This is a genomic window from Rothia sp. HSID18069 (genome assembly GCF_003989155.1).
GTDB classification, from domain to species: Bacteria; Actinomycetota; Actinomycetes; order Actinomycetales; family Micrococcaceae; genus Rothia; species Rothia aeria.
In genome coordinates this window covers 1268776-1326446 of record NZ_RBMG01000001.1, presented here as the reverse complement: position 1 = coordinate 1326446, position 57671 = coordinate 1268776, and the positions used below count along the sequence as shown (strand labels likewise).

Below are 57671 nucleotides of genomic sequence, written 5' to 3'. Positions count from 1 at the left end.
AATCGAAGATTACCTCCATGTCTATTAAATACAGTGCTATTCTGCTGGTTTTGGTATGCGTGTGGGTGTACCTACTCTCACTGGTGATGGCCCGCTAAAGAGCTCCTTGCTCTTCGTGCAATACCCGTTGTCCGGCTCATCGGTACAGCGAGAAACCGAGCAGGCACGTGGTGAGGCGAAGTATGTGCGTTATAAGTTACGGGCATGTATCTTCACTGGTCTGAGGGAGTAAAATTGTTCCTGTTTACCGATTGACACTACAGCAAGGAGAAGAACTTTATGCCAGCTATGCTGACCGTAGTCACTGTGTTCGCGTTTGTGGCAATTGCCATTCACGTGTATATCTGGATTCTTGAATCGTTTCTGTGGACCAAGCCGAAAGGCCGTGAAGTGTTCAACATGAGTGAGGAATTTGCGGAGTCTACAAAAGATATGGCGGCAAACCAGGGGCTGTATAACCTGATGCTGGCTTGGGTTGCTGCCACCGGCTTGCTCGCTTTCTGGTTTGGTGGGCTCCCGCAGGTGGGTATCGCCCTCATGTTTGCTGGTTTGGGGTCGATGGCTGTAGCTGGTATTTACCTGTTTCTCACCTCAAAAGATAAGCGTAAGCCCGCGCTCATCCAATTTACCCCGCCGCTGCTGGCGCTGATTTTCCTGCTGGTGGTGATCTAGCCTCAGAGGTTTTTAATAGGATGCGCCCGCACCCGCGTATTGTAATGCGCCGGTGCGGGTGCATCTTACTGTTTACGTCATTCTATTGTGTGGTGTTTTCTGAGAAAAGTGTGAGGCGCCCAGCAGGGAGAGGCAACATAACCCTAAAATGAGAGGGGTTAAAGTGCCTCGGGGGAGGGCAGGAGCCTGCCGTTTTCGTCGAAAAGCCCCATGACGCCCCTGCGATGAGAATCCAGCAGGTGCGCATCCACCATACCGATAGCGCACATGAGCGCGTAACAGCTGGTGGGCCCTAAAAATTTTCCGCCCAGTTTCTTAAAAGCCTTCGCCATAGCAGCGGACACGTCGTCCTGGGCGGGGACCTCGCTGAGTTCACGCGGGGTAATGGTGCGTTCGGGGAGGAAAGACCAAATGAAGGCTGGCAGCCCGGGCTCAACCCACTGACCATTTGGCAGATAAAAGCCAGCCAGCGAGGTGTCCCCAGCAGCCGCACGGTCACGCAGTTCGATGGTTAATAGCGCGTTAGAAATAGTAGCCTGTATTTTCAGGTGGTTGCGGATAATGCGCTCATCCTGCAACAGCCGTTCCACATCGTCGTTAGTGAACTTTACCAGAGCGTCCGGGACAAAATTTGCGAACAGTTCACGGAATGCCGGGCGCTTCACAAGAACCGTGTACCACGAGAGACCCGACTGGAAGCCTTCAAGGCAGACCCGTTCAAGCATTCCGCGTTCATCGGTAACGGGCACACCCCACTCGGTATCGTAGTAGTCACGTTCCAGATCGTTACGAACCCACGCGGGGTAATTCTCACGGGGCGCTTGATCCCCGGTGCCTATAGCCATGACTCTCCCCATCATCGAAAGTATCTATTGGAACAGCGCGTAGTTCTCAAATATACCAATCTTTATCGGAAAAATATGGTGGAAAATTGGTGGGCATAACACTAAAACAACCGCCCGCTACGTATATCTTTAGGCTCTTCACGATCCAATAACCAACGTTTACGGTCAAGGCCGCCAGCGTATCCGGTGAGCTTCCCACCCGCACCGAGCACCCGGTGGCAAGGAATAATGATCGCGATTTTATTATGACCAACTGCCTGCCCAACAGCCTGGGCGGGCGCACCAGGGCCAACCATCCGCGAGATTTCACCGTAGGTAACCGTGTACCCGTACGGAACTGTTTTGAGATAGTCCCACACAGCCAGCTGAAAATCGGTGCCGTCGGGATCCAGCGGTACCTCAAAATCTGTGCGCCGACCCCTAAAATATTCGTCAAGTTCCCGCTCCGTTTGAGCGAGGATACGCGCCGGGGCCACATAGATGTGTTCGCCACGGCGTTCGGCATCGGCCCCTATTACCTGGGCCACCTCGTCGGCCTCAACGACTAGACCAGCGGGGTCGGTGATACGTTCGCCCAGCTCATGGGGGAGCGGAAAATGGGCTTGCTCTTCATACCAAATGCCGGTCAGGGCGTTATCACTGGCCGCCACATACAGACGTCCCACTGGGCTGTTGATAATACTATGCCAACGCGGCGGGTACTGCCCCTGAAAGGCCCTCGGTTTGACGCTCATGGTCGCTCCCTGATCGTGAGGTTACTGCGAACCCGCCTATAACAGGGGTGGGCGCTATGGCGTGCCCGCATCATAATTAACCATCATATCGGTTAGCAGAAGATCTGGTTGAGGCGAGATTGTATAACCGATAGCGGGGATTCATAAAGGGCAAACAGGTGATAAAACTTGTGGACTGTGTAGCGTTTCTTACCGTTATGTTTCCTGCGGTTAACGTGTCGGTATTCTCAATCAAGCGATACCTTGAACGTATCGACCCTGCCCCGCGACAGGCAAAACCTGGGAGTATGATTTGAAAGTCTTCAGGGGCCAACTGGCAGAGTTCAGAGGGTGAGGTATGCGGCTAGAATATTGTCTAATCACAGACGAACGCCGGACGGCATCACCACGCCCGCGCGCGGTAAATTTCAGCAAGGACGCCCTATGACTACAAATATGAATACTCAACAACCCGACGACGAATTACGACACTGGCGTTCCTCAGTGCAGGACTACATCAGCCGCAATGATGACATTAACCTTTATATCGCTGCGCAGAACCTGAACCGACTAGCCCCCGCCGATCCGCTCGGGCTGTTCGGTCTTGCCAAGGCCCAGCGGCACAGAGGGGAGCTTGAGCCCGCCTACTTTAACATCACCCAGGCGCGCCAGCGCTCCGCAGAACCCGTTGAAGGGATGCTGTTGCTGGAGGCACAGCTCGCCCAGCAGCTCAACCAACATGCTGTCGCCGCAGACCGGTACGCTGAGCTCATTGCTCTTAATCCTCTTGAACCTGGTTACGTCACAGCCCGCGCCGACGCACTCAGGCTCAGCGGCCACACCGAAGAAGCCGATAAAGAACTCCGCAAAGGTCGCGATTTCTTTCAATACGACCAGGCCCTACACGACTCAGGAGTTGCAGCCGCCGTAGCAACCGCAGAAAAAGACGCTATTAATATTAACCAGAAACCCGCATACCTTACCGCCGAGACCGCGAAAAACGCCCTAGAAATACTGCGTAAACCCGAGCCGCTTGAAAGCGTCAGAACTGCCTCAGCCCACCTGCGGGAACGCTACGAGAACCTTCAAACCGCCGCAGAATATGCGCTCAAGAGGCACTTCGTTTGGCGCGAATGGTGGCAGATGATCATTATCGGCCTGTTCCTGCTCTTCCTCATTCCTTTCGAATATGGTGTGCTGCATGGGGCAGTGGCAGGTATCCTGGAAACCCCGACCTTTACAGAGATCTTCGGAACGGTATTTGCAGTACTCGTGCTGCTGGGTATCCCGCTACTGCTGGGGTTTATTTTCTTCTTCCCTAAAGGCTATAAGATTAGCCGCTCAAAAGCCCGTAAAACAGGGATTCTTTTGTCACGTTAAAGCCCTCACAATATGTACTCATAGCATGGGATAACGGGTAGGATGTCATCAGAAGAAGCCGCTTGTTCCTAGGGGCGCTGTAATGCCTAATTTTCTGGTACTGCATAATGTTCCCGCATGTCTATCTTAGTAAAGCAAGAGCCAGCCATATATACTGAAGCTAGTAGTGACCTGCAATAAGCATCTTATGTATATTTGAATATAGGATGATGCCTGAAAAGACCAGCCACCACTGAGAGGGAATACATGGGGATCGCTATAGGAATAGATCTGGGGACGACGAACTCTGCGATAGCTGTTGTACGGCCTGATGGAAGACCAGAGATCCTTAAGAACCGTGAGGGGGCTGCTACTACCCCCTCTGTTGTCCTCTTTCAAGACTTTGGAGGTGGCGATGAGCCGTTGGTGGGAGAACAAGCTAAAAGGCAGGCGGGCATAAATCCTACTGACGTTGTGCAGCATGTGAAACGTTATATGGGGGATGCTTCGTGGAGGTTCGATTCAGAATCTGGCGCTCAGTATAGCCCTGAAGAAGTGTCTGCAATCGTTCTCAAACGGCTCAAAGAAGACGCTGAACTAGCCCTTGGGGCAAGCGTTACTGACGCCGTCATTACAGTTCCAGCATATTTTGACGACTCACGCCGCATTGCCACAAAACACGCCGGTCAGATCGCTGGGTTGAATGTTTTACGGGTGCTGAACGAGCCAACAGCTGCGGCACTATCGTACGGAGTTGAAAATAACTCTGGGGGGCATGTGCTTGTCTACGATTTAGGTGGCGGAACTTTCGACGTCACTATTTTGCGTATTGCCGGGGCAGAGTTTGAAGTGGTTGCTACAGATGGCGATCGTAACTTGGGCGGGTTTGATTTTGACAATGCCCTGATGAACTACCTAAATGATGAGTTGAAAAAACAGGGTGCTCCTGACAGCTTTGAAGATGTTTCATTAATGGTGCAGCTGCGTGAACAGGCAGAAGATGTGAAAAAATCTCTCTCCACAGTTCCGGCCACGAATGCATATGTAACCATTCACGGCAGGAGCTACCGAGTGCCTGTGAACCGTGGAATATTTGATGCGCAGATTGCTGGGTTATTGCGTCGTACGGAAGAAATTTTGGAGGACGTCCTGCAAGAGGCACAGCTTACTTGGGCGCATATTGACAAGGTTCTTCTGGTGGGCGGTTCCACCCGTATGCCTGCTGTGCGGCAGATGCTTGAAAAGGTAACGGGTAAAACCCCAGAGTTAGGGGTTAACCCTGATGAAGCTGTGGCTCTTGGTGCTGCTATACGGGCGGCTCTGGAGTCTGAGCCTGAGGAAGAAACCATTGGGTTTATCGGTGGGCGTACAGCAGTTGAAGGGTTGTTGGGTGGTCCGGTACGGGTGAAAGACGTAACCTCACAGGCATTGGGGGCAATATTATTTAAGTATAATACGGATGAGAAGATTAATAGAATTATTATTCCCCGTAATTCTGAAGTTCCAGCAAAGCATAATCGAGAAGTTTACACACGTTATGATTACCAAGAAAGTATTTTGGTTACAGTCACCCAGGGAGATGATGAAGATCCTGAATTTGTGACAATTGTGGGTAAAGGTGTTCTTGACATGCCAATAAAATATCCCAAGGGTGCACCGTTAGAATATATTTATAAGTACGATGTGGATCAGATTATCAATGTTGAAGTTATTGATGTAACTGCCAATATATCCCTGGGAACTTTTCAGATTGATCGTGTTGCTAACCTTACCCAGGAGCAGATAGAAAAAGCGAATTATAAGATTGGAAGTATGATGATTATGTAGGTTGATGTATATAAAAATATACTTTCTATTGTGTCATAGATATTTTTAGTTCGATCTAAAATAGTTATTACGCTTAGATATAAGCTGTTTATTATGAACTATGGTTCTGCCGCTGTGTGGATCCTATGTTCAGCTTATAGAGACGCTGCAACTAGCGGAAAAGGAGCATGTATGGGAATCGCAGTTGGAATTGACCTTGGCACCACGAACTCTGCGGTGTCAGTGGTACGTCCCACTGGTAAACCGGAAGTCTTGAAGAATAAAGAGGGTGATTCCATCACCCCATCGGTTGTTCTATTCCAATCATTTGGAGGGCCAGATGAGCCACTGGTGGGGGAGCAGGCTAAACGGCAAGCGGCGGCTTTCCCTGACGATATTGTGCAACACGTAAAACGGTATATGGGGGATCCGTCGTGGCGGTTTGACTCCTCATCTGGGGCACAGTATTCCGCTGAAGAAGTGTCGGCTATTATCCTCAAGAGGCTGAAAGAGGATGCCGAAATTGCGCTTGGTGAAGAAGTCACTGATGCTGTTATTACAGTTCCTGCGTATTTTGATGATGCCCGCCGAACCGCTACGAAACAGGCTGGTCAGATTGCCGGGTTAAATGTTTTGAGGGTTCTGAATGAGCCCACTGCGGCTGCGCTTTCCTACGGTATAGATGCGGATGCCAATGGTACGGTGTTGGTGTACGATCTAGGCGGCGGTACGTTTGACGTAACGATTCTAAAAATTGCTGGTACCGAATTTGAAGTGATCGCGACTGATGGTGATCGTAACCTAGGCGGATTCGACTTCGATAATGCCCTGATGAGCTACCTGAATGAGGAGCTGAAAAAACAGGGCGCACCGGATGCTCTGGAAGATGTTGCGCTCATGGCGTCTCTGCGCGAGAAGGCAGAATTTGCCAAGAAAGCACTATCCACTGTTCCTAAGACAAATGTACAGTTTTCAGCGAATGACCAGCACTACCGGGTGCCTTTGACTCGTGAAGAGTTTAATGAGGTTACTCAGTCGCTTATGGTACGCACCCAGGAATTGGTAACTGATGTCTTAGAGGCTTCTAAGCTCACGTGGGATGACATTGACAAGGTTCTTCTCGTTGGCGGTTCGACCCGTATGCCAGCGGTGCGTGAACTTGTTGAGCAGATGTCAGGGAAGAGTCCTGAACTGGATGTTAACCCGGATGAAGCAGTAGCTCTTGGTGCGGCCATTCAGGCCACTCTGGAAGGGGATATTGAAGTCAGCACTGAACAGGTGGGCTCTAAAGCCACTGTTGAAAGTTTCCTAGGCGGTCCTGTGCATATTAGCGATGTTACGTCGCAGGCACTGGGAGTGATTCTCATAGAGGCTGACGGGGTGACCGAGTTCAACCAGGTCATGATTGAACGTAACACGAAAGTACCCGCAAAGACCGAACTGAAGACAAAGACTGCTTATGATCGGCAGACCGCAGTGCACGTAAAAGTGACCCAAGGGGATGGGCGGGATCCGCAAAATGTCACTATTGTTGGTGAGGGCCAACTGGAAATCCCTGTTTACCCTAAAGGTTCTCCTTTGCGCGTGAGCTATGAGTATGATGTCGATCAGACTGTTGTTGTTGAAGTGTACGACCTGACTGCTAATAAATCACTGGGGACTATTAAGATCGAGCGTGTCGCAAACCTTGGAGAAGGTGAGCTCGGAGAAATGGAGCAGAAGATCGGCGGTATGCAGATTAACTAGATAGAATCTGCAAAACATTAGGTGCCCGAGGTTTATCTTGCAGGAGCAGATTTTAGCTAGCGGGAGCACCTCGGGCACACATTCTATAATACCTTGGTTGTATTTTAGGTAGCTGTAATAAAAATATGTTTTTATTTCGGATTGCCGCACTAAAGTAGCGGAGGAGAGATATGGATTTTAACGACTACTATGACATCCTTGAAATTGATGATTCGGCAGCGGAATCTGAGATTAAGGTAGCAATCCGTAAAACTCGTTCTCGTTACCGTAACCTAACGGGATCTCCTAATAAGGATCAAGCACGCAAAGCAGAACATATGATTGACGTGCTTGCTGAGGCAGAGAAGGTTCTCTACGATCCTGCTGCCCGAGCCGACTACGACCAGAAACTTGCTATTTATCGCACAAAGAAAATCCTAAACGATGATGAGAGGAAAGGGCCTTCCCCATCTGAAGAAGAAATTCGCCGTGAATATGAATTGCGGCTTGAGAAAGAGTGGCAGCGTCGGGAACGGAAACTCCGTGATGAATACAAGAAACATAAAGAAGAACGGCACGATGACTCCATAATAGAGGATGACATTAGTGACGACGAATTCCTAGACCGTTATGAAGAGCGTTTAGAACGGGCACGCCAAGAACGAGCTGCACGTGAGGAGCGTGAACGTCAGGAACGTTTGGAGCGCGAGAGACAAGCTCGTGCTGAGCGGGAACGCCTCCACAAACTTGCACAAGAGAAACGTGCCAAGGAAGAAGCTGCGCGCTGGGAGAAACAAGTTACCAGCTATTTAGAGGATCAAAATCGTGATTATAAAGCTCTTCACTACGCCGCTCAGCAACTTACCTCATATAACCCTCGCAGTGCTATAGGGTGGCAGGCTCTGGCAATGGCCCAGTATGACCGTGGGGAATTTCCAGCAGCTGCTACATCAATCCGGCAAGCAAAACAGCTTTCGTCAACGCCCAGTGATGACCTGCTTTCCCTAGAAGCACTAATAGCCGTTAAAAACGGAAACTATACCCAGGCGCTCGCGAATTATCGTCATCTTATTCAAGAGTATCCTGATAATCAAAAATATATTGCCCAGTATATTCAAGCCCTTACCGTCAGTGGAGATCCGCAGCATGCTGTTTCTGAAAGTGAGCAGGCTTTAGCTGTCCATCCTGATAGTTCAGAGATAAAGAAACAATATGCTGTATCTCTTATGAGGGAAGCGCAGAGCTATTCTATACCATATAATGGACTATTGTATGTTGCTTCACGGCAGCAGTTAAAAAACGCCCGTAAAGCTTTTGCAAAGGTACCCAAGCCTCATACGCTGCCTGAAGATATAAGGCCCATATATCATCAAGTGGCGGATCATATGAAGATTGCTACCAAGCGGCGGTGGACTGGAAATTTTCGGCTGATGTTCCTGTATTTTTTCTTTTTGGGTGGGGCAATGGTGTTTATGCCGCTGATGACACTTATGGCTTTAGTAGATTCGATATCAAAATTTTATAGTGATATTTATGGATTTCTGGCTGATATAATCATCGCATTTATTGGAATGGGCATCTCGGTACCTGTGTGGTGGTTATTCTTTTACTGCTTCTATCAGCCAATGTGGCGTCACAATCGACGATGGCTATCAAGTATAGGAGTTGCTGTGCCGAGGTAATTTGCGTATAGAGAGCTAGCAGCTCTCTATACCCGCCATTGACCTTTAGTATGTATCCGTAGAAATGTATTTATAGTTATAATTAAGGGAAATAATGTCAGAAAATATACCTGAAACCTTGTATACCTCCCAGCCTGCCCACCATGCTCGAGAGGAAGAACAAAATACTGAGGATAAAGCGGCAAACACCGATTATCCTCGCACTGCGGATGGCTCTACCGCAACCGCTCAGGCTATCCCCCAAGAGAACATCCACAGCCAGAGTGTGACTGTTTCAGCGTTCGTTACTCCAGGATTTGAAGAACGTGTGCTTGGAGAACTAGAAGAGTTACGTAACCGTTTTACTCATAAGATTGCTGAGGACCGTGCGAAGAATCAGCTGATTGTTTCGGTCCAACAGAGTTTACGTGAGCGTGATGAGACAGCTAAGGGAGAAGCATACCGCTCTATATTCAAGGAGATCCTCGTCGCCTTGGACCGGTTGATCTCTCAAGAACCCTCAGCAGCTCTTACAGAATCAGTGCGGGAAGAAATCCTTGACATTCTCGCGCTGCGTGGACTGGAACACATTGAGGCAAAAGGCCTCTACAACCCCGCAATTCATGAAGTTGCTGGTGTGGTACCTGCTGATGAGACGCATCCAGCGGGGAGTATCGTATCTGAGGTGAAGGAAGGTTTTATGCTTGCTGACCGAGTGCTCCGCCCTGCCTTGGTAACTGTGGCGCGTGCTGCTCAAGTTTCTAACGGCGTTCAACCTGAGACTACTTATACCGAACCTTCAGAGAACACCGTCGAAGCATCCGGAACATTGCAGCCACATAACCCAACAGTTGCTCCCCAGGCAGAGCCTAACGAAACGCATCTGTCATAACTTTCCCTGATATTGTCTCAGGGGTGCCTAGGCACTAGCCTAGACACCCCTGATATCGGTAGGTCGCAAATTTAAAGTTTATGCGGTGGGCACGTCCTCATCCACCCAGTCGAGGGTGCGCGCCACAGCCTTCTTCCAGAGGCGGTACTGGCGGTCTACCTCGGACTGCTCCATGGCAGGCAGCCACCGCTTATCCTCAGCCCAGTTCTCGACGACGTCTTTCTCGCCGTCCCAGAAACCGACTGCAATACCGGCTGCGTAGGCGGCACCCAACGCGGTAGTCTCAATAACCTTCGGGCGGATCACCGGGACCCCCAGAATATCCGCCTGGAACTGCATCAGGAACTCGTTTGCGGTCATGCCGCCATCCACGCGCAGCTCGGAAAGCTTCACGCCGGAATCGGCGTTCATCGCGTCCAGAACCTCGCGGGTCTGGAAAGCGGTTGCCTCCAGTGCCGCGCGCACAATGTGCGCCTTGTTTACGTAGCGGGTCAAGCCTACAATCACGCCGCGCGCATCGGAACGCCAATGCGGGGCAAACAGGCCCGAGAATGCAGGAACCACATAGCAGCCACCCGAATCCTCAACCGAAGTTGCTAGTGCTTCGGAATCGGAGGCGTTGGTGAGCATGCCCAGGTTATCGCGGAGCCACTGAATCAGCGAACCGCTCATTGCGACCGAGCCCTCTAGCGCGTAGACGGGGTCGGCGTCCCCAATCTTGTATGCCACGGTCGTCAGAAGACCGTTATCTGAGAACACGGGCTCATTTCCGGTGTTCATCAGCATGAAGTTACCGGTACCGTAGGTGTTCTTCGCCATGCCCTTCTCGAAACAAGCCTGCCCGAAGGTTGCCGCCTGCTGATCGCCCAGGATACCGGCAATGGGTGTGCCGCGCATCAGGCCGGTCGGGCGCCCATAACCGTAGATCTCAGAAGAGGACTTAATCTCGGGGAGCATGCTCATGGGAATACCCATATCGGCAGCGATCTGCGGATCCCACTCAAGAGTACGAATGTTCATGAGCAGAGTGCGGGATGCGTTCGTCACGTCAGTCACGTGCACGCCGCCATCAACACCGCCGGTCAGGTTCCACACCACCCAGCTGTCGGTGTTGCCAAAAAGCAGATCACCGCGTTCGGCACGCTCACGAGCGCCGGGAACATTATCGAGAATCCACTTAATCTTGGGTCCTGAGAAGTAGGTTGAAAGATTCAGGCCCACAACATCGTGGTACTTGCCCACACCGTCATCGCCAGCGAGCTCATCAACAACTTCTTGGGTGCGGGTGTCCTGCCAGACAATTGCGTTATAGACCGGCTCACCAGTGTTCTTATCCCACACCACCGTGGTCTCACGCTGATTGGTGATGCCTACTGCGGCAATCTCGTGATGGTTTACCTCACCGTTTGCCATCGCCATTGCAACGGCTTTACGCACGTTATCCCAAATCTCAGCGGGGTTGTGTTCAACCCAACCTGCCTTGGGGAAAATCTGCTCGTGCTCAAGCTGACCCACAGAAACGATCTTGCCCGCCTTATCGAAAAGGATAGCCCGGGAGCTGGTGGTGCCCTGGTCGATAGACATAATGTACTTGCGCTCAACATTCAGGGTGGCGCTGTGTAGGGGGTTAGTCATAGTGATTTCCTCACTGTTGTGGGAGACAGGCGGCCTGAAATACGCCAAACCTGTTATCTGACACGGAATAAAACTTTTAGGAGTAGAAACGGCAGAGGATACGCCGCCCGTCTCTTACATAACGGTGCCGGGCGGCGTATCACGCCTTAACAATTAGAGCGCCAACAGCGCCGGAACAATCAGGCCAGCGAGCACACCACCGATGGTGGGGCCAAGCACCGGCACCCAGGAGTACGACCAGTTAGAGCCGCCCTTGCCGCGGATCGGGAGCACAAAGTGGGCGAAACGCGGGGCCAAGTCACGTGCCGGGTTAATGGCATACCCGGTTGCACCACCAAGGCTCATACCAATCACAACCACCACTAGGGCCACACCCAGCGGGCCAATCTGCGCGGGGGTCTTGCCCGAGGCAATAATCCACCCTACCAGCACGAACGTACCGAGGATCTCCGTCACCAGGTTCCAGCCGTATGACTTAATAGCGGGGCCGGTTGCGAAGATACCTAGGCGGTCGCCTTTCTCCTCATCAAAGTGTTTTTTGTACGCGAGGAAAGCCGCCACAGCACCGCAGAACCCGCCGAGCATCTGCCCGGCAATATAGATCGCAATATTAGTAGCTGAAGCGGGTACATTCTCGGCAAGGTCACGCCCGGCTGAGGCCAGGCCGAGAGTCACAGCAGGGTTGAGATGGGCGCCCGAAGGGAAAGACAGGTACACGGCGGTGAACACTGCAAGACCCCAGCCAAAGGTAATAACAACCCAGCCAGCGTTCTTAGCGTATGACTTGGGCAGGTTGACTGCGGCGCACACACCAGCACCAAGCAGAATCAGGATGAATGTCCCGAAAAATTCAGAGACAAACAAGCCTAACGTGTTGGCCTTACCGGCGGTATCCGCAAGGGCGCTACCGCCATCTGCGAGAAGCGTGCCGACGGCGGCAGCTAGAGGAATTGACATAATTATCCTTTCAGCACTGCATTGTGAACTTCACATAACTATACGGGCAGCTAAAAACCTGCGGCAGTTAGCTGTGGTGCACATTGAGCGTGCGGCGGGGGGCCACCGGCTCAACGGCCTCAATCTTAGCGGATGCTTCGGCGTCGGTCGAGGCTGTCTCTGCCTGACGAATAGCCGCTACACGGGCCGCGTAGAGATCGAATTCTTTTTGGGCTTGTTCCGGTGACCAACCGAGTTCGGAACGCATAATCTCAAGAATCTCGGGGGCCGCAGCCAACCCGCGATCACGCTGTTCAAGGTCAAGACGCACGCGGCGAACCAGTACATCTTCCAGGTGCAGGGCACCTTCGTAGCGAACAGCGAATACAACGTCGGCCCGCAGGAACTGTGGTGCGTGTTTAAGAGGCGCACCAAGGTCCGGATCAGCATCAATAAGTGCACCAAGATCCTCAATCTGTGCGCCGTAGCGTTCCAGCAGATGGGTAATACGGTCTTCATCCCAACCATAGCGTTGTGCGTAACGGCCACGGCCGGCCTCAATAGCGCGATACCCATCAGCACCCACCAGTGCGATCGTCTCCGTTACCGATGGACGTTCCTGTGCACGATCACCGAGTGCAAAATCAACCGCATCCGCCGCCATTACACGGTAGGTAGTCAGCTTGCCGCCGGCAATAGCGCTCATACCGGGGGCAACCTCTGTGACAGTATGCTCACGAGACACCTTGGTGGACTGGGCACCATCACCCTTAACCTTCGGCTGCAAGAGAGGACGCAGCCCCGAATAGGTGCCGATGATGTCATCATGGGTCAACGGGTCAGCAATCAGCTTGTTCGCCTGCTCCAGCACGTAATCAATATCTTGACGTGTTGCTACGGGGCGCTCGCGATCCTCGGTATACGGGGTATCGGTCGTACCAATAATCCAGTAACGCTGCCACGGGATAATGAAAAGTACCGATTTTTCGGTCTTTGTGAAAATACCGCTAGTAGCCTGAATACGATCACGCGGCACGACAATGTGAATACCCTTAGACGCGAGTACCTCAAGGCCGGCATCCGGGTTCGCCAGAGATTCAGACTCTTCGGTCCAGACTCCGGTGGCGTTAATAATGTGCTTGGCTTTGACCGTGAGTTCCTGTCCGCTTTCAAGATCGGCCAGTCGCGCACCTACCACCTTGCCAGAGGTGTCTTTATCAATACCCACCACCTGGGTACGTGAGGCAGCCAGGGCACCATAACCGCTGGCGGTGCGAACAACATCAACAACTAGGCGGGCATCATCTACGCGTGCATCATAGAACTGAATAGCGCCGGTAAATGCAGAATCTTTGATATCGGGGAAAACCGTTTTAGTGCCCTTCTTCGTGAAGTGACGCTGCGAAGGAACTCCCTTTTTGCCGCGCGAACCAATGTACGCGAGGGTATCGTACATGCCAATGCCGATAGCGGAATAGGAGCGCTCAATAACAGGAGTCTTCAATGGCCACAAAAAGGGCTGCGCGTGCACGAGGTGAGGCGCAATTTTCTCGAGCAGCAGACCGCGTTCCTTGAGGGCCTCAGCTACGAGTTTGAAATCCAGGTTGTAGAGGTAGCGTAGACCGCCGTGAATAAGTTTTGAGGACCAGGCGCTGGTACCTGCTGCCCAGTCTCCCGCTTCCACAATCCCTGTACGCAGGCCGCGAGTCGCCGCGTCGAGGGCGATACCGGCACCGGTAATACCGCCGCCAATGACAAGAACGTCGAGTTCGGGTCCTTCCGCCATATCAGCCAGTGCGCGTGCACGAGAGGAAGCGGTGAGGTGAGAAAGTTTATTGAACTGCTGAGAGCCCATTTGTGTTCTAATCCTTTTCTTCAGGGGCGTCTTTGTCGTCTGTGGTTGGGGAGGGAATAGGCCCACCTGTGCCGGGTGGGAACCGGCGCCAAAGCCAGCAAACTGTGTGCTTACACCGTTTTGAGGTTGCACTCAGTAAAACCTGGTGGTGAAATATTTACCAAGTATTATGAACGGATTTTCATGCGGGGGAGGGTGCATGTGAACGGACGAATCAATCAAGCCTATGAGGCCGCACAACTGTATTACGTACAAGATATGACTATGGACGGTATCGCTAATCGGCTTGGGGTTTCCCGCGCTACCGTCTCACGACTTCTCAAAAGCGCTCGTGAAACTGGCATGGTGCAGATTCGTCTGGATGATTCTTTCCGGGTTCGCAGCGAACTTGAGCGGCGCATTAGCGAACGATATAAGACCCGTGTAAGCCTAGTAAACACTCGGGCGGATGCTACACCTATCGCGGTGATGGGACAGGTGGCCCGTACTGCCGCCCAGCTTCTAGACTCTTTGATTGACGACGGAACAAGTGTTGGGGTGGCATGGGGTGCGACCGTCACTGAGGTGTCTCGGCATCTGCCGCGCCGCCCCCTCAATGGGGTAAAAATAGTGCAGCTCAACGGAGCGGGAAACGCCCACCACACCGGAATACCGTACCTGGACACCCTGCTGGGACGACTTGTTACAGCCTATGACGCATATATAGTGCATTTCCCCGTTCCAGCGTTTTTTGACTATGCCGACACGAAAGACGCTATGTGGCGGGAAAGGAGCGTGCAGGCAACTCTGCGGGCCCAACGCAAGGTTGACGTGGCGCTCTTTGGTATTGGTGCTTTCGGTGGGGCAATCCCATCGCATGTGTACTCTGGCGGGTATTTCGATGCTGCCGCGCAACGTACACTGCGTGAGCAGGGGGTGGTGGGGGATATATGTACCATCCTGTTGCGAGAAGACGGCTCGTGGAAAGATCTGGAGATGAACCGCCGGGCCTCTGGCCCCACTCCGACAGAGCTAACTCATATTCCGCGTAGGTTGTGTGTGGCATCTGGGGTGCATCGGGCAGCTGTGCTGCGGGCAGCATTGCGCACGGGGGCCATCACTGACCTGGTGCTGGATGAGCAGTTGGGGCGGGCCCTCATTGAGAAGTAAGAGCGAGGGCGTTTCGGTGTGGAGGGCAGCTGCTAAGAGTCGAACGCTTCACTCACCGCATACCGCATGGCTTCACGTACCATGGCAAGGGCGGGGGTTGTGACCGCATCGGCGCGTACCGCGGTAAAAATACTGCGGTAGGGGGCTCCCGGCAGATCCACTACCCGTAACCCTTCAGAGTTGGAGAGTGAAGCGAGAATAAAGCCGGGCACAATACTGGCGACAAAACCGGCACGTACCAAGTTCACGTTAGTGATCATGTCGTTGGCGCTGTATCGGATCTCGGGTTCGAACCCGGCGGCTCGGCATTGGTTGACGGCCCACCGGCGGGAGGTATTTTCTTCCCTTTCAAGAACCCACGGGATGTGTCGTGCCTCGTGTAGGGAGCGGATGGGGGAGTCTGCTGGAACGATGAGGCTCAGAGGGTCTTCAACCAGCAGCTCGGAGTGAAGTTCGGGGTATTCAGGGATGTAATGGTGTGGGTAGGATTCGGCGATTACCATGTCGTATTCGCGGCTTCTGGTCATTGAGATGCCGGTTTCCGGATCGATCTGAAGAACCTGCAGCACTAGACGTGGGGCATGGTCGTGAAGGTAGGCGAGGGTGCGTGGCAATAAGGCGAATGATGCGGACTGGAAAATTGCTAGACGTACAGTTCCGGCTGGCTCTCCGGCGAGGGTGGCTACGCTGGTTTGCATACGGTCCACTTCCCGCAGAATACGTCGGGCTGTTTCGATGACTACTAGCCCGGCGCTGGTAAGCTGCACACGCCTGCCTACGCGTTGGAGCAGGGCGGTTCCTGCTTCTTTTTCGAGGTTAGTGATCTGCTGGGAGACAGCTGATGGGGTGAGATTAAGTGCATGCGCGGCAGAGATGATGGTGCCTCGCTCATGGATTTCAAGGAGCATCTGCATGCGGCGGATGTCGTACATGGCTGTCTTTCTGCTGGGTGAGGTGGGGCTGCGGCGTCTCTACTATGATTTCAAGATTAGTATATAGAGATTAGCCTCACATCTACTCTGGGGTGATGAGTCCCACTATTTTGGGGTGTTTGGGGGAGTAAAGTAAGCGGCTGAAACCTCCTGCACTCCTGAGATGTGGCGGATTTTCGGGAGAAAATGATGCCACGGCAATTATTTAGAAATTTTAAACAATATATGGCATAAACATTTATTTTTTCTAATGAGGTATTTCCCACCCTTTTGTGGTGAAATAGAGACATCATTAAGCTTCGTGCGCATCGCGCGCACCGTAGTTAGTTAGGAGTCAAGGATGACGCATCCTTTCGCATCTGAGCACTACCAGAACATGGCGGACGAGGCTCGTAAGCTCGTCCGTCAGTGGGTCACTGAGGCGCAGAACGAGAAATCAACCTTTGCCGCTGAGCAACTCGCTGGCGTGCTCAAGGATCCGAATGGTCTGCCTTTTACTGTCGGTTTTGTCGACGGCGTGATCCGCCCCGAAGACGATAATGTCTCGGGTCGTAACCTCTCCCATATTGCATCTCTTGTTCCTTCCTTCCTGCCGTGGTATATGAAGTCCGCTGTTGGTATCGGCGGTAAGATGGCGGGTAAGCTCGCCTGGCCGACCGTTCCCGTAGCACGCCGAGTGCTCCGCGAGATGGTTGGGCACCTGATCGTTGATGCCTCCGATGAGAAGCTTGGTGGCGCAATTGCAGAGCTCACTAAGACTGGCAACCGCCTAAACGTGAACCTTCTGGGTGAGGCTGTGCTGGGTGATAATGAAGCAGAACACCGCCTTTCCGAGACCAAGCGACTGTTGGCACGTGACGACGTTGATTATGTCTCCATTAAGGTATCGGCTGTCTCCGGCCCGCACCAGCACTGGGCGTTTGACGAAGTTGTTAATGAATCAGTCCGCCGCCTGACCCCGCTGTACGAACTGGCTGCCTCCACCAGCCCCACCAAGTTCATTAACCTGGACATGGAGGAGTACAAGGATCTGGACATGACCATTGACGTGTTCACCAAGATCCTGGATCAGCCGCAGCTGAAGAACCTCGAAGCGGGTATCGTGCTGCAGGCGTACCTGCCTGATACTCTTGCCGCTATGATCCGCTTGCAGGAGTGGGCTGCACGCCGCGTTGAGAACGGTGGCGCAGGTATTAAGGTTCGCCTCGTTAAGGGCGCCAACCTCTCCATGGAGATTGTTGAAGGTGTGATGCACGGTTGGCCCGTCACCACCTGGGACACCAAGCAGGCAGCGGATACTAACTACAAGCGTATCCTTGATTACGCCCTGCGCCCCGAACATGCCAAGAACATCCGCTTGGGTGTTGCTGGCCATAACCTCTTCGATGTGGCGTTTGCACTGCTGCTGGCTGAGGACCGCGGCGTTGCCGACCGTGTCGAATTTGAGATGCTGATCGGTATGGCCGAGCAGCAAGCAAAGGTTATTCAGAAGCGTGTGGGCCACCTGCTGCTGTACACCCCCGTGGTAAACCCCAAGGAATTCGATGTTGCTATCGCCTACCTGATCCGTCGTCTGGAAGAAAACGCATCAAGCGAGAACTTCATGTCGGGCATCTTTGACCTGGCAACTGACGAGGCTATCTTCAAGCGTGAGGAAGAACGCTTCCTGCGCTCACTGAACTCTGTCACTGACGAGATTCCCTCCGCTAAGCGTACCCAGGACCGTTCCCACGAGAACGCTGAGAACGTCTTCGTCCCGGCAGGCCGCTTCGAGAACACCCCCGATACCGACCCCTCACTGGCAGGTAACCGTGCATGGGGTCGTGCGATCCTTGAGCGTTCCAAGAGCACCCAGTTGGGTATTGACATCCTCAAGGAGAATGAGCTGACCTCTGTTGCTGAGGCGGAGGCACTTATTGAGGAGACCGAGCAGGCTGGCAAGGCTTGGGGTCGTCTCTCCGGTGCTGAGCGGGCTAAGATTCTGCGCCACGTGGGTAAGGGTATTGCTCTGCACCGTGCAGACCTGCTGGAGGTTATGGCTGCCGAAGCTGGCAAGACTCTTGAGCAGGGTGATACCGAGGTATCTGAGGCTATCGACTTTGCGTACTACTATGCAATGCTGGCTGAGGACCTCGATAAGATGGACGGTGCTCGGGCCAAGTCTGTAGACCTGACCCTGGTCGTTCCGCCGTGGAACTTCCCGACTGCTATTCCCGCCGGTGGTGTGCTTGCCGGTTTGGCCGCAGGTTCTGCTGTTATCTTCAAGCCCGCGACCATTACCGCCCGCACCGGTGCTCTGATTGCAGATATTATGTGGGACGCTGGCGTGCCGAAGGAAGTTCTGAAGCTTGTCAAGGTTGTTGACCGTGAGGCAGGTAAGGTACTCATTTCCCACCCCGAGGTGGATCGTCTGATTCTTACCGGCGGCTACGAGACCGCTGAGCTGTTCCGCTCCTGGCGCGATGACCTGCCGCTGTTCGGTGAGACCTCAGGTAAGAACTCCATTATTGTTACCCCGAACGCTGACATCGACTTGGCTGTGAAGGACGTCGTATACTCGGCGTTCGGCCACGCAGGTCAGAAGTGCTCTGCCGGTTCAACTGTTATCCTGGTTGGTTCCGTGGCTCAGTCTGAGCGGTTCCGTCGTCAGCTGCTTGACTCCGTGAACTCCCTGCACGTGGCGCACCCGCAGGACATTGAGTCTCAGATGGGCCCGGTGGCGCAGAAGCCTGAGGAGAAGCTACTCCGCGGTCTGACCACCCTTGGTCCGGGTGAGCGTTGGCTGATTCAGCCTAAGGAACTGGATGAGACCGGCCGCCTGTGGAGCCCCGGCGTTCGTGAAGGCGTCAAGCCTGGCTCTGAGTACCATATGACCGAGTACTTCGGTCCGATCCTGGGTATTATGACTGCTGACACCCTTGAAGAGGCTATTGAGCTGCAGAACGCTCCCGACTACGGCCTGACTGCTGGTCTGCACTCGCTTGATGCTGATGACCTTGAGCTGTGGCTCTCCAAGGTGCAGGCGGGTAACGTATACGTGAACCGTGGTATCACCGGTGCAATTGTTCGCCGCCAGCCCTTCGGTGGCTGGAAGAAGTCTACCGTCGGTTCCGGTACCAAAGCTGGTGGCCCCAACTACCTGGTCGCACTTACCGACTGGGAGCCGGATCACGCAACCGCTACTACCGTTCCGCAGTCTGTGGCGGTACGCGAGGTATTGGCCACTGCTGAGGGCGCTAGCCTGTGCGGCGCAAAGGACTTCGAGTTCATTAAGCGCTCGGCATCCTCCGACGCTCACGCTTGGGAGACTGAGTTTGGTTACGGCCACGATCCCTCGAAGCTGGGTGTTGAGCGTAATATTCTGCGCTATCTACCCACTCAGGTGCTGGTGCGTGCCGATGAGTCGGCACCTGCGGCAGAGGTCGTACGTGTTGTACTGGCTGGTTTGGCAGCCGGTGCCCCGATCGCTCTGTCAACTGCACGGGATCTGCCGGTCGCCGTCCGCGGTGTGCTGGAGAACAAGGGCGTGAAGTACTCGATCGAGTCTGATGAAGCATGGCGTAACTGGCTCAAGTCCAACGCTAAGACCCCAGTTCGTGCCCTGGCTGGCACCCCTCTGGAAGGTACTCGTATCCGCTACATTGGTAGCGATGTAAAGTCCGTGTACACCGCTCTGGGTGGCCGCCCGGACGTGGCTGTGTACTTCCAGTCGGTAACCGAAGCCGGGCGTATCGAGATGCTGCCGTTCCTGCGTGAGCAGGCCGTCTCGATTACCGCACACCGTTTCGGTAACCCGAACCCCTTCTCTGAGAAGGTCATTGCTTCTCGCTAGAAGCTGTAGGTAACTCATAGGATGCGCCTTGCCTCCTTCGTGGAGGTGGGGCGCATCCGCCTTTAAAACAGCCTCGTCATACTGGTAATCAACGTGCTCTCGGTTACGTTATATGCGATAATCTAAGGTATATCGTGCGCGTTCCCCACGGCGCGAACGTGGCTCGCGTGGCTCACGCGGCCTGCAAGGAACACAGTGAAAGGAAACCACCGTTATGAGCAATGTTCCCGCAGAACTTTTGTACACCTCCGACCACGAGTGGGTTTCGGCTCTCACCGATGAGGGCACCGTTCGTATTGGCATTACCGACCACGCACAGGACGCTCTGGGCGACGTCGTGTATGTTGATCTTCCCTCGGAAGGCGATACTGTCGAAGCTAACGATTCTTTCGGCGAGATTGAATCCACTAAGTCCGTTTCGGATGTGCTTGCCCCGGTTGCTGGCGAGGTTGTGGCCGTTAACGAGGCTGTGAACGACGATTCGTCCTTGGTCAACAGCGACCCTTACGGGGAGGGTTGGCTTGTTGAGCTGCGCCCTGCAAACGCTGATGATCTCTCTGGTTTGCTCTCTGCTGAGGCTTACAAAGCAGAGTTGGACTAGGGTGAGTACGATGGTTTAAGCCCTCGATTCAAAAATGAGAGCTTAATCTCGGTTGCAGCGAATTTGTAGAGGTGCTGGTGAGTTTTGAACTTGCCAGCACCTTCGTTTTTCAAGCAGGGTAGGTTCCCCTTAGTTCGGCGTTATTTCACGGGTAAAACGGTGTATTGGCTTCAACCCCGGCTTCATATTCGGGCGTTGAGGGGGCTAATTGGTATTCTTTCTCCCAGCGCTTAATAAAGTACTTTCTCCGTAAAAAATCATAAAATTTACCCAGAATCTTCGGGAGAAATGGCATTCTCTCGCTTAAAGCTATAAGATTGAACAGCAGGTTAAGTGTTTATCATTTCGTGATAATTCACGAAGGCCTGCTCTCACACTCAAACACAGGCGCTAAATAGCTGGCTACCGTGCAAGCCTCCCGGTCATGTACGTGTCAGGCGCTGGGGTACCTTGAGCGTACCCCAGCGTGTATTTAGCGAAAATCTATAAACCCGAAAGTTGTTCTCATGAGCTCACTCATTGATGAAAACCTCGCAAGGGCCGAGGCTCTCGTAGAAAGCGTCGGGCGTGGCGAAAACAGCCGCGACCCCCGCGACATTAAAAGCCGTACCATCGGTCAGGTTCTTAGTCAGCTAGACCTGGACTTCCCCGGCATTAGCGCTTCGAAGATTCGTTTCCTCGAAGAACGCGGACTGGTGTACCCCAAGCGTACTGACACTGGGTACCGCAAGTACTCCCAGACCGATATTGAACGCCTGCGGTACATCCTCACCATGCAGCGTGACTACTATATGCCCCTGAAGGTCATCCGCCAGCACCTTGACGACCTTGAAGCCGGACGCGCTATTAACGCAATCCCTGCGCCAGTCTCTGACGAGGTGCTGGACCAAGTACTCGGATCCTCCGATAACGCAAGCCGTAAGTACACCCTGCGCGAGCTGGCAGAGTACTCAGGGGCCTCAACCGAACTTATTGATGACCTGGTTGAATACGGCCTGATCGAGGCTAAGGACGGCGAATACACCGAGTATGATGTGCTGACCGCCCGCACCAGTGCTGAACTGACTCAGCACGGTATTCAGCCCCGTCACCTGCGTTCCTTCAAGTCTGCTGCAGAACGCGAGATTTCTCTGGTAGAAATCGCGGTAGCTCCACTGGCTTCCCGCCGCGACCCTTCATCGCAGTCTCAGGCTCAGGAGCGTGCGGATAAGATCCGCAAGCTGTGCCTGCAGCTGCATGCGACTCTGGTCGAATCGGCAATGCCCAGTTACGAATAATTCGGCATTATCGAAAACACTCTGTTATTCCGGCACCGGGACCGGGACGGGGCGTTTTCCCCAGAATCCGAGACACAATCAATAACCCCGCCGATGGGTTTATAGTGGATTCACTCACTCAGCATGAGGATGCGCGCCTCGCCCACTGGGCGAGGCGCGCATCCTCATTTAAGTTATAAAATTTTTTGCTGAAATACGTTCTTATTTAGGTGCGTTGTCCCGTGCAAACGTATCCTTCAGCCGGTACGATAGCTAAGTAGGATTCTCATGGTGCATGTCCTAACCGGACGGCCCCACCTCGTACCCTCACCGTGGGGAGAACGTAAGAGAACACAAAGAATAGGAAGTAACCTCAGTGGCGCAGCAATCCAGCCGTGGGCAGAACGCGAAAGGCACCGCATCCGCTGCGGATGCAGCAGACTCTACCCTTTCGCACCCGATGGATCAGCCGCTTGAAGGGTTCGGCTCTCTTTTTCCCACAACGCCACCTCCGCGAGGAGAACAGGGGGTGCTTTTCGCAGACCCTCTGTCCCTGGTAGATGAGAACCTGGGGTATCGCGGGTCGGTAGCCCGCAAAGCGGCGGGTATAAGCTACCGCCAGCTGGATTATTGGGCGCGCACCGAGCTAGTGGTCCCCACAGTTCGTTCAGCCTCCGGGTCTGGTACCCAACGTCTCTATAGTTTTAGGGACGTGTTGGTGCTTAAGATCGTAAAGCACCTGCTTGATACTGGTGTTTCCCTCCAGCAGATCCGTACCTCCATAGAGCACTTACGCACCCGAGGCGTGGAAGACCTGGCGGGAGTGACCCTTATGAGTGATGGCACAACAGTATATGAGTGCACATCCCCGAGCGAAGTGATCGACCTGGTACAGGCGGGGCAGGGTGTGTTCGGTATCGCCATTGGCCGTGTCTGGCGTGAGATTGAGCAGAACCTTAACGGCGAGCCGGGAGAAGACACCCTCGGCGGGGCGCATGAGCACGTAGACCAGTTGGCGGCTAGACGTGCCCGCAAGGCCGGGAACTAAGTCCCGGCCCTGCCTTGCAGGCTGCCCTAACCCACGATACAAGAGGCGGCAGGGAGGCAGTCCCTGAGAAAGAAACCTACACACTAGCAGGTACCCATAGTATTTTTGAATCGTGGGTTTCAAGCGTACCCTGCAAAAAGCCTCACCATTCGGTGAGGGTGCAGTTATTTCGCTAGAATAAGTTGTAAGCACTCATTCATTGGAATACTCAACGGAAATATACTCTCAATGCCTAGAATCGTCAGTATCAGTAGCCTCAAAGGCGGCGTAGGCAAAACTTCCATAACACTCGGTTTGGCATCTGCCGCGCTACATGGTGGGCTCAAGACCCTCGTAATAGACCTTGATCCACACGCAGACGCCAGCACAGGGTTGGACGTTGCCCCTACCACCCCCGATATTGCCTCCATCATGGATGGAGACGATGAGGACGCGTTCACGGCCTCAGTCGGCCCATCTGGGTGGAACCGCCACGCCGGTGCCACTACGCTCTTAACCAGCCACCCCGCCACTACCGGCGAGATACAGGTGGCGCGCGGCTCTGCCCGGTCAATCCTCTTCGATACCCGGCAGCATGTCTCCTACAGTGAGCGGGTGCGGAAACTTATCCGCGCGACTGACGCTACCTACGATCTGGTGCTCATTGACTGCCCTCCTTTTATGGGAACCCTCACCTCGGTGGGGTGGGCTGCCAGCCAGCGGATACTTTCTATCGCGGAACCTTCCCTTTTTTCGGTTGCCGGAACCGAACGCACGCTACGCGGTATCGCCCGTTTTAAGGACAATAACGAACAAGATATTGAGGGGGTTGCGGTCATCATTAATAGGATGCGCCCTAACGACCCTGAGCACCTGTACCGCCGCGAAGAAATGCGTACCCTCTTCGGTGGTCTCGTGGTTGAGCCAACCCTGTGGGAAAGCTCAGCGGTGCAACGAGCCCAAGGCGCGGCTTTTCCTATCCATTACTGGCCCGATGAGGAAGCCGTGGACCCGGCAACCCGTTTCACCCGCCTGCTCACGGGGCTTGTCGCCGCCCTGTAGCCGTTGGATATGAAAGAGCCGCAGAAAGTAAAGGACTTCTTCATGCCGCAGAACAGCAACTCGCCGCAGCACCCAAACGAACATACTCTACACTCAAACCAGGATGATCTGGGGCCCACTATAGTGTGTGCACCGTTCGCCGGGTACCTGACTCTGCTCGTGGGTCAGGGCGAGCATGTGGACGCGGGACAGAAGCTCGCTATCGTCGAAGCCCTTAAAGTGGAAACTCTGGTAACGGCTCGGACGCACGGTCGGGTTGGGCGTATTACCCACACCGATGGCTCATACGTAACTGGCGGGCAGCTGCTACTGACTATAGTGCCGGAATAAAACCTAAGTCCCCGTGTTATAGCTACCGTTAGAATGATACGAAGGGCACCTGAGGCCCTAGAAACTGGCAAACCAGAGAACCGGCAGGCCCGGGACCACCACATGATAAAGGTAGGAGCGCATGAGCATTAAAGACCTCGAAGTCATTGACGGGGTGGCACAGTACGACCTTGTAGTGATCGGCTCTGGGTCGGGCAATAGCATTATTGGACCCGAGTGGGATGATAAGACAGTCGCCATTATTGACGGCGGTATATTTGGCGGCACCTGCCTAAACGTGGGGTGTATCCCCACAAAAATGTTTGTGTATCCGGCCACCGTGGCAGTTAAAACGCAAGAAGTTGCTGAGCTTGGCGTTGAAGCATCCGTGCAAAACATTTCGTGGCAGAACATGCGCGACCGCATTTTCCCACACCGAATCGATAAGATTTCTGAGGCTGGCCGCCAATGGCGTGCTAACCTGCCGAACGTTGACTTCTACCCAGAGTATGCGCACTTTACCGGCCGGCACACCCTGCAGACTGCATCGGGCCGGAAGGTCCACGGTAAGCAGGTGGTTATCGCCGCCGGTTCACGCGCCACGCGCCCTGACGTGCCCGGAATTAACCTGCCGCAGGTGCTCACAAATGATACCGTGATGCGCATGGAACACCTACCGCAGCGTATGGTGGTGCTTGGCGGCGGGGTAGTGGCCGCAGAGTTCGCACATGTTTTCTCAGCGCTGGGCGTTGAGGTAACCCAGGCGAACCGGTCAGCCCGCCTGCTGCGCGGCGTGGATGAGGAGGTTGTGAACCGTTTCGCCCAAGCCGCATCTCAACAGTGGAATCTGCTGCTGGAGCACGCTCTCATCGAGATCCGTCAAAACGATGACGACTCAGTAACCGTGGTTCTTGAGAACGACGGCGAACTAGTTGATGTGGTTGCCGATAAGGTGCTGGTGGCTACGGGACGGCGTCCAAATAGTGATAGCCTGCATGCTGAGAAGTTCTTTGACGTAGATGCCCGCGGCCTTATTGGTGTGGACGAGTATCAGCGGGTACTGTACAACGGCGCCCCCGTTGAAGGCGTTTTTGCTCTGGGGGATATCTCCTCCCCATATCAGCTTAAACATGTTGCTAACCACGAGGCGCGCATCGTGCAGCATAACCTGTCCCACCCGAACGAGCTACGCGCCAGCGACCACCGCTTTGTGCCCGCGGCTGTGTTCAGCCACCCGCAGCTGGCGTATGTGGGCCTCACCGAGGAGCAGGCGCGTGCCGCCGGTGAACGTGAAGGCTTTGAGGTGACCGTTAAAAGCCAGGAGTTTGGGGATACCGCCTATGGCTGGGCGATGGAGGATAAAGTGGGGCTGTGCAAGCTGATCGCCCGTAAAGACACCGGTCAGCTGCTGGGGGCGGCGCTGGTGGGCGAGGAGTCATCCGTGCTCATTCAGCCGCTCATTCAAGCGATGAGCTTCGGGCTGGGGGTGCGCGAGATGGCCCGCGGCCAGTACTGGATTCACCCCGCACTGACTGAAGTTGTTGAGAACGCTCTGCTGGGGCTTGAAATCAACGCATAGCTATAGCTGCAAAATATGCCGCAGGGCAAGTTTTCCCGGTTTGAGGAGACTCGGTGGGAAAGCCTGCCCTGCGGCATGCATCTTCTGGGAAACATATACCTGGCAGCCGTCAGCGCACATTGCGTACATGCGGCACCCGACTGTTCCGGCCCAAGGCCGAACTTATTGCTCGTGGGAGCGAGAAGTGTCATCTTCTGCTGCTTCGATCACAGCGGTATCCTTGGGGCCGTCAGAGGTCACAGCAGTCGCCTCAACCTGCTCGGTACTTTCGGTTTTCTGCGCTCGCGCAGCCTGATACCCCTGCAGCCTCTCACTGGCCTGCTCCCTGAGCTCCTCAATGCGTTCGCTGGCCTGCTCCGCGTATTCGTGCAGTTTCTCGGACGCCTGCTCTTTTATCTCCTGCAGCCGCTCTAGACGCACACCCATATCGCCGGAGACCCGGCTGTACATATCGTCCACATATGCGGAGAAATCTTTCAGAATCTTTGAGCGTTTAAGCTTCTGCGATGGCGTCAGGTAACCGTCGGCTTCCGTCAGGTCTTTGTTCATGATGCGAAATTCACGCACTGCCTCTGCCCGAGACACCAGCAGGTTTGCCTCGTCAATAAACATCTGCACTGCCTCACGCACCTTCGGGTGCACCGCTGCCTCGGGGATGCTCATGGCACGCGGTAATCCCAGGTGTTCCAGCTGCTCCGGCAGCGTATCCGGGTCAAGCGTCACCAGCGCGGCAATAAACGGTTTCTGGTCTCCCACCAGCATTGCTTGAGATACCAAGGGGGAGGTGCGGATGTGATCTTCCGCCACGGACGGTACCACATTCTTACCGCCCGCAGTCACAATAATTTCTTTCTTGCGGCCCACAATTGTCAGGTTGCCGCGTTCATCAAAGCGGGCCAGGTCCCCGGTTTTAAACCAGCCGTCTTCAGTAAATGCGGTGGCGTCTTCCTGAGGGTTCTTATAGTATCCATCGATCACACCCACGCCGCGCACCTGCAGTTCGCCGTCTTCGGCAATACGCCCCTGCGCTCCCGGTAAGAGCGGGCCGATGGCCCCGATCTGGAACTCGCTAATACGCCCCGCTGCAATCGGCGCGCAAGTCTCCGTGAGACCGTACCCTTCAACCACCCGGATACCTACAGCGTGGAAGAAGTGGCCTAGAGTATCGGATAGCGGGCCACCGCCCGAGACGGCGTACTTTAGCTGCCCGCCCATCGCCGCTCGCAGCTTCGCGTACACGAGCCTATCGTAGAACGTGTACTGGGCCGCCAACGCGAGGGGAACCCGCCCGGAAATTTTAGCGCGCGACCACTCAACAGCAACCTTCACTGAGCGGTCAAATAGGGCTTTGTTGAGTGTTCCGCCTTTAGCTGCTTTAGCCTTCGCCCCCTCATAGATTTTCTCAAACACGCGGGGCACTACCAGCAGCATAGTCGGTTTAAAACTGTCCAGATCGGCAGCGAGGTTTTTAATATTGGGGGAGTGCCCAATCTGTACGCCCGCGTCCATCGCCAATATCTGAATCAGCCTGGCGAGCACATGCGCCAACGGCAGAAAAATAATAGAGGAATTATGGGGATTCGCAATCTCTGGTTCCGCCAGTTTGGTGTTTACGCTCAGGTTCAGGAAATGCCCGTGTGTTAGCGGGCACCCCTTCGGCCTGCCGGTGGTACCTGAGGTGTACACAATAGTTGCCAGGGAGCTGCAGGTGGCGGTGTCACGTGCCGTATACACTGCTTCTTCCGGCACGTTGAGCCCAGCCGTAATGAGTGCATCCAGGGCCCCGTTATTAATAACCCAGGTGTTTTCAAGGTGCAACGGCTCAATGCTGTTTGCCTGTTCGATAACACCAGCCAGCTTATCGTCCTCAACGAAAACTGCTTTCGCTTCGGAGTGAGAAAGAGCCCACGCCGCCTGGGCGGGCGCGCTCGTCTCATATACGGGAACAGAGACGGCTCCCGCATACCAGATAGCGAAGTCAATGAGAGTCCATTCGAACCGGGTGCGGCTCATAATGCCGATACGATCTCCGGGAACAATACCGGAGGCGATCAGCCCTTTAGCCACCGCTACCACCATGGCCCGAAATTCGCGGGCCCGCACCGGCTGCCAATTCCCCGGTGACATCTGCCAGCGATACAACAACGGGTTGGTAGTGTCAGCGCAACGGCGTTCTAAGATGCTGGTGATATTCAGCTGCGGGTCGCACATTACCTCTGCTGGAACAGAGAAAACCTTCATGAGTTACGCCTTCCACGCCCTAGCTTAAGGACTGTACAAATTTGTGTGTGAATTCTTTAACAAGCTCGGCATCGTAATCAAGGGTCGCCACATGGTAGCTACGGGTGAGCCATTTAAATTCTACCGATGCCGAGACATGTTGCAGAAAATAGTGGTGTGACGCGTCAGTAACGGTGTGGTCTGATACGGAGCGCAAGTACAGTACAGGTGCATGCAGTTTCGGCAGTAGCTCGCGGGTTTCTACCCCCAGCAGGTGTAGCTGCCGGATAGACGCGGTGGGAGTGCGTGCATATGCCCCTTCATCTACACCCGGCACGGCAATATCGGACCCTATTGAGCGCATTACCGGCAGCACTGGTGCCACCCGGTGGGCAATGCGCATGAGCGGGTTGACATCAACAAAGAACGGGTTAATAAGCACTGTGCCAGCAACCGGGCGGCGTGCCGCAAGGTGCGCGGCAAGGCATCCACCCATAGACATACCGATAACAATTACTCGATATCCCGCACCAGTGAGCCGCTCGTACGCCTGCTCAACACTATCTATCCAATCGGTGTAGTGGGTGACTGCCATATCACGCCAGTGAGTTCCGTGGCCGGGTAAGCGGGGTAACTCCACCGGGTACCCTTTCTCTGCTAAATACGCTGCTAACGGGTGCAAGCTGTGCGGAGAGCCTGTGAACCCGTGCACGATGAGGATACCTAAGTCACCCGCATACTTTTTGGGGTCTGCGGGGGACGACAGCGGTTCGTGGTTAAAGTCCGGCTGCTGCGCAGGCACCCCACCTGTCTGTTGCCTCTCGTGTACTTTGCGGCGTATCCGACGCACTGGCTCTAACGAGTTCTCAAAAATATTCATACATCCCCCAGGAAGCTGTGTAACCCCACACTTAATATCTAGCACTATTATTGCTTTCAAGGTGAGATAAAAACTCACGCTATTGAGCTGTGAGCGTGATTTCGTGCGATTCACAGGTAACTGGCAGGTGAAAATGGGCTGTATAACACCCAATGGACCCCCTGGTACCCGGCTACAATCTACTAGGAAGGCACTCGCCCCTCCGATGACGCACACCGGTGTGAATTAATCGAACCGTGCCGCGTTCAATAACCGGAAACACTCCAGGAGAAAACTGTGGTCACACACCCCGCCACAACACCCGTATATGCGGTACTTAAAGCAATAAGCGACCCCACTGTCCGGCGGATCTGGCCGCATGAAGTCATAGGTGCTGAAAACATGCCCAATGGTCCAGCCATTATTGCCAGTAACCACTTAGCCTTCTGCGATTCGGTGTTTATTCCGCTTGCGGTTAAACCCACCGTAAATTTCTTAGCGAAAAGCGACTATTTCACTACCCCCGGCTTTAAAGGGCGTGCAATGGCAGCTTTCTTCCGCAGCGTGGGCCAGCTTCCTATGGATCGTTCGGGTGGGGAGAAAAGCAGGGCTTCTTTAGAAGCGGGTCTAAAGGTACTTCGTGCAGGGGGAGTGCTCGGCATCTACCCTGAAGGAACCCGCAGTCCTGACGGACGCTACTACCGCCCTAAAATTGGGGTGGCGCGTCTTGCGCTGGAATCTGGTGCACCCGTGGTACCTGTGGGTCAGCTGGGCACCGACCTAATACAGCCAGCCGGGACGAACAGGCCACGTTTTCGGCATAATGGGAAACCCATTACGGTACGCACTATTATTGGTAAACCGTTGGAGTTCGCACATTTGCAGGATAAAGCTAATGACCACGCCACGCTCAGGGCTGTGACCGATCAGATTACTGAGGCTATTCGCGCCCTCTCGGGGCAGCAGTACGTGCCTGTGCCCGCCGACAAAGTTAAACGGCTCATGGCGGCTCATGGGTGGAGCGCCCAAACCGCAGTAGCTAGTCTTCTCACACACTAACAGCCACATTTTGGTTGTACGGGCCGCTTTGTGGCGTGTGATTTCACGCAGCGAGGTAAAAACATGACCGCTCCGTACCGTCTTGCCCATAGCGGGAGTACAATAACGTAGTACTGCCTCATGGTTTTAACTATGGGGTACCGCAACCGCAGACAACCCAACCTGAGTGATAGAGCGAGACAACATACATGAGCAACACGATTCGCCCGCAACAGCCCAGCGACCATGGGCTGGATATTTGGCGCACCCTTAACGCTGACCAGCAGCCTACCTGGGCGGATCATCCCGACTACACGCCCACAGTGGCAGAACTCGAAAAGCTGCCCCCGCTGGTCTTTGCGGGGGAAGTAGACTCAATGCGCCACCAACTTGCTGAAGTCGCTGAAGGTCGCGCTTTTCTGCTTCAGGGCGGAGACTGCGCCGAAACGTTCGCGGGAGCCACCGCCGATAAAATTTCAGGCCGTGTTCGCACCATCCTACAGATGGCAGCGGTACTGACCTACGGGGCCTCTATGCCTGTGGTTAAGATGGGCCGCATTGCCGGGCAGTTCTCTAAACCCCGCTCCTCGGATGTGGAAACCCGTGATGGTGTTACCCTGCCTTCGTTCCGTGGAGAAACCGTTAACGGTCATGAGTTCACAGCAGAGGCGCGCACTCACGACCCCAAGCGGATGCTGCGCGGGTACCACACCTCCTCGGCAACCCTGAACCTGGTGCGGGCTTTCACGAAGGGCGGTTTTGCCGATCTGCGTTCCGTACACCAGTGGAACCGCGGGTTTACCGAAAACCCTGCGCATGCCCGCTATGAAGAAACTGCGCGTGAAATAGGCCGTGCCCTCAAATTTATGGAAGCCTGCGGAGTGGACTTTAACGCATTGACCACCACCGACCTGTACGTGGGCCACGAGGCACTGGTGCTTGATTTTGAACGTGCCCTCACACGCATCGATTCGCGTACCCACCAACCGTATGACACGTCCGCACACTTTTTGTGGATTGGCGAACGCACCCGAGGAATTAACGACGCCCACGTAGACTTCCTCTCTAAGGTGCGTAACCCCATCGGTGTTAAGCTGGGCCCCGGCACCACCACCGATGACGCACTAGCTCTTATCGACAAGCTCGACCCTGAACGGGAGCCCGGTCGTCTTACTTTTATCACCCGCATGGGGGCAAAGAACATTCGTGAAAAACTTCCCGCTCTCGTTGAGGGGGTTAATGCATCCGGGGCGAAGGTCGTGTGGGTTACCGACCCCATGCACGGCAACACTATATCGGTTCCATCGGGGATTAAAACTCGCCGGTTTGACGATATCCTGGATGAGGTGCGCGGCTTCTTTGAGGTGCATGAGTCCCTGGGCTCTTTCCCCGGTGGCATCCACGTTGAAATGACTGGGGATGACGTCACCGAGTGTTTGGGCGGCTCAGACCCCGTGGATGAGGCAGCACTGGCTAACCGCTACGAATCGCTGTGCGATCCGCGACTGAACCATTCACAGTCTCTGGAGATCGCATTCTTGGTATCTGAGTACCTGAAGAGCCAGTACGTGCGCCAATTGGGTAATACTATGCGTTAAGCACACCCACATAAACGTATGATGAGGCCGATGAGCCGTCCTAAAGAGGGCAGCGCATCGGCCTTAAAACATATGAGGTGTGGGGGATTAGAGCCCACCAAACATTTGTGACAGGTTAGCCCACCACGTGCTCTGTAATACCGACTGGGCCAGCAGCCACCCCACGAACCCTGCCAAAACTAGAGCCACCAAGAGTACGACCACTCCCGTCACTACTGTAAACGGCGATGGTGGCGGACCTAGCCGTTCAGCAGGGAGCCTCCTGTTACGGGGGAAAGGACGCGGGCCGGGCCGCGCTTGCGGATGCGATGCTGGCCTGCGCTGTGGGGAACGGTTAGGGCCCGGTGGGGTGCGTGGAAGTCCAAAGACATTATTCGGGGAACGCTGAGCAAGCTCTGGGCGCAGCGCGCCATAGTGCATCCGCGCCGAGGAACCGTCCAAGGACCGCTGGCCGCTCAGGGGGATATCGCCACGCGCTAAGGCAGGGTTTACCGGCCGGGTTTCAGGGCCGATACCGATCGAGAGCGGAACGTATTCTTCCATGGGCAGCACAGGTTTTGCGGCCTGGGCCCGCCGGTTAGTGTCCACCAGCAGATCCTCAGCACGGCCAATACCACTGATGGGGCTGTTGTGCACCATCTGGGCCAACCCCGTAGTCTCAGCGATGTGTTCCACAGCCTCCCATAGCGGAACTTCAGGTTCCTCCACGAGGGGAGTGCGCCAGGCAAGCTCTTCCTCGCTCATGTGGGCCGTCACATCCCGCAGATCGGTTAGAACTTCAAGCGCGTTCTCTGGACGGTCTTCAGGCTGCTGACGGGTACACCAGCTAATGAGCCCCGCAAGCCCTGGATCTAGGCCGGGAGCAGCCTCCGCGACGGGCGGGATTTCGACGTTTGCATTGTAACGGTGAACCTCGCTGCTGTTGGCGATGCCATCAAACGGCAGATGCCCGGCGAACATGAGGTACATCATCACGCCCAAGGCAAAAATATCGGCGGGTGCACCCGTCTGCTGGCCTTTGACCAGTTCCGGTGCGGCGTATGCGGGGGTGCCCATAATCTCACCGGTGAGCGCCTGGTCGTCGCGGCGCGTCAACCCGAAGTCTGCCAGTTTTACCGTTTCGGTCACATCCAACAAAATATTGCCGGGTTTAATATCGCTGTGTACCAGCCGTCGCGCATGAGCCTCAGACAGTCCCTCCACTACCGGCAGCAGAATTTGCAGGGCTTCCCCCACAGAGAGGGCACCGCGCTCCCGCAGCAGCTGGCCTAGAGTACACCCGTGCACGTACTCCATGACAATGTACCGTAGCTTCTGCCCGCGTACCGTCTGTTCACCTGAGGAAAGCACGCCGATCACATGTCCGCCGCCCATCTGCCGTAGCGATGACTCTTCACTGTAAAACTTGCGCTGATTCTCGGGTGAAGCGGCAAGTTCAGGTTTCAGAATTTTAATAGCCACCGGGGAATCGTTGAGCCATGTGTCGGTCGCGTAGTACACTTCGGCCATACCGCCGCCAGCAATGAGCGGGCCAGCCAAGTAGTGTTCATCGAAGATGATGCCGTTTAACCAGTCACGCCCCCGCGTCGCAGAACTCGCGGGGGAAGAAGACGGTGTTGAAGATGGGGGAGGATTCATCATCTACGATTCTAGGGGATATGTGGTGCCCATGCCGCATGGACAACTCTCACTGAGCAAAGATACAGCGGATTCATAGGTAAAGAGGGGAAAACCGGCCAAGTAATAGAGCCCGGACTACACACCATAACAGAACCGGCAATAATGGCGGCGTATAAGTAGGCAAAATTGGGGAGATTCTGGCACTCTTAAAAGGTGAGTAGCGAAAAAACTGTACAGACCTTTGCCCTTGTAGGTGACTGGGTCACTATTCCCGATATTGCCGAGGCACTTGATTTGAAAGTTACTCGAGTGCACAACCTTATCTCAGATGGCACTCTTGTAGCCCTGCGCGAACCAGACACGAATGTGCGTAAAGTACCCGCGCTTTTTCTCAACGGCGATCATGTGCTCGAATCTCTCAAAGGCACCTTAGTAGTGCTCAAAGACGCTGGTTTTAGCGACGAGGAAGCCATCACCTGGCTCTACACTGCGGATGATTCTCTGCCGGGACGTCCCATTGATGCGCTCATTAACGGGCAGAAGACGGAAATCCGCCGCCGCGCACAGGCCTTAGCCTGGTAAAACCCAAGTCCGATAAAACCGCGCGCCGTTGAGTACTTGGGCGCTTTTCTCAAACTAGTGACGGTGGAGGGGCCACCCGCATGATGGAGTGGTCCCCTCCACCTTTTACAGTTACGCGGCTCGATGCAGCGCTTTTGCTGCAATAGCTTCTAAGGCTTCCCGTACCTGCTCCGGTACCGGTAAAGCAGCCAGCGCCGTATCAATGGCAGCAGACTTGCGGGCAATGAGTTCCTCAAGCTGCGCCACTGCACCACAAGAAAGCATGAGACCACGCACCCGCTGAACATCGTGAACATCTAGGTTCGGGTTCCCCAAGCATGTCTCAAGCAGGGACCGTCCCGCCTGATCCGCATTCTTTTCCGTAAGTGCCACCAGTACGGTGCGTTTTCCTTCCCGAATATCATCCCCGGCAGGTTTTCCAGTGGTTTCAGGCTCACCGAACACCCCCAGCTGATCATCACGCAGCTGAAAGCCTTCACCCAGGGGTAAGCCGAAGCTGTGGTACGCATTAAGAATGGGGTGGTGCTGGTTCTGCTGTGCATCAAGGGCTAGAGCGCCGCCAAGAGTCAGCGGGTGCTCGCATGAATATTTGGCTGACTTATAACGGATCACGTTCTGGGCACGCTGTAGTGCCGCATCATAATCTTCGGAATCGATGACTTCCGAGAGCACATCCAGGTATTGCCCGGCCATGACTTCGGTGCGCATCGTATCGAAAACAGTTCGTGCGGTGCGGTCTGGTAGGGAGCCCACCCCCGTGCGCGCAAACATTGTCTCCGACCACGATAGGCACAGATCTCCGGCGATAATACCCCCCGTAAGACCATAGTTAAAAGTATCGCCGCGCCAGGCACTACTTTTATGCTGGTTCTCAAAACGCTTGTGCACAGCGGGTGCTCCACGCCGAGTATCGGAACGGTCAATAATATCGTCGTGGATGAGCGCAGCGGATTGAAACAGTTCAATGGCCACCCCTATACGCACCACCGACAGGGGCTTTGGGTCCTCAAGAATACTCACCCCACCTGCGCCGCGCCATCCCCAGTAGCTCAGTAGCGCACGCAGCCTTTTACCACCTGTGGAGAGCGCTTCAATGGCTGCTAACAGGCTGAGTGCATCTGGTGAAATATTGGAGAGCATCTCGCGCTGTTGGGTAAAAAAACGCGCCATTTCGGCCTCAACCTCTTGCAGATATGCCTGCTGTTCGGCCTGAATTTGCGTTTCAAACGCGCTCTGCGTAGCCATTGTTGCTCCCGTCGATATATATCTGGCGGTGGTCGATACCCATCTAGCTTATGCTATCTCCCATAATTCGCGGTATTTTCGCGTGGGGCTAGCCAACTCGATTTTTTATAGAACAAGAATACTATATAGAATATATATGCTATTATGGGGTGGTGGGAGGCTGAAGATACATCAAAGCTGAGGCACAATAGTCATCCAGGGCCTCCCTCTATCAAGGGGGTGGAATGTCTGAGAACGTAAAAAACATCTTTAATACATCTCGCTTCCAGCGGGGGAATACCGCTGATGACCGAAGCGAGAAGCCCCGCATCATGATGCATCTTGATATGGACGCATTTTTTGTCAACGTAGAGCTGCTGAATAAACCAGAATTACACGGAACTCCTATTATTGTGGCGCATGAGGGCCCGCGCTCAGTGGTATGTTCTGCTTCCTATGAGGCTCGAGACTCGGGTGTTCATTCGGGTATGCCGCTGGCACGTGCTAAACGCCTGAGCCCACAGGCAACTATTCTGCCTCTGCGGGGTGATTACGGCTTTTACTCTCGTGCGGTCATGCGAATACTGCGGGATGAAAGCCCGCTTGTGGAACAAGTAAGTGTTGATGAGGCATTCATTGATCTCACCGGTGCCACTGCCATCGGCGGATCCCCGGTTGCGATAGCACAGCGGGTGCGAGAACGTATTGCAGACGAGCTGTCTCTACCCTGCTCGGCGGGGATATCTATTAATAAGTTTCTTGCCAAAATGGCCTCAACTGGCAGTAAACCCAATGGGCTGTGGGTGGTGCCACCCCACAGGGTGCAGGAGTTCCTGGATCCTATGCCGGTTAATAAACTGTGGGGTGTGGGGGCGCGAAGCGCCACTTTGCTGAACGAATACGGAATCTACACGGTGGCACAGCTGCGTGAATTTGACGCCCAGTGGCTGTGCGGGCGTTTTGGTAATGCGGCAGGGAACCATCTCTATGCTCTTGCTCGTGGTATTGATCATCGTCCGGTGGTCACTGAACGTGTTGAGAAAAGTATGGGAGCTGAACATACCTTTGCTGCCGATACTCGCTGCGTCGCAGATATTGAGCGAGCGGTGCAGGGTATTGCTTTACGGTTGGGGCGGCGGCTGCGCGCAGCAGGGAAAACCGCCGGTGCGCTGACCATTAAATATCGTTATGAAGGTTTTGAGACACACACTAAATCTATACCCCTAACTGAGCCTGTAGATTCTGGGATGCAGATATATCGTATTGCTTGCGCCGCCCTGAGGGCGATGGGGCTTTTGATCAAAAGTTGTGATGGTCAAAAGGAACAAGCGTCACGGGCTTTACGGTTGATAGGGGTACGCGCCGAGCGGCTGCAACAATGCGCCTCTGGTGTGCAGCAGACGCTTTTTGCCTTGGACCCACAGGAAGGTGACGGTGCAGAGAAAGCTGACTGGGGTCGTGTGGAGCGTGCCCTTGACGGCATCCATACGCGATTTAGTGCAGAGGCGGTGCGCCCGGCCTCTCTGATGGGGTATACGGCGGGGCGAACACATATGCACAGGGTGCAGCATCGTCAGGGGTAAGGCAGGATGAGAGGCGTAGAAGTGCGAGCTTTTAAAGAATATACGGCTTAGAAATCCCCTGAGTGTTAAGCGTTGAGGCAGGTTCATGGGCCGCTGGGTACTCTGATGCATCCGCGGCAACGCAGGGATGTGGTGAGTGCGGCTTTTATTCTCAGTACATACACAGAGATTTAGCTCAAGAAAGAGTACCTATTGGGGGCCTAAAAGGGGTACTATGATGAACGTACGCTAGGCTACATGTGATGGTCTTGCCCCGGGGTGGATATGTGCCGACGGCAGGGCTTTTGGGCACGGTTTTAAGGAGAATGCTATGGCACTTTCGGAGCGCGAACAGAAAGTCCTTGATCAGCTTGAGGAGTTAATGCACGCCGAAGACCCGCAGTTTGCAAGTTCGATGTCTTCGACGGGCAATACCGCGCCCGTATTTAGCGCCCGCCACATGGTGCTGGGTATCCTGTGCGTGCTTGCTGGGCTGGGCATTATTATTGGGGCGGTTGCCTCAAAGATTATTCTGCTTGGTATTGTCGGCTTTATAGTTGCCGCCGGGGGCGTGTATTTTGCGACCACCAGTAAGAAAACCCCTATTGATTCGTTCTTAGGTGGTAAGGCTAAAGGTGCCTCCGCTGAGAAGGCGCAGCAACAGCGCAAACAATCGAAGCTCATGGAGCGCCTGGAAGAGCGCTGGGATGAGCGCGAACAGGGGCGTTAGTATATTTTTCTTCTTGTGATACGTCAGTGCTGGCGTGAGGTACCACCGTGGTAATAGGCTGGTACGTTTAAACCGTGTTCTACCTCAGACTTGGTGGTGGGGCGGGGCTTCCATAAGGGAGGCCCCGCCCCACTGTCCGTTAAAGGTCGCTGTACTTGCAGCTACTGTACATGCCACACCGGGGTGGTGGTACTAAGAGCCGGTATTTATCCCAAGCTAGCGTTAGCTTCTGATTATGGGTGTTTTCCCCACCGTAAGCGGTACTCACGCTGAAACTGAGGATGTTTCCTCCACTTTTCCCTCCACAATCCTCCACCGCCCCACAATAACCCGTGTAGCGGCGGGATTGTGTCTGCTGCCGCCAATAACTCTAAAACTGCCTGCGTGGAACGGGCAATGATGTGGTTTTTCAAAATATGTTGGCTATTCGTGCGTCGAATCAGCGGGTGGCGAACTCCTCAATAACGGTCCTATCTGGGGTGAAGCTGCGGGATTCAAGGGCTTGACGTGCAGGTTTATTAAAATTTGCGGGAAAATTTGGGTGCTTAAAAAGGGTTAAGTGGTGGAAAGTGGGGTAAAGTGGAGGGTAGCAGATTGTTCAAGTGCGCTGTGAGGGGGTGGGTACGTGTTTTTAGGGACGTATTCGCCTCGGTTAGACACCAAAGGGCGCATCATTCTTCCCGCGAAATTTCGTGAGGAACTTTCTGCTGGTCTAGTGCTCACCCGCGGACAGGAACGTTGCTTGTACGTGTTCTCTGCGGAAGAGTTTGAGCGTATTCACGAGCAGATGCGTTCAGCGCCACTGTCTTCACGGCAGGCTCGGGACTACATGCGTGTGTTCCTGTCGGGCGCATCTGATGAGGTGCCCGATAAGCAGGGGCGGGTCACCATCCCGGCGGCGTTGCGTGAGTACGCTCGGTTAGACCGCGAGCTTGTCGTCATCGGCGCGGGTTCCCGAGCCGAAATCTGGGACGCTCAGGCTTGGGACGAGTACCTTGCTCGTACCGAAGCTGAATTTGCACAACTGGATGAGGAGCCTTTCCCCTTCCTGTAAACCACCCCATCTGTTAGCGCATTCGCTGCGGGAGCAGATCCTAGTACGTGACCCTCAAGGAGCGAATATGAGCGCTAAGGAAAGCACCCACGCCGGTGCTCAGGGAGCGGTAGCTCCCGCACACACCCTTACGCTTACTGAAACTCCCGATGCGGGGCTTTCGAAGAAAGAAGCGAAAGAACGCCACGTACCGGTTATGCTTACCAGGTGCCTTGACCTGCTAGCCCCGGCCCTCGAACGTGAAGGGGCAGTGGTCATTGATGGGACGTTAGGAATGGGCGGGCACACCGAGGCAATGCTTGAACGTTTCCCCGAACTGCAGGTGATCGGTATCGACCGAGACCCGCAGGCGCACACTATTGCGGGGCAGCGGCTGGAGCGGTTCGGCGAGCGGTTCATCCCCGTGCACGCTGTGTACGACCAGATTGAATACGCCATGGATGTCGCCGGGGTGAATGCCGTCGATGGCGTCCTATTCGACTTGGGTGTCTCCTCTATGCAGCTGGATGAGCGTTCACGCGGGTTTGCTTATTCTTACGACGCTCCGCTCGATATGCGGATGAATAGTGAAGATGAGCTGACAGCACGCACCGTAGTGAACGAGTATCCGCTGGAGCGGCTGCAGAGAATTATCCGCACGTGGGGCGAAGAGAAGTTCGCCGCGCGGATTGCCGAACGGATCGTTGCTCAGCGGGCCGTTCAGCCGTTTGAGACCACCGGTGAGCTGGTAGCCGCTATCCAAAAGGCGGTGCCAGCAGCGGCACAACGCAAGGGCGGGCACCCTGCGAAACGCACTTTCCAGGCGCTACGCATTGAGGTGAACCACGAACTGGAGGCACTGGAACGCGCTGTGCCGGTCGCAATCGACTCGCTCTCCCTGGGCGGGCGGTTCGTGGCCATGAGCTACCACAGTTTAGAAGACAAGATCGTCAAGCGGGGCCTGAGTGCTGCCGCCACCTCTAAGGCGCCCAAAGGGTTCCCCGTGGAGCTTGACGAACATAAGCCAACGATGAAAGTTATCACGCGTGGCGCAGAGCCACCGACTGAGGCTGAAATCGCAGAGAATTCACGCGCCGCAAGCGCAAAATTGCGGGCTGGCGAGAAGATTAGGGTTACATAAATGAGCGTAACAACGAAGACCACCATGACGGGGGAGCGTAGGAACACGCCCAAACCCCCGGGTCGTAAAACACGCCCGGAAGGGACAGCTGCTGCGCCGGGCCGAGCAGGCTCCTCACACCCCGGGTCGGCTCGTCGTGCCTCCACAACTTCGACAAGCACCCGCCGCACCGCACAGAAGGAAAAAGTTGGTGCATCATCTCGGGCTGCTACCGCTGGCAGCACCACCCGAACCAGCACCCCCAGCCGGGCTCGAACAACCGAAACAGCCCGGTCTCAGGGCGCTGGTGCCATGCGCACCTCCCGGGGGGCGACCCTGCTAGACGCTCCTGCCCGTTTCTTGGCGTACACGCGCGGGGTAGCGGGAGTATTTGAGAAGCCCTCAACCGCGCAGTTCGAAGCGAATACCACCTCGGCGCGGCCTAAACCTGCTCGGGGCGGTACAGCTGGGCGCGCTGAAGTGCGTGAAGCCTCCGGTGCAAAAAAACGTGCGCCGCTGGCCCGTTCTTTACGTAAACCCACCCGCCGGGGAGGCATCATGAGCCTTCTGATGTGGGCGGTGTTTTTGGTGATCCCGCTATTTCTCATCTTTAACCTACTGATGAATATCCTAGTGGCTCAGCGTCAGTACGAACTGGTAGACATGCACGCCCAGGAGCTGGCTCTCACCCAGCAGAACGAGGCTCTGCATCAGGAGCTGGGGTACAACGAAGCTCCGCAGGATCTAGCGATCCGTGCTTCTCTGCTGAATATGTTCCCCAGCACCACCCCGGCAACTTTGGACGTGCAGAACGGTACGATTCAGGGCACCCCAACCCCAGCTGCTTCGCCCACCTCAGCTAATGGGACCCGCGGGAATCTGGTGCCAGCACCCGCGACCCGCGATAATGACCCCTCCGGGCAGAAGGCTGCGGATGCCCAGAAGCAGGCGCAGGAGAAAACCGCGAAGCAGAACCGTGAGCGGGAAGAGAAAGAGAAGCAGGAAAAGGAGAAGGCAAGTGCTGCCGCCTCGCCTTCACCCTCTGCATCTCCGCAGGGTTCACAGAGCCCGCAGCAGGCTCAGCCATCACAGGCTGCGCCTAGCGCCTCCGCGAATCGCTAATACAGTTCACACCCCGGGTAGGGGCGGTGGCGCCGATTGGTGTCACCTAATCTACTCGGGGTAGTGTTCTGTTCGGGGCAAGTTATAAGCTGCCCCGGCAGGTGCCAGAAGAGCCCGGCGATATAGGAACAACAATCCAGGAAATAGCGCAGGAATGTACCGGAAGGAACACTGTGGCCCACAAGAAAAAAGCGGTATCCTCACAGAGCGAGCGTAAACTCAGCCGACGTGGATTCATGATAGGCGCCAGCAGCACGGGGCTACTTGGCCTGCTGAGTTTACGTCTACTGTACGTTCAGGGGCTTGACCCGCAAAACCTGGCTGCAACCTCCCGGGATTCTCGAACCCGAACCCAGAAAGTTCCCGCAGTCCGCGGGCAGATTACCGATGTGAACGGGCATGTACTGGCCCGTAGTGTGCAAAGGTACAATATCATCGCGGACCAGACGATCGTGGCGGAATTTAAACGTTACGACCACTCCCAAGAGCGTGTGACAGTCACCCCCACCGAGCTGGTGTACGAGGTCACCGATATTTTGCGCACCGTGGACCCGACCATCACCGATGACTTCGTGAAGTCAAAACTTGAGGGAGACTCCCGGTATTCGGTCATTAAAACCAACGTAACCCCCGAAATTTACAATCGTATCGACGCATTAGGGGCGCCGTTCCTCTTCGGGGAAGTAATCAGCGAACGCCTGTACCCCGACGGGCCGGTGGGTGGTTCTGTGGTAGGTCGCTACCGCATCGTTGATGAAGCAGTTGAGGGTAAAGAAAACGAAACCGTTGAACGCAACCTCTCGGTAGGGATTGAGCGCACCTTCGAGAAGGAACTCGCTGGGGTGAACGGCAAACGCGTGTACGAGATCGGGGCCGACGGCGTGCGTATTCCTGTGACCCAGGAGCAGGTGAGCGAATCAGTGAACGGTAAAACCGTGCGTCTGACCCTCAACCGGGATATCCAGTACTACGCCCAGCAGGTTATGAAAGCCCGTGTAGACGAACTCAAAGCAGAATGGGGATGCGCCATTGTGATGGATGTACGCGACGGCTCAATCCTGGCACTTGCTGATTCAACAACGATGGACCCGGGCGCCGAAAAAGTTGAGAACACACAAGATATGGTGCCACGTGCCATTTCTCAGATTATTGAGCCCGGATCGACGGAGAAAATCCTCACCGCATCAGCGCTCATTGAGAAAGGCATTACCACCCCCACCGATACATATGATGTGCCCGCCACCCTCACCGTTAACGGGCAAACCTTCAAAGATGCTTTTGAGCACCCCGCGCAACGCCGCACGTTCTCGGGTATTATTACCGATTCGATGAACACCGGAACTGTGCTGGTTGGCCAGAAGATGCCCAAAGAAGAGCGCTATGAGTGGCTGAAAAAATACGGTATGGGCGAGTTCACAGGTATTGATATTGCCGGGGAGCAGCAGGGCCTAGTCTCCGATTGGAAAACCTGGGACGGACGCCAGGAATTCACGGTGTTTTTCGGCCAGGGCCTTGCACAGACCCCGCTTCAGACCGCTATGGTTTTTCAAGCCGTAGGTAACCTGGGGGTTAAAGTGAAGCCACGGATTGTGGATGCGATTATCGACCCCGACGGCACCGAGCATAAGGTTCCCGTAGAGGGCGCCCAGCGTGTGGTGAGTGAAAAAACCGCCCGAGACTGCCTGACCCTCATGGAGAATGTGGTGACTAAGGGGCAAGCGAAACTTGCCCAGGTCAACGGGTACCGTGTCGGGGGTAAAACCGGTACCGCAGAGGCGCCCAGCGAAAAAGGCGGCTATGAGGGATACACCACATCTTTCATTGGTGTAGCACCCATTGAGAACCCCCGGTTTATGGTGAGTATCACCCTGCAGCGCCCCAAAGGTGAGGTGGGAACTATCGGCGGCACCGGGCAATTCTCCCAAATCATGGAGCGAGTTCTGCACACCTACAATATTCCGCACTCCACCACCGAGCCACATATTATCCCCATTTTTGCGGATGGTAAGAACAGCGGCTAGTCTCGTGAGGGTGCCGAGCACCCGTTGGCTCATTACAATGAGAAGGTACCAATCGCCCCAGCCCAGCTGTGGCACATCACAAGACGATAAATAGGGCGCCCCATGCGCGAAGGAAGAAGGACAATGAACGGCGAACAGCCCGGTGAGAAACTCTCAGACGAAGCTATGCCCGGCGAAGAGCTGTTCGGCAAAGATGCCCAGAACTTACGGCCCCGCCTAACCACAGGCTACCCGCTAGATACGCTCATTCAGAAGCTGCAAAACCTTGAGGCACAGCCGCACCTAGCCCTATCCGGTTCCCGAAACGTGACCGGTATCAGTATGGACTCACGCTCCGTACGCGAGGGGGATCTATATGTAGCGCTGCCAGGTGCTAAAACACACGGAGCTAGTTTCGCTGCAGCTGCTGTAGCCGCAGGCGCAGCGGGTATTCTTACTGACGCTCAGGGGCAGCGCATTATTGCTGAGGCGCACCTTGATTTAGCAGATACTGCGCTTATTATTGGCACAGATTTACGCCGGGTGCTGGGTTCCTTGGCGGCTTTCATCTACGGTTCAAACGACTACCCGCAACTGCAGCGGTTCGCGGTGACCGGAACAAACGGGAAAACTACCACCACCTATATGCTTGAATCCGTTTTCCGTGCCGCTCTGGGCGTCAAAACCGGGTTGGTCGGTACCATCCAAATCCTTATTGACGGTGTGTCGATTCCCTCCGCGATGACCACCCCCGAATCTGTGCATGTGCACGCCCTGCTGTCTCTCATGGGCCAGCGTGGAGTACGTTGTGCAGCTATGGAAGTCTCTTCCCACGCCATTGATTATCGCCGCGTTGACGGGGTGCGTTATGCAATGAGTGGTTTCACAAACCTCACCCAAGACCACCTAGACCTACACGGTGGGATGGAAGAATACTTTGACTCAAAAGCACAGCTGTTCACCCCTGAACGTACTGAACGGGCCGTGATCACCGCAGACGATCCATGGGGGCAGCGGATGCTTGTTCGCGCACAACAGCAGCTGGGTGCGCAAAACACAATTCGGTTGCTGACCAATCACGGTGCCGGGTTAGAAGCGGTACCGGCAGATTTTGGTGTCAACGATTGGGCTGTCACTGAGGTGATGGCTCAAGGGTTAGGGCATACCTTCGTACTTGCTAACGGGGCTGGGGAGCGTGTTCAGGCTCGTACCGGACTTCCCGCAGATTTTAACGTTTCCAATGCGGCCCTGGCGGCGCTTATGGCCTGGCTCAGCACAAGCGAAGAAGAGAGAGAGCCGTTGGCGGCTGCGCTCGCCAGTGGGGAGGCACTCACCCCGGTAGTTCCTGGTCGAATGCAGCTTATTGGGCACAGCCCCCACACTATTGTTGATTTTGCGCATAATCCTGACGGGCTAATCCGTGCGTTAGAGGCGATGGACCGCCCCGGTGAGGGCCGAGTCATTATCGTGTTCGGTGCTACCGGTGAACGTGATCAAGGCAAGCGCCCCATCATGGGTGAGATCGCTGCCCGCTACGCAGATATTGTTATTGTGACCGATGACGATCCGCATGGGGAAGACCCGGCCCCCATTCGCGAGGCTGTTGCTGCCGGTGCGCAGCAAGCTATCGCCGCTGGGGCGCGGGCTCATGAAGTACATAATATTGCCCCGCGTGCTAGGGCTATTGCGCAGGCCATCGATATGGCCACCCCTGACGATGCCGTGCTCATTGCGGGCCGCGGCCATGAAACAGCCCAAGATGTAGCTGGGGTAGACGTGCAGCTGGATGACCGTATTGAAGTGGCCCGCGCCATGGTTACTCGCGGATTTGAGATTCTGCCAGATTATCGGCGTATGCTGGAAGAAAACGCTGAGGATAAGAAATAATGATTAAACTAAGTGCCGCCGAGATTATCCAGGCGACCGGAGGTGCCGCGCTCGGGCTTCAAGACCCCGAGACGGTCTTCTGTACCTTCGCCACTACTGATTCACGGGAAGTAGTCCCCGGTACCCTTTTTATTGCGAAACCGGGAGAAAGTACCGACGGGCACCGTTTTGTTGCCGCGGCTTTTAACTCTGGTGCTTCCTTAGCCCTTGTGGAGCGGCCCGTTACCGCTGAGCCTTCAGGTGAGCTGTATCCTGCCGTGCAGGTGGATGATGCGGTACTGGCGATGGGGCGCTTGGCGGCATACGCTATCGAGAAGATGCGTAGTCTTGGTCCCGTGGAAGTCATTGGGATTACTGGTTCCGCAGGGAAAACCACCACCAAAGACTTGCTGGCAGCTATTTTTGGTGCCGAGGGTGCTACGGTGGCTCCCGTGGGCTCCTATAACGGTGAGGTTGGGGTGCCGCTGACGGTATTCCGTGCGGATGAAACCACCCGGTACTTGGTTATTGAAATGGGTGCCGACCATGTAGGCAATATTGAGTACCTGGCGAATATCGTACAGCCGGACTACGGGGTTATCTTAAAGGTCGGTACCGCCCATGCGGGCGAGTTCGGCGGGGTAGACAATATTGAACGCACCAAAGGTGAACTGGCCGAAGGCATCCGCGCCGGTGGGGCGCTCGCCCTCAACGCTGACGATGAGCGTGTGCTGCGCATGGCAGCGCGTGCGTGTGTTCCCGTCACCTATTTCGGGGTGGGGGATAAGCCACAGTACGAGCGGTATGTGGCGGCCCTGAACTTGAGCACGAATGATGCGGGGTGCCCGGAATTCACTCTGCGGCTGCCCAACGGGCAGGAACACCTGGTGTCGTCACAATTAATTGGTGAGCATCATGTGCATAACCTGCTGGCGGCCGCAACTATTGCGTATAACGCTGGCATCGCGGGGGACAGGATAGCTCACGCGCTCAATACCAGCGGTGCTGTGTCTAAATGGCGTATGGCCCGCACCGACCGCTCTGATGGGGTGAGCATCATTAACGATGCGTACAACGCGAACCCGGAGTCAATGTCGGCTGCGCTACGAACTCTGGCGCAGCTGGGCCGCGGCAGCGAGCCGCGCCGCACCTGGGCCGTGCTGGGGGCGATGCTGGAACTGGGAGAAAGCAGCGTCGAAGAGCACGACCATATTGGGCGGCTTGCAGTGCGGCTCAATATTTCTAAGCTAATCGCCGTGGGAGACACTGCCAAACCAATCTACAATGCCGCGCACCTGGAAGGTTCCTGGGGTAATGAGGCCACCTGGGTACAGACCCCGCAGCAGGCATTGTCGGTGCTACGCGCTGAGCTGCGCCCCGGCGACATTGTGCTGTTTAAATCCTCCAACGGCGCCAAACTTGGGCAGTTGGGAGATGAGGTGGCATTCAGCAGTGACCGGTTTGGGTCCGGCTCTGAGCCTGCTCCTACCTGGTTGAGCGCTGGCGACTTTGTTGAAGTGACCGATTTGACGGGTTCTGTCGCCCCCACGGCGAGTGAGCCTGCAACCACCTCCAGCCCGGTGGCCACTACGGCCTCCGCTTCCACCACATTCACCGGCCAGGAAGGCACACGCTAGAGAATGATTACTGTGCTCATTGCGGGAGTTCTGGGTTTTGTCCTGTCATTTGGGGCGATCCCCCTGTTCATCCGCCAGATGCAGAAGCTGAAGCTGGGTCAGCTTATCCGTGACGAAGGCCCTGCTGCGCACCAGCATAAAGCGGGAACCCCCACCATGGCGGGGCTTGTCTTCATCCCCGCCGCCGTGCTCGCCTATTTCATAGCTCTGCTGCTGAGCGCCTGGTTCTACGGCACCTCCCCAGCACCCAGTGCAACAGCATGGCTGACTCTGGGGTTTACGGTAGGGATGCTCGCTGTGGGAGCGGCAGACGACATTATGAAATTCCGCAATAAGGGCAATGAGGGGCTGACGGAGATTCAGAAAACGGTCGGGCTGCTGGCCGTAACCCTGCCGTTCTCTTACTTGGCGTTCCAGTTCCCAAACTCCGCAGGGGTTACGCCCGCGTCCACAGCGGTTTCTTTTGTACGTGATTTGCCGCTGGATCTTATGGCCCCAGGGGCTATTGTGGGTACCCTACTGGTGATGGCGTGGATTAACCTGATCGCTCTCTCCGGCACTAATGCTGTGAATTTCACTGACGGCCTGGACGGCCTGGCTGGCGGGGTGATGATGACGATATTCACCGGCTATCTGGCAATGACTGTGTGGCAGTATTCGCACCGGTGTGTCTCGGCTGCTGGGGTCGGGTGCTACGACGTACGTGATGCTGGTGCCCTGGCCATGATCGCTGCAGCTTTTGTGGGGTCGCTGGGCGGGTTCCTGCTGTGGAACGTGTCGAAGGCACAGATCTTTATGGGTGATTCCGGATCACTGGCCTTAGGCGGGGCTCTTGTAGCGTTCGCTATTTTCACCCGCACCGAGCTGCTGCTACCCATTATTGCGTTGGTGCCTGTGCTAGAGGTTTTCTCGGTAATAGTGCAGAAGTTCGTTTTTAAATTTAGCCGTAAAGGCTCGGTGTCCCGCGGTGAGAAAGTTCCGCATGCACACCGTTTCTTCCGTATGACACCGTTCCACCATCACATGGAGAAGACCGGCGTGAATGGTATGTATTCTATTGATAAGAAGGGTATCGCACCCGGTACCGTCAGCAGCGGCGAGGTAAACTCGGTGTTCCGGCTGTGGGTGGTGAACGCTTTGTGCGTACTCATCGCCTTAGCCCTATTCTTTGGTGATTGGTTCTCGCAGAATACCGGGGTGATTAACTAGTGACGGAGCGGAACATGAAAACTGCTGAGCAGCTGGCCCGTATTGAGGCGAATAAGGACGCGGTAGCAACCAACCCCGTATTGAATAATCCGCGTCTTGCTGAGCTGACCAGTTGGGATGCTCCTTGGGCCGGACTTCGCGTGGTCGTGGTCGGTCTGGGGGTCTCTGGTGATGCCGCAGCTGATGTGCTGGCTCAGAAAGGTGCGCACGTAGTTGCTATTGACGCTAAAGACACCGCAGAGAAACGGGAGCGTATCCGCCTTTATGATCAGGCATACGGTCATGTGAGCGGCCTTTTCGGGCAGGAGCACATGAGCTCTTTACCCCTGGTTGATGGGCAGGAGCCGGACGTAGTGGTGGTGTCCCCAGGGATCCGCCCTGATAGCGATATTATGTTGGACGCCTATGAGCGCGGCGTTCAAGTGTGGAGCGAGGTTGAGTTGGCGTGGCGCTTAAACACGCGTGCTGGCCGTCGCAGCACCCAATGGCTGTGCCTGACCGGCACAAACGGGAAAACCACAACTGTTGGTATGGTCGATTCAATCCTCAAAGCAGCCGGACGGCATAGCGCTCAGGTGGGGAATGTGGGCCTGCCTATTGTGTATGCTGTGGCTGATGACGAAGAGTACGAATTCTTCGCTGTGGAGCTTTCAAGTTTTCAGCTGCACTGGACCTATTCGCTTTCGCCCTTGGCTTCTGTGGTGTTGAACGTTGCTGATGATCACGTGGACTGGCACGGTAGTTTTGAGGCGTATAAGGCCGCGAAGGCACGTATCTACGAGAATACGCAGGTGGCCTGCATCTTCAACGAAGACCATGCTGATACGCGTCGCATGGTTGAAGAAGCTGACGTGGTTGAGGGTGCCCGTGCGGTGAGCATCAGCAGCACCGAGATCCCGAGAGTTTCCATGCTTGGTCTGGCTGAGGATATCCTCGTGGATCGGGCGTTTTTGAAGGACCGTTACCATCAGGCCCTTGAGCTGGGGGTGCTAACTGATTTAGCGCAGGCTCCCGGTCAAGTTCCCGCGCAGCACACGGTTGAAAATGCGTTGGCGGCGGCGGCGCTGACTCGCGCGGCGGGTATAGCCCCGGAGCATGTGCGTGAGGGGTTGCGTACGTATTCCCCAGGGGCGCATCGTAACCAGTTGGTGGCCTCAGCTGGCGGAGTGCAGTGGGTGAATGACTCAAAGGCCACGAACCCGCACGCTGCAAACGCCTCCATGAGCGCCTACCCGTCGCTGGTGTGGATAGCGGGGGGCCTGTCGAAGGGTGTCACCTATGATGAGCTGGTGAAGAAGCATGCTGAACGCCTGCGTGCGGTGCTTATTATTGGTACTGATTCTGCGGCGTTGATGTCTGCCTTGGCCATCCATGCGGGGCAGGTTCCTGTGTATAACCTCACCGCGAGTGTGGCGAACCCAACGGATGGGGCGGCTGCGATGGAAGCTGCGGTTATTAGGGCTCGCGAGGTGGCTGAACCTGGCGATGTGGTGCTCATGGCCCCTGCGGCGGCTTCCATGGATCAGTTTAAGAATTATGCAGAGCGCGGTAACGCTTTTGTTGAGGCTGTGCAACGAGCCGTTGGTGAGGGTATTTCAACCACCTAAGAGCAGGTGCGGTGTTGAGCTAGACCACAAGACGCTAAGCTAATAACTGGACGGGAGTAACGGAATAAACGGGGAGATTAGTGTGAGCGGTGCATCTGGCAAGACGCAAAACACGGCGGCAGACCATCGTAAGACGCGGCGTGTGTGGCGTGATGGCGTGCTGGCCAGGCGCTATGCTTCCGCCTATGCGCGTATTTCCCGCGCTGAACTGTCATATGTGTCCCGCCTGATCCTGCTGGTGAGTGTGAGCCTGACGTTCTTCGGGTGCATTATGGTGCTGTCCGCTTCGTCGGTGCGCATGATTTCGCAGGGTATGTCCCCGTTTAACCAGGGGGAACGACAGCTGCAGTACGCCGTCGGGGGTCTTGCCCTCATGCTGGTGGTGGGGTTCCTTCCGGTGGGGTGGTATCGGCGCCGGTGGGTGCTGAACACGGCCGTGGTGTTGGGTATCCTGCTGCAGGTTGCGGTGCTTGTGGTGGGCGTTGAGGTTGGCGGTAACCGTAACTGGATTGTGCTTGGCCCGGTGCAGCTTCAGCCTTCTGAATTGTCGAAACCGATTCTTATTCTGTGGATGGCCCTCATGCTGGCTAGGCAGGGGGACGTTTCGAAGAACAGTTGGCGAGCTCTTCTCCCCGCGCTTTTTGGCTTTTTGCCGCTGGTGGGCACTATCATGTTGGGCCGAGACTTGGGTACCGCTATCGTCTACGGTGTCATCTTTATGGGAATGCTGTGGCTGGCGGGTACCCGTAACCGCACCATGTGGGTATTGGTGGGGTTCGCATTGGTACTCGCAATTTTTGCGGTTGTCATGAGTGAGAACCGTATCCAGCGTGTGTTTGGTGCTGCCGGCGTATGTGACGGGGCCACCTGTGACCAGTCGAATGCGGGTAAGGTCGCCTTGGCAACCGGCGGTTTATGGGGTGTTGGGCTCGGGCAGTCCCGCCAGAAATACAACTACCTGCCGGAAGCACATAACGACTATATTTTTGCGATTATCGGCGAGGAGCTGGGTCTAGTAGGCACCCTTGCTGTGGTGCTTTTGTATTTGGGTCTTATCTACTGTTCTGTCACTATTATGGTGCGCACTTCGGACCGTTTTGTGCGCTTGGCGGCGGGCGGTATTACGGTGTGGATTACGGCGCAGGCGCTTATTAATATGGGCATGGTCACGGGTGTGCTCCCGGTGATTGGTGTGCCTCTGCCGTTTATTTCTTATGGTGGTTCGTCTCTTCTTGCATCAATGTTTGCGGCGGGGTTATTATTTGCATTTTCGCGGCAGGCGCCGGTGTACCCGTTGCGGAGGGACCCGAACCGTAACCTTTCTCCGCGTGAGATTCGCCGTGAGAATGAGGATTGGCAGCGCCGCCTGGTTTTAGGGCAGGCAGTTGCTGAGGAGAACCGGCGTATGGTGCAGGCAGGCGGCGCATTGGGTCTTGACGTGTGGCATTGGCGCAGCCAGCTGCGGGATGCGATACATGGTTTGCTCGTATGGTTGGGCCTATCCAGTGAGCAGCGGGCGCGTGCGCATCAGCGTCGGGTCCAGCAGCGGGAGCTAGCTGCCCGTGAGGCACAGAAACAGCAGGCCGCGGAGCGTGAACGTGAGCTTCTTGAGAGGCGGCGGCTTCAACAGGCGCAAAAACAGCAGGCTCAGCGGGCAGAACGTACAGCGACCCGACGGCCTAGTGCGGCAACTTCGGGGCAACAGCGGCCCGCAACCCAGGCCCGCCCAGCTAAGCAGTCTCAGGCAGCTGACAGGAGTCGGGGAGAACGGCAGCGGCCTGAGTCAAAACGCCCCGCTGCAACTGTTTCGGGAGGCGGTGCGGCTCGCCCTCGCACTGCTTCTGAGCAGCGGCCGGGTGCTGCACGGAGCAAGACCCAAGGCACAGCGAAGCAAGGGGCGCCTCGTCGTCAGGATGCGCGGCGTACTGCCGTGCGCGGCTCGCAGGCTCAGGGGAGTAACCATACTCAGGGCAAAACTCAGCCCCAGGCGGCGCGTACGCGCCGTCCGCAACGCACTGCTTCGCTCCCGGAGGGCCTGCGTCCGTTGCATGGGGGCGCTCCGAAGAATGCGGCATCAAAGCCCCGTCATGGTTCCGGGAAAACCCCACGGGAGTCAGGCTCAGCTGCGGCGGGCCAGCGGCGCACCATAAGGCAGGGCAGCAGCCCCCAAAAGCGTGGCGGGTCACCCGGCAGGTCGAAAAATACTGGCCAAAGTGCACAGGGCAATCGTTCCAATCCTCGGCGCTAGAGAAAGCAGCATTGGTGCTTTCACACCCGGTTCTGTGTACGTTGAGATCCGACAGTAAGGGGCAGCGTCGCGTTAAAATATAGGTCTGTTTTGCCGGATGAGGAGGGTGTATTGCATGTTGTACGGGGACGGTTTGTGCCGTGTCTGATGCCGTAGAATGGGGAAGAACCGATTTTTAGGGAGATTTTTATGTCTAAGGCACCTTCTGTGGTTTTTGCTGGGGGCGGCACGGCAGGGCACATTAACCCGATGCTTGCTATCGCCCGCGAGATCCGTAAGATAGAGCCAACTGCGAAGATTACGATGCTTGGTACGGCTGATAAATTGGAGGCCCAGCTGGTTCCGGCAGCTGGTTTCGATATTGAGTTCATCCCCAAGGCTCCGTTACCGCGTTCGTTGAATAAAGAGGCTTTTGCGTTCCCCGGAAGATTCTTGGGTGGTATTCGTAAGGCGCACGAGGTTTTTAAACAAGTGGATGCGGATGTCGTGGTGGGCGTGGGCGGGTATGTGTGCCCTCCAGCTTATATGTGTGCGGCTAAGGAACGTATCCCGATTATTATTCATGAGGCGAATGCGGCCCCGGGGTGGGCTAATAAGCTGGGCGGGCGCTTTGCGGAGTTTGTGGGGGTGGCGTTTCCTAATACGCCGTTCCGCGGCGCTGAGCTGGTGGGGATGCCCATGAGTGATGAGATTGCGAACTTAGACCGTAAGACGCAGCGTTCTGAGGCGATGCGCAGGTTGGGGCTGGATGAGTCGCTGCCGACGGTGATAGTGACTGGTGGTTCCCTGGGGGCACTAACGCTCAATAAAGCGGTGGAGGCTAATATTGATGCTCTCGCCGACTGGGGGTTTCAGGTGTTGCACATTACGGGTAAGGGCAAAGCTATCCTGGATGAGCAGGGTAATCCGCGCACCGCGAAGAATTATCACCAGATGGAGTTTTGCACCAGCATGCAGGATGTGTACGCCGCTGCTGATCTTTTGGTGGTGCGTTCGGGTGCGGCGACCGTGAGTGAGGTTGCTGCCGTGGGGGTTCCTGCTGTTTTTGTGCCGTTGCCGCATGGTAATGGTGAGCAGAGTTTAAATATTCGCCCTCTTCTTGAGGAAGGAGCAGCTCGCCTGGTGGAGGACCAGGATGCCACCGCTGAGTGGTTTGCGAGCGAGATTCCGGCTTTAATGGCGGATTCGGCGTTATTAGAGCGGATGGCGCAGAAGGCATATAAGTTGGGTATCCGCGATGCTGCGCGGGTTATGGCTGAACGGACATTGAAAGCGGTTAAACACAGTGACTGAGTTAATGAACCTTGATCTGGTGCTTCCTGCACCGTTGAATCCGCCGTTTCCTGAACGGGCACGGGTTGCTGATTTAGGGCGTGTGCATTTTGTGGGTGTTGGTGGCGCGGGGATGAGCGCTATCGCATTGCTAATGGCTCAGTTGGGTGTTCCGGTCAGTGGGTCGGACCGTGCCGAGTCGGCTAACCTTCAGTCGTTGCGACAGGCTGGGGTGCGTGTATCGGTTCCGCAGGATGCCGTGAATATTCATGACGTGGATACTGTGGTTATTTCGACTGCTATCCATGAGGATAACCCTGAACTGGTGAAGGCCCGTGAGCTGGGGCTGCCGGTTTTGCATCGTTCTGAGGCGCTTGCCGCAGTGATGGGGGACTCCCAGGTGGTCGCGGTGGCTGGTACGCACGGTAAGAGCACCACCAGTTCCATGATTTCGGTCATGTTTGATGGGCTGAATGCGAAACCGTCGTTTGCGGTGGGTACTGTGATCGCCGGGTTTGGTACGAATGCCCGGCTGGGCACCATAGGCCCCGGATCGTGGTTCGTAGCTGAGGCTGACGAGTCTGACGGCTCATTTGTACGCTACCGCCCGAAGGTTGCGGTGGTGACGAATATTGAACCGGACCATATTGATTTTTATGGCACTGCTGAGCGGGTGTATGAGGCGTTTAACCGGTTTGTGGCCTCAATGGTTCCTGATGGGGTGCTGATTACGTGCGCGGATGATGCTGGCGCTGTTTCGCTGGCTCAGCGCAGTCGGGCGGCTGGCCTTCAGGTGCTCACATATGGTGAATCTGAAGATGCCGATGTGCGTTTATCACAGATTACAAGTCATGGTTCACAGTCGTCATCGGTGTTAAGCTGGTCGTTTGATCTTGCGGGGCAGCACTATTCGGGTGAGCAGGAGCTCAACCTGCAGGTTCCCGGTGTCCATAATCAGCTCAATGCTGCGGCGTCGTTTGCGACGGCGCTGGTTGCTGGGGCACGCCCGGCGGATGCTGCCAGTGCACTGGGTGGCTTTGTGGGCGCGGATCGTCGGTTCACACTGCGGGGAGAAATAGCCGGGATTAAGGTTTTTGACGACTACGCCCACCACCCTACAGAGGTGTTGTGCGCTTTGCAGACGGGGCGTACTGTTGCGGGTGGACATAATCTGTATGTTGTATTCCAGCCGCACCTATTTTCACGCACTAAGGAGTTTGCTCAGGAGTTTGCTCAGGCGCTGTCCTTGGCGGACAGGGCATATGTGCTTGATATTTACCCGGCGCGTGAGGAACCCATTGAAGGTGTAACGAGCGAGTTAATTACCGGTGCCGGGTTCTCTGAGGTGCACTACGCCTCTGATGCTACGGTAGCTATTGATGACATTGTGACGTGCGCTAGCGCGGGGGATATTGTGATGACGGTGGGGGCGGGCGATGTTACCGCACTCGGGGAGCGTTTCTTGGAGGCTCTCACCTCGCGTCATGGTGCCTCTGATGAAGGTGATGCTGGTACCGAGTAGAACGGATAGAGTGTAGCGGAAGGCTGGTATGGGCGAAGAAGAACAGAAACGGAAGGGATCGCCGGAGCATCGTAATGCCCCGGCGGGGGCTCCGCGTGTGCCTGTACACCGCCGACTAAAAAAGAAATCGGCGGCAGACGGTTCGTCCCCTGCAGCACCTGCCGAGCAGAAACAACAGGTGAATAACCCTCGCCCTGCCTCTGCTGCATCCGCAGATTCTGCTGCTCAAAAGCGGAAGGTATCTGAACCTGATGCACCGGAAAGTTCAGCGGGTCAGCAACCAGCCGCACGACGGGCTGAGCCCATGCCAAAGCCCCGTAACCCTAGGGCTCGTGTTTTACCTCCTCATGTCATCGCTACGGAGGTGCAAGAGGGCACCGCACAAAGGGAAGCTGAGACACCTGCAGAGGCGTCGGTAGGCGATGTAGCCTCTGGACGGCAAAAGCCGTCTAGGGAGGCTTCACAGTCGTCTCAGAAGCATGAACCAAGTGATGCTCTCCCGTCCTTGCCTGACGCCGCAGATGAATCCACCGGGAAACGGGAGCCTGCCGTCTCTCAACCCGAGGAGAAAAGCTCGGGACAGAGTCGTTTTGGTCGTTGGCGGGCAGACCGGGAGCAGCAGCGCGAGGCTGAGATTGCGCGTGAGAATGAGCGGGTGCGGGAACATAACAGGCGTGAGCAGATACGTCGCGATCCCGCTCTGGATGGTTTACGTGCTGAAGATAAGGTTGAGCCGGAGCGTGCTCCGCTCTCGCGTATGCGTAAGCTGGCTTATACCGCGTTGGCTCTGGTGCTGGTGGTGGCACTCTATATTGGCGTGGTATTTTTCTCTCCGTTGTTGGCGGTTGAGAAGATTACGGTGCGGGGTGCCTCTTTGATGGACAGCGCACAGGTTGAACAGAAGCTGAGCTCGCTGCGGGGGGTTCCGTTATCACGGGTGAGCGAGGACCGGGTGCGTGAGCTGGTTGGCTCTGACGGGGCTTTGCGCGGGGTCCAGATGGAGATTCGCCCCCCGCATGAGCTGGTGGTGACGGTAAAGGAGCGTGTGCCGATCGCTGCGGTGAAACGCGGCGAGAAATATGCGCTGGTGGATAATGAGGGGCAGACCCTGCGCGAGGTTGATTCAGCACAGCAAGCCGGTGTTCCTATAGTTCAGGTTGAAGATGAAAATCTGTCGCAGAGCGCCGCATTCCGCATTATCTCGAATGTGTTGGTGACCTTACCAACGTCGCTGTTAGCGGAGGTCTCTGAAGTAAAAGCTGACTCCACCTCAAGCATAACTCTCATCTTGAAGGATAAGGTTACAGTGCTATGGGGTACCTCACAGGAGAATGAAGTTAAAGCTAAGGTTTTAACTAAGCTGCTGGAAGCTACTCGGTCTGAAGATTCGCAGTCGAGCGGGGCGCAGGGGCAGGGGAAGAAAATTTCTGTGTATGATGTTTCTTCACCGCTTCTGCCGGTGACTCGGTAGGTGCTATCTTCAAGTTGGGGTTTAGACAGATGTAATTTTTTGGCTAAATCCCCACAAATTTGGGTGTCAGTACACCCCGCAACTAGGAACCTGGTGAATCTGTTGGTATCCTTGCAAATAAAGCCAATTTGAGAGCGAGTATGTCTAAGGTTAAACTCGAACTTTGGACTTTTCTCAATAAATCAACGAAACAATTGAGGGATAAATGGACGCTGGAACTCCCCAGAACTACTTGGCAGTCATCAAGGTCGTCGGTATCGGCGGCGGTGGTGTCAACGCAGTCAACCGAATGATTGAGGTTGGTCTGCGCGGCGTTGAGTTCATTGCAATCAACACCGATGCCCAGGCGCTATTGATGTCTGATGCGGATGTTAAGCTTGACGTTGGTCGTGAGCTGACCCGCGGTCTTGGTGCTGGTGCTAACCCCGAGGTTGGCCGCCAGGCTGCAGAGGATCATGCGCAGGAGATTGAGGAAGTCCTCAAGGGTGCAGACATGGTCTTTGTGACTGCCGGTGAGGGCGGTGGTACCGGTACCGGTGGCGCTCCCGTGGTGGCACGTATCGCTCGCTCGCTTGGTGCTCTTACCATTGGCGTGGTGACCCGTCCGTTTACCTTCGAGGGCCGCCGCCGTTCAAACCAGGCAGAGACCGGTATTTCCGCTCTGCGCGATGAGGTTGATACCCTCATTGTTATTCCGAACGACCGACTGCTGTCTATCTCTGACCGTAACGTGTCAATGCTTGATGCCTTTAAGTCAGCAGACCAGGTGCTTCTGTCCGGTGTGCAGGGTATTACCGACCTGATTACCACTCCGGGTCTGATTAACCTTGACTTTGCGGACGTGAAGTCTGTGATGCAGGGTGCTGGCTCCGCGCTTATGGGCATTGGCTCCGCTGCTGGGGAGGACCGCGCAGTCAAGGCTGCCGAGCTCGCTATTGCCTCTCCTCTTCTGGAAGCTTCCATTGACGGTGCACATGGTGTTCTGCTCTCCATTCAGGGTGGGTCCGACCTCGGCCTATTCGAGATTAACGAGGCCGCACGTTTGGTTCAGGAAGTGGCCCACCCGGATGCGAACATTATCTTCGGTGCTGTGATTGACGACGCGTTGGGTGATGAAGCTCGTGTGACCGTGATTGCTGCTGGCTTTGATGCCGTGAACCCCGAGACAAATTCAAATGCATCCGCTGCCGCCGCAGTGCAGGCTCAGGCCCAGCGCACTCAGCAGACTTTCGGCGGTCAGAACGCACCTACGGCTGCTCCTGCTCAGCCTGATTACGGGTTCAACGCTCCCGCAGCTCCGGCATACCAGCAGAATGATGTTCCCGCATCAGCTGGGTTCGATGTTGATCTGCCTCCGGTGGTGGAAGAGCCTCCGGCTCGTCGCGATACCCTAGACGTTCCTGACTTTTTGAAGTAGAGCGTGTAGAACCGCATTTTGAATGTGGGAGTCGGTGCGCGGTACGTGACAGTGCCGTGCCCGGCTCCTTCCTTTGTGCCTTTATAACTTCTAAGGGGTGCTGGTTATGTTCCACCCCGTCAATATGTACTAAAGATATATCGCAAAATCATGGATAATACCGAACATATTTACCATACTAGTGCACCGCTATTGTTCTCATATCAGCTTTTTCGCTCTGGAGCGCATGAGGTAAATATTGCTTTTACCAGTGTGGCTGCGGGCAATGTAGGACTGCATGTTGATACGGGCGAACCGCAGGCGCAGACGCTACGCCATAGGTTACGTTTAGAGGGGATGCTGAGCACAGGTTTACCCTTTCTGTACCTGAACCAAGTGCACGGTACCACTGTGGTATGCGCTGAAGACTATGAGCCAGCACAGTATGCTCCGCAAGATTCAGCCGACGGATTTAGCGATACACACGCACAGCACCTGTTGGAGCAGGCGCCCGTAGCGGATGCGGCATATAGTACGAACGGTCGGCCGTTGGCGATTATGGTTGCTGATTGTATCCCTGTGGTGCTGGTGGGACAGTGTCAAGATGGTGGGCTGGTGCTGGCCGTGGCCCATGCCGGTCGTAAAGGGCTGCTGGATGGAGTGCTGCAACGCACGGTTGCGGCCATGCATGAGGCTGGAGCTGAGAATATATGTGCATGGCTGGGGCCGAGCATCTGCGGGAGCTGCTACGAGGTTCCCGAGCAGATGCGCACTGCCTCAGCTGAGCGTATTCCACAGGTTGCTGCGCAGACCCGCACAGGAACCCCAGCTCTTGATTTACCTGCGGGTGCTATTGCGATACTAGAAGATATGGGGGTTGAGGTATCCA

Annotated in this window: 44 protein-coding genes (2 of these 44 only partly in view); 34 read left to right on the top strand and 10 right to left on the bottom strand. The window is 55.4% G+C overall.

The genetic code is table 11. From position 1 onward, the window contains the following. Together D8M41_RS05740 and D8M41_RS05735 are read left to right on the top strand one after the other, a co-directional pair. Window positions 1-98: the 3' end of an L-lactate permease gene (locus D8M41_RS05740; RefSeq protein ID WP_006887878.1), read on the top strand. 1564 nt of this gene lie to the left of the window's left edge; the window shows 98 of its 1662 coding nt (coding positions 1565-1662); the start codon falls outside the window, past its left edge; the stop codon is at window positions 96-98. Between the two features lie 181 nt (window positions 99-279). Then, window positions 280-672 carry a DUF1304 domain-containing protein gene (locus D8M41_RS05735; protein ID WP_006887864.1) on the top strand — a complete coding sequence of 131 codons (393 nt, stop codon included), beginning with the start codon at window positions 280-282 and terminating at the stop codon, window positions 670-672. A 158-nt stretch (window positions 673-830) separates the two neighbouring features. Here D8M41_RS05735 and D8M41_RS05730 read toward each other — a convergent pair whose 3' ends face one another. After that, window positions 831-1517, bottom strand: coding sequence for a DNA-3-methyladenine glycosylase I (locus D8M41_RS05730; protein ID WP_006887869.1), 687 nt, complete (start codon window positions 1515-1517; stop codon window positions 831-833). A 101-nt stretch (window positions 1518-1618) separates the two neighbouring features. After that, window positions 1619-2251: a methylated-DNA--[protein]-cysteine S-methyltransferase gene (locus D8M41_RS05725; RefSeq protein WP_006887856.1), complete on the bottom strand. Its 633-nt coding sequence runs from the start codon at window positions 2249-2251 to the stop codon at window positions 1619-1621. 423 nt (window positions 2252-2674) lie between these two features. On the opposite strand from D8M41_RS05725, the gene D8M41_RS05720 reads away from it, so the two are divergent. From D8M41_RS05720 to D8M41_RS05700, 5 genes are all read left to right on the top strand, one after another. Continuing rightward, window positions 2675-3610: a hypothetical protein gene (locus tag D8M41_RS05720; protein ID WP_006887850.1), complete on the top strand. Its 936-nt coding sequence runs from the start codon at window positions 2675-2677 to the stop codon at window positions 3608-3610. Window positions 3611-3856: 246 nt separating this feature from the next. Then, window positions 3857-5416, top strand: coding sequence for an Hsp70 family protein (locus tag D8M41_RS05715; RefSeq protein ID WP_023133359.1), 1560 nt, complete (start codon window positions 3857-3859; stop codon window positions 5414-5416). A gap of 171 nt (window positions 5417-5587) precedes the next feature. After that, window positions 5588-7141 carry an Hsp70 family protein gene (locus tag D8M41_RS05710; RefSeq protein ID WP_006887863.1) on the top strand — a complete coding sequence of 518 codons (1554 nt, stop codon included), beginning with the start codon at window positions 5588-5590 and terminating at the stop codon, window positions 7139-7141. A 170-nt stretch (window positions 7142-7311) separates the two neighbouring features. Continuing rightward, window positions 7312-8802 carry a DnaJ domain-containing protein gene (locus tag D8M41_RS05705; protein WP_006887858.1) on the top strand — a complete coding sequence of 497 codons (1491 nt, stop codon included), beginning with the start codon at window positions 7312-7314 and terminating at the stop codon, window positions 8800-8802. 94 nt (window positions 8803-8896) lie between these two features. Beyond that, window positions 8897-9673: a nucleotide exchange factor GrpE gene (locus tag D8M41_RS05700; RefSeq protein ID WP_006887866.1), complete on the top strand. Its 777-nt coding sequence runs from the start codon at window positions 8897-8899 to the stop codon at window positions 9671-9673. Window positions 9674-9751: 78 nt separating this feature from the next. Here D8M41_RS05700 and glpK read toward each other — a convergent pair whose 3' ends face one another. From glpK to D8M41_RS05685, 3 genes are all read right to left on the bottom strand, one after another. Beyond that, window positions 9752-11308, bottom strand: a complete 1557-nt coding sequence (glpK, locus tag D8M41_RS05695; protein ID WP_006887873.1) for a glycerol kinase GlpK — start codon at window positions 11306-11308, stop codon at window positions 9752-9754. Window positions 11309-11461: 153 nt separating this feature from the next. Continuing rightward, window positions 11462-12265, bottom strand: coding sequence for an MIP/aquaporin family protein (locus D8M41_RS05690; RefSeq protein ID WP_006887879.1), 804 nt, complete (start codon window positions 12263-12265; stop codon window positions 11462-11464). Window positions 12266-12332: 67 nt separating this feature from the next. Next, entirely contained in the window at window positions 12333-14099 is a 1767-nt protein-coding gene (locus D8M41_RS05685; RefSeq protein ID WP_006887852.1) for a glycerol-3-phosphate dehydrogenase/oxidase, read from the bottom strand. A 201-nt stretch (window positions 14100-14300) separates the two neighbouring features. Here D8M41_RS05685 and D8M41_RS05680 point away from each other — a divergent pair, with 201 nt between their 5' ends. Next, window positions 14301-15248: a sugar-binding transcriptional regulator gene (locus D8M41_RS05680; RefSeq protein WP_006887875.1), complete on the top strand. Its 948-nt coding sequence runs from the start codon at window positions 14301-14303 to the stop codon at window positions 15246-15248. Window positions 15249-15280: 32 nt separating this feature from the next. Here D8M41_RS05680 and D8M41_RS05675 read toward each other — a convergent pair whose 3' ends face one another. After that, on the bottom strand, window positions 15281-16180 hold the full coding sequence (locus tag D8M41_RS05675) for a LysR family transcriptional regulator (protein ID WP_006887886.1): 900 nt from the start codon (window positions 16178-16180) through the stop codon (window positions 15281-15283). Window positions 16181-16520: 340 nt separating this feature from the next. Between D8M41_RS05675 and D8M41_RS05670 the strand changes: the two genes are divergently transcribed. The 7 genes from D8M41_RS05670 (at window position 16521) to D8M41_RS05640 (ending at window position 25846) form a co-directional block, all read left to right on the top strand. Further along, a complete protein-coding gene (locus tag D8M41_RS05670) occupies window positions 16521-20012 on the top strand; it encodes a bifunctional proline dehydrogenase/L-glutamate gamma-semialdehyde dehydrogenase (protein ID WP_006887871.1) in 3492 nt (1163 codons plus the stop codon). Between the two features lie 214 nt (window positions 20013-20226). Then, window positions 20227-20613, top strand: a complete 387-nt coding sequence (gene gcvH, locus D8M41_RS05665; protein WP_006887859.1) for a glycine cleavage system protein GcvH — start codon at window positions 20227-20229, stop codon at window positions 20611-20613. A gap of 506 nt (window positions 20614-21119) precedes the next feature. Then, on the top strand, window positions 21120-21890 hold the full coding sequence (ftsR, locus tag D8M41_RS05660; protein WP_006887865.1) for a transcriptional regulator FtsR: 771 nt from the start codon (window positions 21120-21122) through the stop codon (window positions 21888-21890). A 439-nt stretch (window positions 21891-22329) separates the two neighbouring features. Beyond that, entirely contained in the window at window positions 22330-22917 is a 588-nt protein-coding gene (locus D8M41_RS05655; protein ID WP_037235747.1) for a MerR family transcriptional regulator, read from the top strand. 228 nt (window positions 22918-23145) lie between these two features. Next, complete coding sequence (locus tag D8M41_RS05650; RefSeq protein WP_006888854.1) at window positions 23146-23958, top strand: ParA family protein; 813 nt, start codon at window positions 23146-23148, stop codon at window positions 23956-23958. Between the two features lie 42 nt (window positions 23959-24000). Further along, window positions 24001-24288, top strand: a complete 288-nt coding sequence (locus D8M41_RS05645) for an acetyl-CoA carboxylase biotin carboxyl carrier protein subunit (protein WP_051122121.1) — start codon at window positions 24001-24003, stop codon at window positions 24286-24288. A gap of 121 nt (window positions 24289-24409) precedes the next feature. Then, window positions 24410-25846 (top strand): mycothione reductase, encoded by a 1437-nt coding sequence (locus D8M41_RS05640; protein WP_006888907.1) that lies wholly within the window; start codon window positions 24410-24412, stop codon window positions 25844-25846. A gap of 162 nt (window positions 25847-26008) precedes the next feature. On the opposite strand, the gene D8M41_RS05635 is transcribed toward D8M41_RS05640, so the two are convergent. Both D8M41_RS05635 and D8M41_RS05630 read right to left on the bottom strand, forming a co-directional pair. Continuing rightward, window positions 26009-28087, bottom strand: coding sequence for an AMP-dependent synthetase/ligase (locus D8M41_RS05635; protein ID WP_126926544.1), 2079 nt, complete (start codon window positions 28085-28087; stop codon window positions 26009-26011). A 19-nt stretch (window positions 28088-28106) separates the two neighbouring features. Beyond that, complete coding sequence (locus D8M41_RS05630) at window positions 28107-28946, bottom strand: alpha/beta hydrolase (RefSeq protein WP_023134578.1); 840 nt, start codon at window positions 28944-28946, stop codon at window positions 28107-28109. Window positions 28947-29222: 276 nt separating this feature from the next. Between D8M41_RS05630 and D8M41_RS05625 the strand changes: the two genes are divergently transcribed. Next, window positions 29223-29984 (top strand): lysophospholipid acyltransferase family protein, encoded by a 762-nt coding sequence (locus D8M41_RS05625; protein WP_126926543.1) that lies wholly within the window; start codon window positions 29223-29225, stop codon window positions 29982-29984. A 188-nt stretch (window positions 29985-30172) separates the two neighbouring features. After that, window positions 30173-31561 carry a class II 3-deoxy-7-phosphoheptulonate synthase gene (locus D8M41_RS05620; protein WP_023134580.1) on the top strand — a complete coding sequence of 463 codons (1389 nt, stop codon included), beginning with the start codon at window positions 30173-30175 and terminating at the stop codon, window positions 31559-31561. 87 nt (window positions 31562-31648) lie between these two features. Here the strand turns inward: D8M41_RS05620 and D8M41_RS05615 are convergent, their stop codons facing one another. After that, complete coding sequence (locus tag D8M41_RS05615; protein ID WP_081697431.1) at window positions 31649-33202, bottom strand: serine/threonine-protein kinase; 1554 nt, start codon at window positions 33200-33202, stop codon at window positions 31649-31651. 192 nt (window positions 33203-33394) lie between these two features. Here D8M41_RS05615 and D8M41_RS05610 point away from each other — a divergent pair, with 192 nt between their 5' ends. Then, window positions 33395-33763, top strand: coding sequence for an Rv2175c family DNA-binding protein (locus D8M41_RS05610; protein ID WP_006888853.1), 369 nt, complete (start codon window positions 33395-33397; stop codon window positions 33761-33763). A 111-nt stretch (window positions 33764-33874) separates the two neighbouring features. Here the strand turns inward: D8M41_RS05610 and D8M41_RS05605 are convergent, their stop codons facing one another. Next, window positions 33875-35008: a polyprenyl synthetase family protein gene (locus D8M41_RS05605; protein WP_126926542.1), complete on the bottom strand. Its 1134-nt coding sequence runs from the start codon at window positions 35006-35008 to the stop codon at window positions 33875-33877. Between the two features lie 224 nt (window positions 35009-35232). On the opposite strand from D8M41_RS05605, the gene dinB reads away from it, so the two are divergent. From dinB to D8M41_RS05525, 16 genes are all read left to right on the top strand, one after another. After that, on the top strand, window positions 35233-36570 hold the full coding sequence (gene dinB / locus D8M41_RS05600) for a DNA polymerase IV (protein ID WP_174232410.1): 1338 nt from the start codon (window positions 35233-35235) through the stop codon (window positions 36568-36570). A gap of 310 nt (window positions 36571-36880) precedes the next feature. Further along, the gene (locus D8M41_RS05595) at window positions 36881-37279 is read left to right on the top strand and encodes a DUF3040 domain-containing protein (RefSeq protein WP_023134584.1); all 399 of its coding nucleotides are present in this window, start codon (window positions 36881-36883) and stop codon (window positions 37277-37279) included. Between the two features lie 625 nt (window positions 37280-37904). Next, on the top strand, window positions 37905-38333 hold the full coding sequence (gene mraZ / locus D8M41_RS05590) for a division/cell wall cluster transcriptional repressor MraZ (protein WP_006888897.1): 429 nt from the start codon (window positions 37905-37907) through the stop codon (window positions 38331-38333). Between the two features lie 67 nt (window positions 38334-38400). Beyond that, a complete protein-coding gene (rsmH, locus tag D8M41_RS05585) occupies window positions 38401-39453 on the top strand; it encodes a 16S rRNA (cytosine(1402)-N(4))-methyltransferase RsmH (protein ID WP_126926541.1) in 1053 nt (350 codons plus the stop codon). Continuing rightward, on the top strand, window positions 39454-40554 hold the full coding sequence (locus tag D8M41_RS05580; RefSeq protein ID WP_126926540.1) for a hypothetical protein: 1101 nt from the start codon (window positions 39454-39456) through the stop codon (window positions 40552-40554). It abuts the gene before it with no gap. Window positions 40555-40727: 173 nt separating this feature from the next. After that, a complete protein-coding gene (locus D8M41_RS05575) occupies window positions 40728-42575 on the top strand; it encodes a peptidoglycan D,D-transpeptidase FtsI family protein (protein WP_006888847.1) in 1848 nt (615 codons plus the stop codon). Between the two features lie 123 nt (window positions 42576-42698). Next, window positions 42699-44441: a UDP-N-acetylmuramoyl-L-alanyl-D-glutamate--2,6-diaminopimelate ligase gene (locus D8M41_RS05570; RefSeq protein ID WP_126926539.1), complete on the top strand. Its 1743-nt coding sequence runs from the start codon at window positions 42699-42701 to the stop codon at window positions 44439-44441. Further along, complete coding sequence (locus D8M41_RS05565) at window positions 44441-46057, top strand: UDP-N-acetylmuramoyl-tripeptide--D-alanyl-D-alanine ligase (RefSeq protein ID WP_094757988.1); 1617 nt, start codon at window positions 44441-44443, stop codon at window positions 46055-46057. Before D8M41_RS05570 ends, D8M41_RS05565 begins: the two co-directional genes overlap by 1 nt. A gap of 3 nt (window positions 46058-46060) precedes the next feature. Beyond that, the gene (mraY, locus tag D8M41_RS05560) at window positions 46061-47266 is read left to right on the top strand and encodes a phospho-N-acetylmuramoyl-pentapeptide-transferase (RefSeq protein ID WP_126926538.1); all 1206 of its coding nucleotides are present in this window, start codon (window positions 46061-46063) and stop codon (window positions 47264-47266) included. A 14-nt stretch (window positions 47267-47280) separates the two neighbouring features. After that, window positions 47281-48873, top strand: a complete 1593-nt coding sequence (murD, locus tag D8M41_RS05555; RefSeq protein WP_126926537.1) for a UDP-N-acetylmuramoyl-L-alanine--D-glutamate ligase — start codon at window positions 47281-47283, stop codon at window positions 48871-48873. 82 nt (window positions 48874-48955) lie between these two features. Beyond that, complete coding sequence (locus D8M41_RS05550) at window positions 48956-51121, top strand: FtsW/RodA/SpoVE family cell cycle protein (RefSeq protein ID WP_051122128.1); 2166 nt, start codon at window positions 48956-48958, stop codon at window positions 51119-51121. Window positions 51122-51310: 189 nt separating this feature from the next. Further along, window positions 51311-52414 (top strand): undecaprenyldiphospho-muramoylpentapeptide beta-N-acetylglucosaminyltransferase, encoded by a 1104-nt coding sequence (murG, locus tag D8M41_RS05545; protein ID WP_006888831.1) that lies wholly within the window; start codon window positions 51311-51313, stop codon window positions 52412-52414. Window positions 52415-52418: 4 nt separating this feature from the next. Next, a complete protein-coding gene (gene murC / locus D8M41_RS05540; protein ID WP_006888931.1) occupies window positions 52419-53915 on the top strand; it encodes a UDP-N-acetylmuramate--L-alanine ligase in 1497 nt (498 codons plus the stop codon). Between the two features lie 28 nt (window positions 53916-53943). Next, window positions 53944-55386 (top strand): cell division protein FtsQ/DivIB, encoded by a 1443-nt coding sequence (locus D8M41_RS05535; protein ID WP_232617570.1) that lies wholly within the window; start codon window positions 53944-53946, stop codon window positions 55384-55386. 205 nt (window positions 55387-55591) lie between these two features. Further along, window positions 55592-56803 (top strand): cell division protein FtsZ, encoded by a 1212-nt coding sequence (gene ftsZ / locus D8M41_RS05530; RefSeq protein WP_006888936.1) that lies wholly within the window; start codon window positions 55592-55594, stop codon window positions 56801-56803. A 150-nt stretch (window positions 56804-56953) separates the two neighbouring features. Beyond that, a protein-coding gene (locus D8M41_RS05525; protein WP_006888881.1) for a polyphenol oxidase family protein crosses the window boundary here: on the top strand, window positions 56954-57671 show its 5' portion. It continues 143 nt past the right edge of the window; 718 of the gene's 861 nt are visible here — the first part of the coding sequence; its start codon is at window positions 56954-56956; the stop codon falls past the right edge of the window.

Bases quoted from the DNA above. Each gene is read 5' to 3' on its own strand.
- D8M41_RS05580 (WP_126926540.1), top strand. From the start codon at position 39,454: ATGAGCGTAACAACGAAGACCACCATGACGGGGGAGCGTAGGAACACG.
- dinB (WP_174232410.1), top strand. From the start codon at position 35,233: ATGTCTGAGAACGTAAAAAACATCTTTAATACATCTCGCTTCCAGCGG.
- D8M41_RS05705 (WP_006887858.1), top strand. From the start codon at position 7,312: ATGGATTTTAACGACTACTATGACATCCTTGAAATTGATGATTCGGCA.
- gcvH (WP_006887859.1), top strand. From the start codon at position 20,227: ATGAGCAATGTTCCCGCAGAACTTTTGTACACCTCCGACCACGAGTGG.
- D8M41_RS05595 (WP_023134584.1), top strand. From the start codon at position 36,881: ATGGCACTTTCGGAGCGCGAACAGAAAGTCCTTGATCAGCTTGAGGAG.
- glpK (WP_006887873.1), bottom strand. From the start codon at position 11,308: ATGACTAACCCCCTACACAGCGCCACCCTGAATGTTGAGCGCAAGTAC.
- D8M41_RS05700 (WP_006887866.1), top strand. From the start codon at position 8,897: ATGTCAGAAAATATACCTGAAACCTTGTATACCTCCCAGCCTGCCCAC.
- D8M41_RS05655 (WP_037235747.1), top strand. From the start codon at position 22,330: ATGGATCAGCCGCTTGAAGGGTTCGGCTCTCTTTTTCCCACAACGCCA.
- D8M41_RS05730 (WP_006887869.1), bottom strand. From the start codon at position 1,517: ATGGCTATAGGCACCGGGGATCAAGCGCCCCGTGAGAATTACCCCGCG.
- D8M41_RS05670 (WP_006887871.1), top strand. From the start codon at position 16,521: ATGACGCATCCTTTCGCATCTGAGCACTACCAGAACATGGCGGACGAG.
- ftsR (WP_006887865.1), top strand. From the start codon at position 21,120: ATGAGCTCACTCATTGATGAAAACCTCGCAAGGGCCGAGGCTCTCGTA.
- D8M41_RS05725 (WP_006887856.1), bottom strand. From the start codon at position 2,251: ATGAGCGTCAAACCGAGGGCCTTTCAGGGGCAGTACCCGCCGCGTTGG.
- murC (WP_006888931.1), top strand. From the start codon at position 52,419: ATGAACCTTGATCTGGTGCTTCCTGCACCGTTGAATCCGCCGTTTCCT.
- D8M41_RS05735 (WP_006887864.1), top strand. From the start codon at position 280: ATGCCAGCTATGCTGACCGTAGTCACTGTGTTCGCGTTTGTGGCAATT.
- D8M41_RS05715 (WP_023133359.1), top strand. From the start codon at position 3,857: ATGGGGATCGCTATAGGAATAGATCTGGGGACGACGAACTCTGCGATA.
- D8M41_RS05635 (WP_126926544.1), bottom strand. From the start codon at position 28,087: ATGAAGGTTTTCTCTGTTCCAGCAGAGGTAATGTGCGACCCGCAGCTG.
- D8M41_RS05565 (WP_094757988.1), top strand. From the start codon at position 44,441: ATGATTAAACTAAGTGCCGCCGAGATTATCCAGGCGACCGGAGGTGCC.
- D8M41_RS05640 (WP_006888907.1), top strand. From the start codon at position 24,410: ATGAGCATTAAAGACCTCGAAGTCATTGACGGGGTGGCACAGTACGAC.
- mraY (WP_126926538.1), top strand. From the start codon at position 46,061: ATGATTACTGTGCTCATTGCGGGAGTTCTGGGTTTTGTCCTGTCATTT.
- D8M41_RS05630 (WP_023134578.1), bottom strand. From the start codon at position 28,946: ATGAATATTTTTGAGAACTCGTTAGAGCCAGTGCGTCGGATACGCCGC.
- D8M41_RS05620 (WP_023134580.1), top strand. From the start codon at position 30,173: ATGAGCAACACGATTCGCCCGCAACAGCCCAGCGACCATGGGCTGGAT.
- ftsZ (WP_006888936.1), top strand. From the start codon at position 55,592: ATGGACGCTGGAACTCCCCAGAACTACTTGGCAGTCATCAAGGTCGTC.
- D8M41_RS05720 (WP_006887850.1), top strand. From the start codon at position 2,675: ATGACTACAAATATGAATACTCAACAACCCGACGACGAATTACGACAC.
- D8M41_RS05690 (WP_006887879.1), bottom strand. From the start codon at position 12,265: ATGTCAATTCCTCTAGCTGCCGCCGTCGGCACGCTTCTCGCAGATGGC.
- murD (WP_126926537.1), top strand. From the start codon at position 47,281: ATGAAAACTGCTGAGCAGCTGGCCCGTATTGAGGCGAATAAGGACGCG.
- D8M41_RS05605 (WP_126926542.1), bottom strand. From the start codon at position 35,008: ATGGCTACGCAGAGCGCGTTTGAAACGCAAATTCAGGCCGAACAGCAG.
- D8M41_RS05570 (WP_126926539.1), top strand. From the start codon at position 42,699: ATGAACGGCGAACAGCCCGGTGAGAAACTCTCAGACGAAGCTATGCCC.
- D8M41_RS05675 (WP_006887886.1), bottom strand. From the start codon at position 16,180: ATGTACGACATCCGCCGCATGCAGATGCTCCTTGAAATCCATGAGCGA.
- rsmH (WP_126926541.1), top strand. From the start codon at position 38,401: ATGAGCGCTAAGGAAAGCACCCACGCCGGTGCTCAGGGAGCGGTAGCT.
- D8M41_RS05535 (WP_232617570.1), top strand. From the start codon at position 53,944: ATGGGCGAAGAAGAACAGAAACGGAAGGGATCGCCGGAGCATCGTAAT.
- D8M41_RS05645 (WP_051122121.1), top strand. From the start codon at position 24,001: ATGCCGCAGAACAGCAACTCGCCGCAGCACCCAAACGAACATACTCTA.
- D8M41_RS05615 (WP_081697431.1), bottom strand. From the start codon at position 33,202: ATGATGAATCCTCCCCCATCTTCAACACCGTCTTCTTCCCCCGCGAGT.
- D8M41_RS05710 (WP_006887863.1), top strand. From the start codon at position 5,588: ATGGGAATCGCAGTTGGAATTGACCTTGGCACCACGAACTCTGCGGTG.
- D8M41_RS05685 (WP_006887852.1), bottom strand. From the start codon at position 14,099: ATGGGCTCTCAGCAGTTCAATAAACTTTCTCACCTCACCGCTTCCTCT.
- murG (WP_006888831.1), top strand. From the start codon at position 51,311: ATGTCTAAGGCACCTTCTGTGGTTTTTGCTGGGGGCGGCACGGCAGGG.
- D8M41_RS05650 (WP_006888854.1), top strand. From the start codon at position 23,146: ATGCCTAGAATCGTCAGTATCAGTAGCCTCAAAGGCGGCGTAGGCAAA.